Source organism: Thermophilibacter mediterraneus (genome assembly GCF_900119385.1).
GTDB lineage: Bacteria > Actinomycetota > Coriobacteriia > Coriobacteriales > Atopobiaceae > Thermophilibacter > Thermophilibacter mediterraneus.
This window is the reverse complement of sequence record NZ_FPKO01000007.1, coordinates 1-57671: the sequence shown is the minus strand read 5'-3', so window position 1 is coordinate 57671 and position 57671 is coordinate 1. Positions and strand designations below refer to the sequence as shown.

Below are 57671 nucleotides of genomic sequence, written 5' to 3'. Positions count from 1 at the left end.
TCGTCGCCCACGGCGCGCGCCTCCACGGCGAGCCAGCCCCGCGTCGAGACGGTGGCGCCGGTCACGCGGTCGCCCGGGCCCTTCTCCACGGGCACCGACTCGCCGGTGATCGCCGACTCGTCGACGGCCGCGGAGCCCTCCACGACCACGCCGTCCACGGGCACCGACTCGCCGGCCCGCACGATCACGCGCTCCCCCACGACGACCTCCTCGGTCGGGACCTCGACCTCGGCGCCGTCGCGCATGACGGTGGCCGTCTTGGGCGCGAGGTCCATGAGGGCGGCGATGGCGTCGGTGGTGCGCCCCTTGGCGCGCGCCTCGAAGAACTTGCCGAGCGTGATGAGGGTGAGGATCATGCCGGCCGAGTCGAAGTAGAGGTCGTGCGCCGCGGCATGGAGCGTCGCGGCGTCACCCGAGCCCAGGGCCCACGCCATGCGGTAGAGCTGGGCGACCGACCACAGGGCAGACGCCGCCGAGCCCAGCGCGATGAGCGAGTCCATGTTGGGCGCGCGGTGCCAGAGCGTCTTGAAACCGGTCACGAAGTAGTGGCGGTTGACCATCAGGATGGGCATGCAGAGCAGCAGCTGCGTGAGCGCCTGCGCCATGAGGTTGGCGTCCCCGGCGATCGGTGCCGGCTGCGGCCAGCCGAGCATCGGCCCCATCGCCACGTAGAACAGCGGCACCGAGAAGATCGCGGAGACGATGAGCTGGCTGCGCTTCTCCGCGACGGCGCGCTCCGCGGCGGCGCCGGGGCGCTCGACCGGATCCGCGGCGCGACCGGCGGCGCGCGGCGTCCGGCGGCTCGCGCCGTAGCCCGACCGCTCGATGGCCTCGATGACGGCAGCTGCCGTGGCCCCGTCTCCGTCGTAGTCGAGCTCCATCGAGTTCTTGAGCAGGTTCACGTTGGCGCAGGTCACCCCGGGCACGCCGCCCGCCGCCTTCTGCACCCGCGCCGAGCACGCCGCACAGGTCATGCCCGTAATGTCAAAGGTCTCCCTCATCTGACTCCCCCTCTGTAAATTGGGTGCGTGCCCCAATTCGCAGACGATCTGGCAGGGCCCGCGCCGGGCGGGCTCACATGAACTTCTTGAAGAGGTCCATGACCTCGTCGACCACCTCGGCGTCCCCGGCGCGGACGCGCTCGACCACGCAGGTCTCGAGGTGGTCGCGCATGACCACGCGCGAGATCGCCTTCACCGCCGACTCCACGGCGGCGAGCTGCGTGAGGACGTCGCCGCAGTAGCGGTCCTCCTCGACCATCGCCCTGATGCCGCCCAGCTGGCCGACGACGCGGTTGATGCGCCGCGTGACGTCGCGCTTGAGCTCCGGGGAGCGCGGCGTGTGCTTGTACGCGCCGCAGCGCGGGCACGCCCCCGCCCCGTCCGTGCCGGCGGGCGTCGCCGCCAGGTCCCGATCGTCCATCGAGCCTCCCGTTCCTCATGCCCCCTAGGGGTATCTATGACAGAGAATTTATACCCAATGGGGGTATCTGTCAACGACAGCGAGGGGTAAACCGCGCGACGGCGGCCGGAGGGGCCCACGAGGGGCGGGGCTCGGATGGGTCAGGAGGAGGGTTCGCGGCTACGCCCGGCGCGCGATCGCGCAGCCGCTCGCGGCGAGCGCGAGCGCCAGGAGCAGCGCGACGAGGTTCGCCGCGGTGGGCTCGAGGGCGAGAAGGACCACGCCCAGCACGGCGCACGCCCCGCAGAGCAGCGCACCGAGGGCGCCGAGGCGCCTCAGACTCGTGTCCCCGCAGCTCTGGATGGTCTCGGGCATGGCACACCTCCACGTCGCCCTTACGTTGCCCTCACGATACGGCGTCGCCGTAAGCGCCCGGTAAGCGATCTGACAGGGTTGTGCACGGGTCCGTCGCCCGGTCGCGCCGGGCGCGACGCGGCGGCGGGGCCTCCCGCCGCACGCCGCCCGCGGCCATGAAACGACCGCTCGCCGAGGCGCACCGCGGCCTCCACGAAGGCGCCACGCGCCTGCCGGCGGACGCAGGAAGCGGTACGTCGCCTGGAAGTCGGGGAGCCCGTTCACCTGCTAGGCTTCGCCCCCCGACACGAAGATTGGAGCGAAGATGGACATGACCCTCAACGAGCGCCTCGACCTGCTGCTGACCCTCGCCCTCGCCTACCTGAGAAACGGCTTCACCGAGTTCTCCGACGTGCTGTACCAGCAGGTCGAGGCCCCGTGGGACCGCCCGCTGAGGACGCTGGCCGACTACGACCTCGTCAGGTACTCCCCGGGGTCTGATCAGGTGCTCTTCACGCGCGAGGGGATACGGGAGGCGCGCGGCGTCGTCAAGTACCTGCAGTGCGCCCTCGGGCCCGCGCTCGGCGCCAGCATGGACGAGATCAAGTCGTCGAGCCCGGTGATACTCGCCGAGGAGGTCCTGGACGGTGCCGGCCCGCTCACCATGGCGCAGCTCATGACGTTGGTCGGGTCGCGGGACCGCGACGCCGCCCGTGCGCTCCCCGCGGTCCCCCTCGGACGCGTCACCCTCGAGGAGCCGCCCGAGGCGTACGGACGCGACGCCGACGACGCGCGCGGGTTCGTGCTCGACGTGCGCGCCGGCGCCGCATACCGCACCTACCGCTCGTACGACCTCTTCGAATCGTGCGAGCGCAGCCTCGACAGCGAGTGCAGGAGGAGGCTCCTCGTCCCCGCGGGCCTCACGTTCCTCGACCTCCACGTGGCGATCCAGCTCAGCATGTGCTGGCTCGACTGCCAGCCGTTCGGCTTCCTGCACAGCAACGGCCGCCAGAACCTCCTCCTCGGCGAGCGCGAGGCGTGCGGGGGCGTCGCCGTGCCACCCACGCGCAAGAGGAAGCTCGTCGAGCGGCGCGCGTCACGGGAGACGCTGGGCGCCACCCTCACCGAGTCGAGCGACCTCACCTACGCCTACGGGGACGAGCAGGCGCTCTGGGAGCACCGCATCCGGGTCGTCCGGGTCGTGCGGGGCGCCGCCCCGCTCGGCGTGCAGCTCATGGAGGGCTCGGGCGACGCGCCGCCCGAGGGAGTGCGCGACAGGGGCGAGTTCGAAGAGTTCCTGAGCGAGCTCTACGGTAGCGGGCGGGTGCTCCTGCAGTCCCTCGCCGGGGCCCGGGACCGGGGGTTCGCGCCGTTCGACCTCGGCGTGGCGCGTCGGCGGCTCGCCGGGTTCGAGGAGGCGCGCGCCGCGTGGCAGGATCGCCTCGACGCCTGCGGGGAGCCCCCGCTGCCCTGAGCCAGGGGGGCGCCCCGGCGGGGCGGTCGGCGACTGCGCGCCCGGCCCCGCCCGCCGGGGCGCAGTTCTGTGCAATCGTTGATTTTCATCGGCGCGCACGGCCAACGGCGATAATGGGCAACGTTGTGTCTCCGAGACAAGGGAGTCCCATGGAGGACGTCTTCACCAATCTCATCAGCCAGTTCGGCTACGTTGGCGTGTGGTTCCTCATCTTCTTCGAGAACGTCTTCCCGCCCATCCCGAGCGAGCTGATCCTTCCCCTCTCCGGCTTCTTCACCACCACGACCGACCTCGTGCTCCCCGGCGTGATCGCCGCCGCCACGGTGGGCTCGGTCACGGGGGCCTACATCCTCTATGGCGTGGGCAGGCTCCTCTCGCGCGAGCGCCTCATGACGTTCTTCGGCACGCGCCCGATGCGCCTGCTGGGCTTCAAGCCCGGCGACGTCGCGAGCGCCGTGGACTGGTTCGACCGCAAGGGGCAGGTCACGGTGCTCATCTGCCGCTGCATCCCCATCGTGCGCAGCCTCATCTCGATCCCGGCCGGGACCGCCAAGATGAACCCGGTGCGCTTCACGCTCTACACGCTGGTCGGCTCCGTCGTGTGGAACTCCATCCTCTGCTCCCTCGGCGCCGCCGCGGGCAGCGCGTGGGCGACGGTCACCGCGCAGGCGGAGTGGGTCTCCGACATCGTCAAGTACGTCATCATCGCCATCGTGGTCGTCGCGGTCGGCTTCTGGGTGGTCAAGCGGATCCTGCCCGCGCTCCGCGAGCAGCGCGGCGGTGGGGACGGCGGAGCGGACGCGTAGCGAAGCCTCGGGACGCGCGCCAGATCGCGGGACGCCAGGGCGGGCGAGAGGGACCTCGAGGTCCTTCTCGCCCGCCCCCGCTTATGAGGGCGCCCCCCGCGGGCGGGCGCGTTTCGATACGGCTCATCCGACCTGCGCTGGCACAAGGACGACCTCTGGCGCCGCACGCGCATCCTTGAGCCGGGCGTCGCTCTGCGCGACCGGTGGCATGTGCGGCGTGCCGATCGAGTCGCACAGGGAACCGATCGTGACGGGAGGCGCCCCCGAGCGCCGGGCGGGCCTATCATCGGGACCGAGCAGGACCGAGGAGGAACCATGAGGCACGAGGACCTTATCAGCACAATGACGCTCGCCGAGAAGTGCACGCTGCTCCAGGGTGCCACGACCTTCGGCACCCGGCCCATCGAGCGCCTGGGCATCCCGTCGGTCGAGTTCTCCGACGGGCCCTCCGGCGTGCGCCACCAGGCGGGGGACGCCGACCACCTCGGGCTCAACGCCTCCGAGCCGGCAACGTGCTTCCCCACCGCCGTCACCATCGCCAACAGCTGGGACCCAAGGCTCGCCGAGCGGGTGGCCGCGGCCATGGGCGCCGAGGCGGCCTCCCAGGGCGTGGGCGTGCTGCTGGGCCCGGGCCTGTGCATCAAGCGCAACCCGCTCTGCGGCCGCAACTTCGAGTACTTCTCGGAGGACCCCTGCCTGAGCGGCACGATGGCGGCGGCCTACGTGCGCGGCATCCAGTCCACGGGCATCGGTGCCTGCCCCAAGCACTATGCCGCCAACAGCCAGGAGACGCGCCGCCAGGCGTCCGACTCCGTGCTCGACGAGCGCACGCTGCGCGAGATCTACCTCGCCGGCTTCGAGACCTGCGTCACCGAGTCCGCCCCCAGGACCATCATGACCTCCTACAACCTCGTGAACGGCACGTACGCCAACGAGAGCAGCCACCTGCTGGGCGACATACTGCGCGACGAGTGGGGCTTCGACGGCGCCGTCGTGACCGACTGGGGAGGCTCCAACGACCACGCAGCCGGCGTCGCCGCCGGCTCGACCATCGAGATGCCGGCGCCGGGCCTCGGCTCGGTGCGCGAGCTCATGGACGCCGTGCGCTCGGGCGCGCTCTCGGAGGCCGACCTCGACGAGCGCGTCGACGAGGCCGTCGAGCTCGCCCTGTCCGTCGCCCCCGCCGTCGAGGCGGCGCGGCGCTCCTTCGACGCCGACGCCCACCACGCCCTCGCCCGCGAGGCCGCGGCGGCGGGCTGCGTCCTGCTCAAGAACGAGGGCGAGCTCCTCCCGCTCGCCGCGGGCACGCGCGTCGCCCTCATCGGCGACTTCGCCAAGACCCCGCACTACCAGGGCGCCGGCTCCTCGGCCGTCAACTCCACGCGCGTGGACAGCCTGCTCGGCCTCATGGGCGAGACGGACCTCGACCTCGTCGGCTACGAGCCGGGCTTCGAGCGCGACGGCGGCGAGAGCCCCGCGCGGCGCGGCGCGGCGCTCGACCTCGCCGCGCACGCGGACGTGGTGCTGCTCTGCCTGGGCCTCACCGAGATCCAGGAGTCGGAGGGCGCCGACCGCCCGGACATGCGCCTGAACGACAACCAGCTCGAGCTCGCCCATGCCGTCGCAGGGGTCAACCCCAACGTGGCGGTCCTGCTGAGCGCGGGGTCGGCGGTCGAGAGCGACTGGATGGACGACGCCCGCGCGGTGCTCTACTGCGCCCTCGGCGGCCAGGCGGGCGCGGGCGGGGCCCTCGACGTGGTCACGGGGAGGACCTGCCCCTCGGGCAGGCTCTCCGAGACCTGGCCGCTGCGCCTCTCGGACGTGCCCTCCTCGGCGAGCTTCCCCTCCGAGGGGCGCTGCGCGGAGTACCGCGAGGGGCTCTACGTGGGCTATCGCTACTTCCAGAGCGCGGGCGCGCCCGTGGCGCTCCCCTTCGGCTTCGGCCTCTCGTACACGACCTTCGCCTACTCCGGCCTCGAGGCCTCCCCCGACGGGGTCGCCCTCACCGTCGCCAACACCGGGAACGTCGCGGGCGCCGAGGTGGTCCAGCTCTACGTCGCCAAGCCCGAGCGCGAGGTCTTCCGCCCCGAGCAGGAGCTCAGGGGCTTCGCCAAGGTCGAGCTCGCCCCGGGCGAGTCCCGTCGCGTAACGATCCCCCTCACCGAGCGCTCCTTCGCGTACTTCAACGTGGCGACGGGCCGCTGGGAGGTCGAGGGCGGCGCCTACGAGCTGCGCGTGGGGGCGTCGTGCGAGGACATCAGGCTCGTGGGGGTCGTCGAGCTCGCCGGGACCGGAGCCCCGAACCCCTACGCGGGCGTCGACGTGACCCCCTACGAGACCGCCGACGTGACCTCGGTGGACGACGCGCACTTCTCCGCCCTTCTCGGCAGGCCCCTCCCCGACGACACGCCCGGGATCGGTCGCAACATGTGCTTCTGCGACCTCGGCCACGGGCGCTCGCTCGTCTTCTGGGTCGTGTGGCTCGCGCTCCGGGCGATGAAGCGCGCGGCCGAGCGCTCCGGCAGGCCCAACCTCAACGTCCTCTTCGTCTGGAACATGCCGCTGCGCGCCATCGCAAAGATGACGGGGGGCATGGCCGACATGGGCGTCGTCGACGCGCTCGTGCGCGAGGTGCGCGGATTCGGCTGGGGCGGCGCCGTCCTTCTCGCCCTCTCGCTCGCCCTCGGGTGGGGCGCGGGCGTCGGCGCCCTCCTGTGGGCGCTCTGGGTCGTGGCGCCGATTGCCCTCGCCCTTCTCGCCAACCTGGTGCGCAACCGCGCGCTCGCCCGCAAGCTCTAACCGTGCAAAGGGGACAGGCACTTTTGCACGCCCCTTTGCACGCCCCGCAGAAAGGATCGAACATGAGCTTCGAAACGTGGACCCGGGAGCACCGGGGGGTCTGGGAGTTCGTCAAGTTCAACGTGCTCTCCAACGTCTCCACCATCGTGCGCATCGCCCTCACCGCAGCGGGGACGGCGCTCTTCGTGCAGACGCTGCAGCTGACCCAGCCGTTCCAGTTCCTCGTCTTCGACTACCGCGACACCGGCCTCGGCGCCTTCATCGCCTTCCTCGTCGCCGAGGTCGCGGCGCAGGTCGTGAACTTCTTCGTGCAGATGAAGTGGGTCTTCAGGTCCGACGCGAGCTTCCGCGAGACCGCGTGGAAGTACGCCGTGCTCGCCGTGGTCATCGTGGTGGTGAACCTGCTGCTGCCCAACTACGTGATGAGCTTCTGCCAGACCGCGCTCGGAATCGACGCAACGCTCTCGGGCACCATCGCCTCCGTGGTGAACACGCTGCTCGCCGTGGTGGTGAGCTTCCCCGTGCTCAAGTTCTGGATCGCGCCGGGAAGGTAGCGCCCCGGGCGGGCGGGGTCGCGGGCGCGGGCCCCTCTCGTCCCTCACGTCCTTCTCGCCGGCGCCGCCGCGTGGCCGCGCCGCGGCGCCCCGAGCTCGCCACGGTGCCGGGCTCCGCTGAAACCCCTTGCGATTGGGTAGCATGTTTGATGCTGGGCCCCGCCCCGCGACCCGAGGCGTGCCCCGGAGCGCGCAGTGTGCCACAAACCGCCACAGATTGGGCGCTCCCCGAAGCCCAAAAGCGAGAAAAACCTCAGGGCTCGCACCCAATCGCACGGGGTTCTTTGCAAATCTGGCCTCGCGGGCGACGCGCGAGAGCCACATCACCCAATGACGGCGCCTTCTAGGCATCACCCCTGAGGGGGTCGGCGCCAAGGGCGCGCGGATGGCGGAAGTCACGCGCCCCGAAAGCGCGCGGCGGAGAGGGGGCCTGCGCAGCAGGAGAGGCCCGAGGGGACGTTGGGCGCCATGCGCGCCATACCACCACAAGTTGAGGATATACTTGTCTCATACCACAACATGCTGTGCCTCTATGTAGTTTGCGCGATGGTAACCAAAGCTAACTTATTCTCATCACAAATCCTTTACATATCTGGTACCTTGGTGGGGCCGTTACCCTAGCGGCTACACAACGACCACGTCTAAGGAGCGTGAGCAGTGAGTCAGGAAGCATGGCAGGGCTTTGTGGGTGGCAACTGGGAGCACGAGATCGACGTCCGTGACTTCATCCAGAAGAACTACACCCCGTACGACGGCGACGAGTCCTTCCTCGCCGGCCCCACGGAGAGCACCACCAAGCTCTGGAACGAGGTCCTCGACCTCTTCCAGCAGGAGCGCGAGGCGGGCGGCGTCCTCGACATGGACACCGACCTCGTCTCGACGATCGTCTCCCACCCCGCTGGCTACATCGACCAGCCGCTGGAGAAGATCGTGGGCCTTCAGACCGAGAAGCCGCTCAAGCGCGCCCTCATGGTCAACGGCGGCATCCGCATGGCCGTGGCCGCGTGCAAGCAGAACGGCTACGAGGTCGACCCCGAGATCGTCAACATCTACACTAACTACCGCAAGACCCACAACGCGGGCGTCTTTGACTGCTACACGCCCGAGATGCGCGCGTGCCGCCACAGCCACATCATCACCGGCCTCCCCGACGCCTACGGCCGCGGCCGCATCATCGGCGACTACCGTCGCGTCGCCCTCTACGGCGTCGACCGCCTCATCGAGGAGAAGAAGGCCGAGCACGCCGGCACCCAGAAGACCATGAACGAGGCCACCATCCGCCACCGCGAGGAGCTCGCCGAGCAGATCCGCGCGCTCCAGGAGCTCGCGCAGCTCGGCAAGATCTACGGCTTCGACATCTCCCGCCCGGCCGCCTCGTTCCAGGAGGCCGTCCAGTGGCTCTACTTCGGCTACCTCGCCGCGGTCAAGGAGCAGAACGGCGCCGCGATGTCGATCGGCCGCAACTCCACGTTCCTGGACATCTACGCCGAGCGCGACCTCAAGGCCGGCAAGATCTGCGAGGCCGAGGCCCAGGAGATCATCGACCACCTGGTCATGAAGCTGCGCATGGTCAAGTTTGCCCGCACGCCCGAGTACAACGAGCTCTTCTCCGGCGACCCGCAGTGGGTCACCGAGTCCATTGGCGGCATGGGCGTCGACGGCCGCTCCATGGTCACCAAGACCGCCTTCCGCTACCTCCACACCCTCGAGAACATGGGCACCAGCCCCGAGCCCAACCTCACGGTGCTCTGGTCCACGCGCCTGCCCGAGGCCTTCAAGCGCTACTGCGCCAAGATCTCCATCACCACGAGCTCCATCCAGTACGAGAACGACGACCTCATGCGCGTCTACCACGGCGACGACTACGCCATCGCCTGCTGCGTGTCCTCGATGCGCATCGGCAAGGAGATGCAGTTCTTCGGCGCCCGCGCCAACCTCGCCAAGTGCCTGCTCTACGCCATCAACGGCGGCCGTGACGAGAAGACCGGCGAGCAGGTCGGCCCGAAGTTCCGTCCGGTCGAGGGCGACTACCTCGACTACGACGACGTCGTCTCCAAGTACCGCGACATGATGCAGTGGCTCGCCGAGGTCTACGTCAACTCCCTCAACATCATCCACTACATGCACGACAAGTACTGCTACGAGCGCCTGCAGATGGCCCTGCACGACGAGCACGTCCACCGCTGGTTCGCCACGGGCATCGCGGGCCTGTCCGTCGTGGCCGACTCGCTCTCCGCGATCAAGTACGCCAAGGTCAAGGTCGTCCGCGACGAGACCGGCCTCGTGACCGACTACCAGGTCGAGGGCGACTTCCCCAAGTACGGCAACGACGACGACCGCGTGGACCAGATCGCCCACGACGTGGTCGAGGTCTTCATGAAGTACGTCCGCGAGACCGACACCTACCGCAACTCCGTGCCCACGACCTCGATCCTCACCATCACCTCGAACGTGGTCTACGGCAACGCCACCGGCAACACGCCCGACGGCCGTCGCGCCGGCGAGCCCTTCGCCCCGGGTGCCAACCCGATGCACCGTCGCGACACCCACGGCGCCGTCGCGTCGCTCGCCTCCGTGGCCAAGCTCCCGTTCAAGGACGCTCAGGACGGCATCTCCAACACGTTCTCCATCGTCCCGGGCGCCCTCGGCAAGGACGGCGAGGTCATGTTCGGCGAGCTCGACCTCGACGCGCTGGGCGTCGACGTGGACATCCAGATCGAGAACCCGGCCCCCGACTGCGGCTGCTGCTAGCACCGTGCAAAGCGTGCAAAAGGGACTGTCACTTTTGCACGGTAATTGACACTTCTTTTGTAGCAATTATCGGCTACACTGTGGGAAAGGGCGGGCCGCCCCCGACGGGGGGCGGCCCATACGAGAAAGGAACTCACATGAGCGCTTCTGCCGAGCAGGTCGACAACCTCGTCAGCATGATCGACGGCTACGTCGAGGAGGGCGGCCACCACCTCAACGTCAACGTCTTCACCAAGGAGACCCTGCTTGACGCCCAGGCTCACCCCGAGAAGTACCCGCAGCTCACCATTCGCGTCTCCGGCTACGCGGTGAAGTTCAACTCCCTCACCAAGAAGCAGCAGGACGACGTCATCAGCCGCACCTTCCACGAGGCGATGTAAGGTCGACCTGACCTGTCCGTAAGGCGGGCGGGGAGGTTGCTCCGCAAAGTGCTTCGCGCCCTTGGCGTGCAGGAACTTTGCTCCGCAACCTCCCCGCCCGCTCTGTCTATCATGGTTGCATACAGATCTGGGTGGAAGGTGCGGATGTGACTGTGGATACCGAGAAGAGCGTGCGGGACGTTGACGTGATCGGGCGGATTCACTCCACCGAGAGCTTCGGGACGGTGGACGGGCCCGGCACGCGGTTCGTGGTGTTCTGCCAAGGCTGCCCGATGCGCTGCCAGTACTGCCACAACCCCGACACCTGGGAGTTCGCCCGCGCCGACGGCACTGGCCCCGGCACGAGCATGACCGTCGGCGCGCTCCTCGAGCGCTACGAGCGCAACCGCCCCTTCTACCGTCGCGGCGGCATCACTGTCACGGGCGGGGAGCCCATGGCCCAGCCGGACTTCGTCGCGGCGCTCTTCCGGGCCGCCCACGCCGCGCCGGCAGGGCGCATCCACACGTGCCTCGACACGAGCGGCGCCACCTTCTCCTCGGCGGGCGCGGAGCGGTTCTCCGCGCTTCTCGACGAGTGCGACCTCGTGCTGCTCGACATCAAGACGTCGGACGCCGCGGGCCACGAGCGGCTCTGCGGCCTGCCCGCCTCGCACGCCCTCGAGCTCGGGGACGAGCTCGCGCGGCGTGGCGTACCCACGCTCGTCCGCCACGTGGTGGTTCCCGGCATCACCGACTCCGAGGAGGAGGTCGCCGCCGTTGGGCGCATCATCGGCGACTGGGACAACGTCGTGGGGCTCGACCTGCTCCCCTACCACACGCTCGGCAGGACCAAGTACGAGAAGCTCGGCATCCCCTACCCCCTCGAGGGCGTGAAGGCGATGGAGCCGGCGCGCGCCAGGGAGCTGCGGCGCGTGGCGCTTCTCGCCCGAGCGAGAAGACGCGCGGAGCGCGGGGTCGCGTAGGGGGCGAGCCCCGGCGATCGGTTCGCGGCGCCCCTGCCGCGGCGCTCCAGCAAAACGGAGCGACTGGCGAAACGCGCGCCCCGCTGGGCGCGCTTTTCGTCAGTCGCTCCGTCTCGTCACCCGGCGGGCCCGGTTGGGAGCCCCGGCCCGGCGCCCCTACACGCGCTCGGCGATCTCGCGCACGAGCCGCTCGGTCTTCTCCCAGCCCAGGCACGCGTCGGTGATGGACTGACCGTAGGTTCCGCCGCCGACCGGCTGGTTTCCGTCGACGAGGTAGGACTCGACCATGAAGCCGCGCACGAGGCGACCGATGGTGTCGGAGCGGCTCATCGAGTCGAGCACCTCGTGGCAGATGCGAATCTGCTGGAACGGGCGCTTGCCGGAGTTGTCATGGTTGCAGTCGATGATCGCGGCGGGGTTCTCGAAGCTCGCCGCGGTGTACTTCTCGGCAAGGCGCTCGAGGTACTCGTAGTGGTAGTTGGGGTAGTTGATGCCGTCGAGGCCCACGTAGCCCCGCAGCACCGCGTGCGCGAGCGGGTTGCCCGTCGTGGAGACCTCCCAGTTGCGGAAGATGAAGGTCTGACGCTGCTGCGCCGCGTAGATGGAGTTGAGCATGACGTCGGTCGAGCCTCCGGTGGGGTTCTTCATGCCCACGGGCATGGGGACGCCCGAGGCCACGAGGCGGTGCTCCTGGTTCTCGACCGAGCGGGCGCCCACCGCGATGTAGGCGAGCACGTCGATGAGGTACTGGTAGTTGGTGGGGTAGAGCATCTCGTCGGCCGTGAACATGCCCGTCTCCTCCACCACACGCAGGTGCATGCGGCGAATGGCCTTGACGCCCTCGAGCAGGTCGTCCCCGGACTCGGGGTCGGGGTTGTGGAGCAGCCCCTTGTAGCCGACGCCCTTGGTGCGCGGCTTGTTGGTGTAGACGCGCGGGATGACGACGAGCTTGTCCTCCACCGTCTCGGCGAGCTTGGCCAGGCGGGTGGCGTAGTCGAGCACGGAGTCCTCGCGGTCCGCCGAGCACGGGCCGATGATGAGCAGGCGACGGTCGTCGTGGCCGGACAGCACCGCCGCGACGCGCTCGTCGAAGGCGGCCTTGCGCGCGACCATCTCGTTGGAGAGGGGCATCTCGGCGCGGATGTCCTTGGGGATGGGCAGAAGACGCTTGAACTTCATGGACATGCGGAACACCTCCGGGCTCGCGGAACGAACCCGTATAGTATGGCGCCCCGCCAGCCCAGCGCGGCGGCGCCGGGCGACGTCGAAAAGCGATGTTAAAGTCCGGCCGCCCCGCGCGCCCGGCACCCGGGTCAGCGGCCCGCGCGGGCGCGCCGGCGAGCGGGCGCCCCGCCCCGCATACCGCTAAGATGGTGCCTGGACGAACGGGGCGCGCCGACGAGCCGACCGGCGCGCGCGAGAAGGAGGATCCATGCCCTGCACCACCATCCTTGTTGGCCGGAAGGCCAGCTACGACGGGTCGACGATCGTTGCCCGCAACGAGGACTCGTCCAACGGCGAGTTCTGCCCCAAGCGCTTCGTCGCGCGCGAGGCGCCGCGGGCCGGCGCCGTCTACCGGAGCGTCATCTCCCACCTGGAGATCGAGCTTCGCGAGGGAGGCATGCGCTACACCGCCATGCCCAACGCCGATCTCAAGGAGGGGCTCTGGGAGGAGGCCGGCTTCAACGAGCTCAACGTGGGCATGAGCGCCACGGAGACCATCACCACCAACGAGCGCGTGCTCGCCGCCGACCCGCTCGTGCGCTACGACGCGGCAACGGGCACGCCCGGCGGCATCGGCGAGGAGGACATGGTCACGCTCGTGCTCCCCTACGCCACGAGCGCGCGCGACGGCGTGCTGCGGATGGGCGAGCTCCTGGAGCGCCACGGCACCTACGAGATGAACGGCATCGCCTTCTCCGACGCGAACGAGATCTGGTGGATGGAGACCGTGGGCGGCCATCACTGGATCGCGCGGCGCGTGCCCGACGACTCCTACGTCACCATGCCCAACCAGCTCGGCATCGACGACTTCGACCTCGACGACGCGTACGGCGAGAAGGACGAGCACCTCTGCTCGCCCGACCTGCGCGCATGGATGGAGGACAACCACCTCGACCTCACGCTCGGCGTGCGCGGCGGGCACTTCAACCCGCGCGAGGCGTTCGGCAGCCACTCCGACTCCGACCATGTCTACAACACGCCGCGCGCCTGGGCCATGCAGCGATTCCTCAGCCCGCACGCCGGCCCCTGGGACACCGCGGCGCCGGCGGCCGACTTCGGCCCCGAGAGCGACCGCATCCCCTGGTGTCGCGAGCCCGAGCGCAAGGTGACGATCGAGGACGTGAAGTACGTGCTCTCGCTGCACTACCAGGGCACGCCGTACGACCCCTACGGCCACGGCCCGCGCGAGCTTCGCGGGCTCTACCGCCCCATCGGCATCAACCGCAACAGCCAGCTCGCCGTGCTGCAGCTTCGCCCGAGCGTGCCGGCCGAGCGCGCGGCGCTGCAGTGGATCGCCTACGGGTCCAACGCCTTCAACGCGCTCGTTCCGCTCTACGCGGGCGTCCGCGAGACGCCGGCGTACTTCGAGGGAACCACCACGCGCGTGACCAGCGAGAGCTTCTACTGGGCAAACCGACTCGTAGGTGCGCTCGCGGACGGCGCGTACGGGGCGTGCCTGCCGCACGTCGAGCGCTACCAGGAGGCGCTGAGCGCGCGCTGCGCCGCCATGGTCCGGGAGTGCGACGAGAGGGGCGGCGACCTCGCCGCCTGCAACGCCGCGATCGCCGATGAGTGCCGGAGGCAGACCGAGGACCTGCTCGACAAGGTCCTCTACGAGGCGAGCATGCGCATGAGGAACGGCTTCTCCCGCAGCGACGGCTAGCGCGCGGCGGACGCCGCGACACAACTGCGAGCAACCCCGCCGAGTGCGCGCTTCCGCTTTGGAGGAGGCGCGCACTCGGCGGGTTCTTTGTCCGCACGGACAAGAATTGGCTCGAGTGCGCGGAGGCCAGCGCGCACTCGACGCGATTCCGCCCCGCGGCGACCGCGGCCGCCGCGCCCCGGGGCGCGGCCAGGCTACGCCACGCCGAACTGCAGCAGGTACGCCACGAGGACGACCTGGAGCGCCAGCATGAGGGGGATGCCCACGGCGAAGGCGGTCGTGCGAATCTTGTGCCTGGCCACGAGCATGGCGAGGAGCGCGCCGGGAGAGCCTCCCGCGAGCGAGAGCAGCAGCAGCGCCCCCTCGGGCACGCGCGTCGCGTCGTGCCCCCGGCCGTTCCAGATGGCGACGAGCTTGTCGACGACGAAGACGAGAAACGTCGCGCCGCTCGCGACGACGAGGTAGGCGAGAAGACCCGTGTGCCCCCTGCCGGTCGCGGCAGCAAGCACCGCCCGCGGGTCGAGCGGCGCGACGTAGATGGCCACGAGGGCGAGCGACCAGCCCAGAAGCGCGATGACCGAGAAGGCGTGCCACGCCGAGTTTCGCTTGTTGGTGCGTCGGTCGAACAGAGCGATCGCGATCACGCCGCCGAGGGCTCCGCCGGCGAACATGAGCAGTGTGAGCGCCGTGCGGGACACCGCCTCTCCGCTGCCGCCACGCCCGGAGAGCCTCCGGTCGAGCGCCACGAGCGCGAGCGTCGTCGCGTTCACGATGGCGAGGTAGAGCACGAGCGGGTCGAGCGCTCCCATGGGCGGCCCCCTTGCTACGGTGACGAGCGGGGCGCGGCGCAGCGGCACCGCGCCCCGTCGACTCTACACCGTCATGCCGCCGTCGACCGCCAGAACCTCACCGGTCACGTAGGAGGCGAGGTCGCTCGCCAGGTAGACGAAGGCGTTGGCGACGTCCTCGGGCTGCCCCACCCGGCGCAGCGGGATGCCGGCGGCGATGGGCGCGATCATCTCCTCCGGGAGCGACGCCACCATGTCCGTGGCGGTGACGCCCGGGGCCACGGCGTTCACGCGGATGCCCCTGGGCCCGAGCTCACGCGCGAGCGAGATGGTGATGCCGTTCACCGCGAACTTGGACATGGGGTAGGCCACGCCGGAGGGCTGGCCCATCTTGGAGACCATCGAGCTCGTGTTGATGATCACGCCGCCCTCGCCGAGCACGCGCGCGGCCGCCTGGCAACCGTTGAGGACGCCCTTGACGTTGATGTCGATGATGGCGTCGAACTGCTCGGGCGTGTAGTCGTCGAGCGGCGTGGACTGCGAGATGCCCGCGTTGTTGCAGACGATGTCGAGCCCGCCGAAGCGCTCGGCGACCTCGCGGAAGGCTGCCTCGAGCGCCGCCTCGTCGGCGATGTCCGGCGAGATGCCCATCACGGGCGCGTCGGGCGTCTCGGCGAGGATGGCGTCGACGGCCTTTGCCGCGGTCTCCGGTCGGCTGCCGCACAGGGCCACGTTGGCGCCCTCCTCCAGGAAGCGCCTGACGATGGCCAGGCCGATTCCGCGCGAGCCGCCGGTGACGACGGCGGTCTTTCCCTTGAGCAGCATGGTTGGTCCCTTCGGTCGTGTGGATACGCATGGCGAATCCTACCCCGCCCCGCATGGCCCATTCGCCCGGAGGCGGGTCCCCTCGGCGTGGCGCACGACGTGATTCGGCAAGCGCACGCAGGTTGACACGGGTGTTCGCGGCTGCTACCAGCGGACGGGGCCGGGGGTCCACGTCCGCACAATTCCCGATGTGTGCGGACGCGGACAATGGGCACAGGGCAAAGTGCCTGTTGGAGGCCCTTCTCGCCAGAGAGGGCGCCCCCTTAGCGCCCCCGAGTTCGCACAATTTCGAGACTGTGCGGAAGTCGGCGCTACGGTGGCATGGCAGCCCGCCGGCTAGCGAACCTCCGCGCCGAACGGGCACAGGGCGAGCTTCGCCATCTTGAAGAGCTGCAGGCCAAACGGGATGCCCACGATCGTGACGCAGAAGATCGCCCCCTCGACCGCGTATCCGATTGCCGTCCAGAGCCCCACGAGCACGACCCAGAACACGTTTGCCACGAGCGACGGCGCGCCGCCACCGTAGGTGACCGTCTTGCCAAAGGGCGCGAGCGTGAGCGACGCCATCTTGAAGGCCTGCCTTCCCAGCGGGATGCCCACGATCGTGACGCAGAAGACGACGCCGGCGAGCAGAAAGGCGAGAGCCGTCATCCAGCCGCCCGTGAGAATCCAGATGAGGTTGAACAGCACGCTCAGACAGCCCATGGAGCTCCTTCGTTCGCGGTGACCCGAGTAGGATACCCCCTTCCGCGCGGCGCCGCCTCAGTCGGCAGCTGAGCGCGCCGAGGACACGCCGAGAAGAACCTCGACCTTCTTGCTTTGTTCGCTTTTGACGCGGTGGGGCGCGGCGCCCCGGTGACGGCTCGCGCTCGCAGACCCCAACCGACCGCTCGCCGACGGACTCTGGGATCGCCCGAGGGCCATGACGCCCCCGAGCTGGGGACGAAGGCTCGTGAGCGCGGACAAGCAGACAGCTGGAAGCCCCGCGGCGCTACGCTCCCCTCCCACCGATGTGGCACCCGTCCCGAACGCAGCCCAACCGAGCCACCCACGCACGCGACCACACCGGACGCCCCGCTGCCTGACCGGGGACCGTCGACTGCTGAAGGGAGGCTTCGGGAGGACCTGATGGACGTCGCGCGGCCAGGCCCCGCGCCCAGAGAGAAGGAAGGGACATGAACGCAAGAAAGGTGCGGGGGACGCCCCGCAACAGGAGCGGCGCCGGACAGACGGTCGGGACCCGCGTGCGCGCGCTGCTCATGACGGTTGCCCTCGTTCTGAGCAACGCCCTCGGAACGCTCTTTCCGATCGTCGCCCTCGCGGACCCGTCGTTCGACCCGATCACGGTGAGCGAGGTCTCCGAGGACGAGTTCGAGGCGCAGGGATACAGCTGGTCGATCAACTTCAGCGACGTGGACGAGGGCAGCGTCACCGGCTTCGTCCGCACGGACGACATCAGCCGGTACATCTCGACCCCCAACGCGCTGCACGAGCAGTACGCGGGGTCCAAGGGATACTACGCGCCCATCGACGCCTCGACGCCCAAGGGCTCGTTCTCGCTGCGCTACACCGGGGGCTCGTACGGGGAGGACGAGGTCGACGCCGTGGTGACGCTCACGGACTGGACCTTCGTCGAGCCCCTCGAGGGATGGGACCGCTGGCCGTATCGAGGGAACTGGGAGACCTTCCAGACCGGCGTCTTCATGATCGACGACTACAAGACGCCCGCCGACGAGGGACGAGACTTCGAGAACTTCAACTTCTACACCGTCGGCCTCGACGACCTTGAGATCGAGGTCAAGTTCGTCTTCGCCGGGACGGACACGCCCATCCCGCTGAAGGGCCACATCACCACGACGGACCTCGACCGCGGCCAGTCATTCTCGTTCGGGGGGTCGGCGACCGAGGGCAGGATAACGTCGTCCAACGACCGGCTCGGCCTCAACGACGACAAGACAGCCATCGTGAGCGACGAGGGCGCCCTCTCCGAGACGGACCCCGAGCAGTACCGGCTCGGCCTGTGCGAGGCGTACTTCGACTCGACCTCGGACAACGCCGCGGGGCACCTCCAGCCGCTGAGAATCTGGTTCGGCACCTCGTGGCGCGTGGGCGAGGCGGAGTCGATCTTCTCGCTGAGCAGCGAGTTCCTGACGCTGCCCGACCCCAACGAGCCGCCCGAGCCGGGCGAGGAGCCCGTGAAGAGCGTCGACAGGACCGAGGGGGTCTCGGTGGGCGACGAGGTCACCTACACCATCGACTTCAAGGAGCACGAGCAGGGCGTCAACTGCCGCGTGGGATACCACTACACCGCGCTCGACATCGTTGACGTGCTGCCCGCGGAGATGCGCTACGTCGACGGGTCGGGCTACCTCGTGGGGCCGGACGGGAGCCGCCTCGACGGCGCGGGCCGGGTGGTCTACGAGGGCGACAACGAGAACCCCACCGAGAACACCGTCCGCTTTGAGTTCGACCGCGACTTCCTGCCCACCATGGCGATGAGCGGTGAGCGCTACCAGTTCGTCTTCCGCGCGACGCTCACGGAGTACCCCGCCAACGGCAACCTCTACGTGCGGAACACCTCCTACGCCCTCATCAACGGAACGGGGAAGGTGCCCTCCAACACCGTGCAGACGGACCTGCTCCAGCCGGTCTTCTCGGTCGACAAGGTCGCGGACGGCTATGAGTGGGAGGTCGGTGACGTCGTGAGCTACACCGTCACGTACCGCCAGACCGTCAGAAACGCCCAGAGCCGCGACACCGTGGTATCCGACAACCTGCCCGAGTACCTCGAGCTTTTGGGGGACACGGTGCGAGCCTCCGGCGTCAAGGACCTGCCCGCCGTGGAGGTCAACGGCAACGAGTGGTCGCTGCACTTCGACAAGTTCAACTACGGCGACGAGCTCGTGGTGAGCTACCAGGCGCGCGTCCGCCAGTCCGGCAACGGGCGCGAGATCGTCAACAACGCCGGCATCCACGCCAACAACGCCATGGACGCGGACGACCCCGAGGAGATCTACGCCAACACGGCCAACGTGGAGGTCACCAAGGACGTCGACCGCTTCGAGGGCTACGTGGGGGCGTCCGACCAGGACCCCGGCTTCTTCGAGTACACCGTCCACGTGACCAACGCGCAGGAGGGCACCGTCGCCAACGGGGTCACCGTGACCGACGACACGCTGCCCGAGGGGATGCGCCTGGGCCGCAACGCCGACGGCAGCCTCATGGTCCTGAGCCTGCGCGAGAACGGCTCGGACGTGGCGATGTCCTGGGTGGGAGACCGCGCAGAGGGCGTGCTCTCCCCCATCCAGTACCGCATCGCGGACGATGACCACACGCACGACCAGTACGAAGCCGTCACGCCCGCCTGGTCGATAGAGCCCTCCGGGACCGGCTGGAAGATGAGCGTCGACCACCTCGCCCATGGCACGGACCTCGAGCTGGTATTTCGAGCATACCCCGAGGACGGCGTGAGCGGATGGGAGATCGAGAACCGCGTGACGGCAGAGGCGGCGAACTCCCAGCCCGATGACGACATGGCAGACGTCTGGGTCAACCAGCCGCACCTCACGGTCGAGAAGGAGGCGTCAAACGACACCTTCACCGTGAACGACGTCATCACCTACCACGTGCGCGTCACCAACTCGACGCCGGGGACGCTCGGTCGCGACCTTGTGATCTCCGACCTCGCGCGCACGCAGGGCGTCGAGCTCCTGCGCGACTCGATACGCGCGTACGACTCGCGCGGGGAGGACATCACCGAGAGCTGCACGGTCACGTACCGCCACGCCCCCCAGGGCGGAGAGACCTTCATCCTCGAGACCAACAGAGACCTCGTGTGCGCCGAGACGAGCCGCCCCGTCTGGGCGGACGGGGCCCTCGCGAGCGCCGAGGGGAGAAACCCGCTCGGCGTGGACGTGGGCAGCGCACGCGCGGGGACCGCGTCGTGCGAGACCGAGATAACCGTCGAGTACCGCGTCCAGGTCCAGGACAGCGAGCTCGCCGGCAAGACCGTGGAGAACACGGCGCACGCGGAGACCTCGGAGCCCAACACCGCCACCACGGATGATGAGGTCGTGGACGTGAAGGGGCCGCGGCTCGACGTGGAGAAGGACTCTGACAGGGACGTCTACCAGGAGGGAGAGACGGGGCGCTACACCGTGGTCGTGAGCCAGACGCGCGAGGACTGCGAGGCCAGGGGCGTTGTCGTCACGGACCGCATGGACGAGGCGGGCGTCGGCTCGATCGTCGAGGGCTCCGTCGTCGTCACCGGGCCCGACGGGGCTCCCCGTGAGGCTCAGCCCGAGTACGTGCGCGCCGAGGACGGGAGCATCGTGGGATTCACTCTGGCGACCGGCATCGACCTGGTCGACGAGCAGCAGCTCGCCGTCAGCTACGACGTGAGCATGCTCGCCGCCGGGACCTCGCTCCACAACGTCGCGCAGGCGAGCGCCGAGGGCTCGCTCGACGGAACCGACGACAACACCGTCGAGGTGGTCGCCCCGCGCTCCACCGTCGAGTTCGACAAGACCGTCGACCGTGACGTCGTACGCATGGGCGAGTGGGCGACCTACACCCTCACGGCATCCGTCGCAGACAACCCGGCGAGAAACGTCGTCATCAGCGACAAGAGCCTGCCCGAGGCCATGCCCGTCGACCTGCGAGGCGTCAAGCTCGAGGTCAACGGGGCGGCGGTGGATGACTTCGAGCTCGACGTCGAGGGCAACGGCTTTGCCGCGCGCCTCGGTGACCTCGAGCCCGGGGACGTGGCGACGATCACCTACCGCGCCCAGGCGCGCGACGAGGGGCTCATGGGCACCTCGGTCGTCAACACGGCCGAGCTCACCGCGGACACGCTCGACGGCGCGCTGCGAGACGACGCGCACGTCACCGTGCCCGCAGATGCGCCCGAGGTGACGCTCACCAAGGTCGCGAGCGTCGACACGGTCGCCGTCGGCGAGCCCGTCGCCTACACCGTCGAGGCGAGCGTGCCCGCAGACGGAGAGGGAGCGCGCAACGTGGTCGTCGGGGACGCGAGCCTGCCGGGCTCGATGCCCATCGACATGTCGAGCATCCGGGCCTGGCTGAACGACCGCGAGATCAGGCCCGTGAACGCCGACATCGCGGGCAACACCTTCAGCGTCGCCTTCGGGGACCTTCGGCCCGGGGAGACCGTGAGGATCACCTATGACGCCACGCCCCAGGACGAGGCCCTCGCCGGCTCCGAGGTCGAAAACGTCGCCACCCTCACCTCCGAGAGCCTCGACGAGCCGCTGAGCGCCCGGGAGACCGTGCGCGTCGCGGGCGACGACCCAGGGACGGACCCCGGAGAGGACCCCGGGGAGGACCCCGGGACCGATCCGGGTGAGGACCCGGGGACGAAGCCCGGAACCGACCCGGGTGAGGACCCGGGCGACGAGAAGGACGAGACCACGCTCTCGAAGTCGGCGGACCGCGACGAGGTGGCGGTCGGCGACGAGGTGGCCTACACCGTCACCATCCGCGCCGCCGAGGGCCTCGAGGACGCGACGCTCTCGGACACCGGGCTGCCGGACGGGGTCAGAATCGCCGGGGACTCCCTGCGCGTCAGCGTGAACGGCGAGGAGCGCGAGGGGCTCTCCCCCATCGTCGACGGCACGAGCATCACGCTCGAGCTCGGGGCGCTCGACGCCGGGGACGAGGTGACGCTCTCCTACCGCGCCTCGGTGACGGGCGAGTCGCTCGCCGGCGAGACCCTCGTCAACATGGCGCTCCTCGAGAGCGCGAGCCTCGACGAGCCGCTCGACGCCACGGCCACCGTCGACGTCGTCGCGGCGGGCGAGCCCGATCGTCAGACGACCGGCGGCGCGGGCGAGACCACGGGAGGCGGGGGCGCCTGGGCGTTCCCCAACACGGGACAGAGCTCCGCCGGCCTCTCGCTCATCGTCTTCGGCCTCGGAGTCGCCGCGGTCGCGGCGGTCCTGAGAATCCGACAGTCCGCGTCCGGGCGCAGGCGCACCAGGCGCTGAGCGGAGCGCCGACACCGTTCGCAGTCACGGCCCCGGCCCTCGGGCCGGGGCCCCGAGGAAAGGGGGCGCAGCATGCGGCTCGCTCGGGCCCTGACCGCGTTTCTCTCCGTCGTCGGGCTCTCCACGGCGGCGCTCGGCGTCGCCGCAGTCGCCCGCGACGGCGTTGCCGCGGCCAGCTATCGGGAGCTGGCGCGGGAGGTGGCGGCGGTCGACGACCGCGCGGGCCCCTCGCGGTCCGCCGACGACCGGGACCCCCAGGCCGGCGTTGACTGGGGGGCGCTGCTCGCCCAGAACGACGAGGTCTGCGCCTGGCTGCGCGTGGACGGGACCACCGTCGACGTGCCCGTCGTGGCGGCGGAGGGGGACGACCCGGACGCCTGGCTCTACACGGACCTCTGGGGCAGCCCCTCCGAGACCGGCGTGCCCTACCTTGACCACAGGTGCGATCCGGAGGGGAGGCTGATGGTCGTCTACGGGCATCGGACCGCCTACGAGAGCTACCTCTTCCACGACGTCTCGCCGCTCTACGAGCAGGGATCGCTCGACGCCGTGGGGGACGCCACGTGGCAGACGCCCGAGTCGGGAACGCTGACGCTCGCTCCGCTCTGCGCCGCGAGCGTGGCGATGGACGATGGGCGTTGGCAGCGCTTCACGGCAGCGGACGAGAAGGACCTCCGCGCGTGGCTCTCCTGGGCGCTCGAGGAGGCCGACGCCACGCGCTCGGACGCGGCGGCGTGCGCGGGGAGCGCCGAGCGCGCCCTCGTCCTCGTGACGTGCAACGGACGGGCGTACCACCCCGAGACGCGCACCGTCGCGGTCTTCGTCGCGCCCGGGGCGGGAGTCGACGGGGACTCCTGAGGGGAGGTGGGCGCCGCCCGCCGGAGGGCGGCGCCCCGAAGGCTCGCCGCCCTACGCGAGCGAGCAGACCTGGCTCGTGACGGCGCGGGCCTCGGACTCGTCCCGGGGCGTGCCGTCAGCGTTGTAGAACTCGGGGAGGTAGTCCTTGTGCGCCTCGCACAGCTCGTCGAACACCTCGTTCGCGACCGCGTCGGAGTCGCAGAGCTTGTTTGCCACGAGAGCGGCCACGGCGAGGTCCTTGTTGCCGGTCACGGCGGCCTCGGCGACCATGCGCTCGAAGCTCTTGATCATCTGGATCGTGCCGCTGATCGCCGGGGAGAGCTCGCCCACCGAGATGGGCTTGGGGCCGTCGCCGGTGATGACGCACGCGCACTCGACGGCGCTCTCGTACGGCAGGCTCGTGACGGTGCCCTTGTTCTGGACGTCGACGTACTGGACGTCGCCGCGGTCGTTCACGATGGAGTCGATCACGGAGCAGGCGGCGTCGGAGTAGTGCGCGCCGCCGCGCTCCTCGAGCTGCTTCGGCTTGACGTGCAGCTCGGCGTCCTTGTAGAGCTCGAAGAGCTCGGCCTCGACCTTCTTGACGACCTCGGCGCGGACCCCGTGCTCCTGGTAGTCCTTCTCGAGGCCCTCGAGCTCCTCGCGCGTGGAGAAGTAGTAGTTGAGGTAGGACACGGGGATGGCGTGAAGGCCCCTCACCAGGCGGTTGGACCAGGGGATGGCCATGATGTTCTTCATGGTGCCCAGCTCCTCGACGGGAAGGGTGCAGTAGCGCTCGAGCACCTCGTCGAAGCGGCTCTTGCCGTCGATGAAGACGTCGGTCACGAAGAAGTGGTGGTTGAGGCCGGAGAGCTCCATGCGCACGCGATCGGGGTCGACGTCCATCCACTTGGCGATGCCGAAGCGCATCGAGATCGGGCAGTTGCACAGACCGATGATCTTCTTCCAGTTGGTATAGCGCAGCACCGCCTCGGTCACGATGCCCACCGGGTTGGTGAAGTTGACGAGCCACGCGTCGGGGCACAGCTCCTCCATGTCGCGGATGATGTCGAAGATCACCGGGATGGTGCGCAGCGCCTTGAACATGCCCGCGGCGCCGTTGGTCTCCTGGCCGATGAGGCCGTGCTTGAGGGCGATGCGCTCGTCCTTGATGCGCGCGTCGAGCTGGCCCACGCGAAACTGCGTCGTCACGAAGTCCGCCCCCGCGAGCGCCTCGCGGCGGTCGAGCGTGAGGTGGACCTCCATGGGCAGGCCTGCCGCCTCGACCATGCGCTGGGCGAGGCCGCCCACGATCTCGAGCTTCTCGCGGCCCTCCTCGATGTCCACGAGCCACAGCTCGCGCACGGGGCAGGAGTCGTAGCGCCTGATGAAGCCCTCGACGAGCTCGGGGGTGTAGCTCGAGCCGCCTCCGATGGTGGCGATCTTGATCGGGCGACGGGCCTCGGCGCCCAGGTTCTTCTCGGTCATGTGTTGGCTCCCATCCTGTTGGGTGTGACGCTCGATTCTCAGAAGGGCGCCACCGTCTCCGGCAGCGCCCTTCAAAACACGATGTGCATGCGATTGTGCGTCTGTGGCGCGACCGGACTAGGCGTTCAGCTTCGCCTTGAGCTCGACGAGCTCGCGGTAGGTGTTGATGAAGTTCTGAGCCATGAGCTTGCAGGTCTCGGCGCTGGCCATCTGGTCCTCGGCGTGGAGGAGCAGAAGCGGCGTGCCCTTGCGCTCGCCGTTGGCCTCGGACGTCAGGAGCTGCATGTGAACGTCGTGACCGCCGGCGTAGGCCTCGTCACCCTGCTTGATGAGGTCCTCGGCCGCCTCGAAGTCGCCCTCCTGGGCCTTGGCGATCGAGTTGACGTAGCAGGACTTGGCGGTGCCGACGCAGCTGATGATCTGGAAGCAGATCATCTCCATCTCTTCGTCCATCGGAATCTCCTCTCGGGGTCGTGCGACGCGCTAGCCGAGGAGGGCGGCAACGTCGTCAAGGATCTTCGGCGCGTTCATGCGGCCGTAGTCGACCATCGGGATGACGTTGACGGGGATGCGGCCGTCGACGGCCTTCTCGAAGTCGCCCTTGGCATAGCCGATCTGGGGCCCAAGGAGGATGATGTCAGCCTCGTTGATGTGGTCCATGGCCTCGTTCATGGGACGGGCCTCGATGCTCGCGTCCATGCCGCGGGCAGCGGCCTCCTTCTGCATCTTCTGGACCAGCAGGCTGGTGGACATACCGGCGTTGCAGCAAAGCATGATCTTCATGGTGAGACGCTCCTTTCACGTGGGGCTCGAACCCCGTCCAGGCCCTGTTCGGGCGTGTCGTGCAACGACTCTAGACTAGCCATAACGCGAAGGTACGGTGCGCGCCAGACGGTGAGCGGCGCGCGATGGGGCCGCAGGCGCAGGGAGATGGGATTCGCCTGCGGCCCGGGGTGGTGGCGGCGTCCTTTGCTACTCCGCCATCTCGAACTGCTTGCGCTGAGCGACCTCGGAGGCCTTCATGAACGGCAGGTAGATGATGACGAAGAGGGCGAGCAGGACGACCTGCAGGACGGCGGCGCGCCAGTCGCCACCGGTGGACAGGAAGCCGGAGGCGATGATCGGGGTGGTCCAGGGCACCTGGATGCAGGTGGGGTTGACGAGGCCGATGACCGTGGCAAAGTAGCCGACGAGGATGCCGATGATGGTGTTGAGCACGAACGGAACCATAAGCGGGATGTTGAACACGATCGGGTAGCCGTAGATGACCGGCTCGTTGATGTTGAAGATCGCGGGCAGGATGCCGAGCTTGGCAACCTCGCGGGAGGGCTTCCACTTGCCCCAGATGAAGGTGGCGATCAGCAGGGCGAGCGTGCAGCCGGAGCCGCCCATGAGGGCGTAGACGTTGATGACGTTCATGTTCAGCCAGACGTCCGGACGAGCGATGACCGCGTCGATGCCGCCGGTGGTGTAGAGGTCCATGGCCTCCACGAGGACGATGGTGAGGACGGGCTCGACGAGCACGCCGTTGATCGTGGACTGGTGGATGCCGAGGGTGAACAGGAACACGCCGAGCGAGTAGATCACCACGAGGCCGACCGGGTTGGTGGTGAGGGCTCGCAGCGGGGTCTGGATGAAGGTGTTGATGAGCGCGGTGACGTCGGTCTGGAAGCCGGCGAACAGGATCATCGCGACGAGGCCGAAGACGCCCAGGGTCAGCAGCATCGGGATCAGGACGTTGAAGGACTTCTCGACCGCGGGGGGCACGCCCTCGGGCATCTTGATGCGCAGCTGCTCGATGCCGGACACCTTGATGAAGAGCGTCGGGGCGAGCAGGCCGATGATGATGGCCGTGAACATGCCGTTGGTGCCCGTGTAGTTGGTGGTGAAGGCGCTCGCGACGGCGGCGGTGGTGACCTCGTCGGTGAGCAGCTCCGAGGTGGCGGCGAGGTTGGCCGTCACGGTCTGGGGCATCATGATGAAGAAGACGGCGAGCGAGACGACAACGCAGGAGATGGGGTTGTCAAAGCGCTTGTTGGTGGCCAGGCTGTAGCCGACCATGCCGCAGAGCAGGATAGCGGAGATCGAGAGGGCGCCCTGGGAGAGCGCGGCGCCCCAGTACTGCGCCGTCGCCAGGATGTCAGCGTTGGGGAAGATGCCCATGCTGTCGGGGTTCGTGCTCCACAGGAACGTGAAGACGACGTTGTTCAGAAGTGCCGCGATACCGGCGAGGATGAAGACCGGCATGATGGTGGCAAAGCCGTCGCGCAGCGACCGCAGGTGCACCTGGTTGCCGATTCGAGCGGAAACTTCCGAGAACTTGTCAAGGAAGCTCTGACCGTTGGCCATGATTTTCACTCCTTACGTTTGGAACAGTGCCTGCTTCAGACGCCCTCTCTCCCTGATGAGCGCGTCCCTTGCAACATCTCGTGGCGCCTCGGCGGCGCCGGGATACGCGGGCGAGAAGAACGGCGGCGGCTCGGCCGCCCGTCCCCCTCGCCCGCGCAAGAAGGAGGGCTACTTGACGACGTGCGACGTCGCGACCTCGGTGAGCCAGGCCGCGGACTTCTTGGGCCTGCGCTCGTAGTTCTCCATGAGGTCCACCTCGACGAAGCCGTAGCGGTTCTTGAAGGCGTTCGACCAGGACCAGTTGTCGATGAGACCCCAGTAGTGGTAGCCCACGCAGTTGGCGCCGTCGTTGATGGCGCGCGCGATCCACTCGAGGTGCTGGCGGACGAAGTCCACGCGGTAGTCGTCGATGACCTGCTGGGTCTCGGGGTCCTTGTTGAGGTACTCGCGCTCGATGCCGATGCCGTTCTCGGAGACGTACCACTCGAGCTCGGGGTACTCGTTCTTGCACTTCATGCCGAAGTCGTAGATGCCCTTGGGGTAGATCTCCCAGCCGCGGCTCTCGTTCATCACGCGCTCGGGCCAGATGTAGGGCTCCGCGAAGAGCGGGTTGCCCCACTCGTCGTGGCTCTTGCTCGGGGCCTGGACGCGGCTCGGCTGGTAGTAGTTGCAGCCGAGCCAGTCGACCACGCCGTCGGCGAGCACCGCGTCGTCATAGGGGCGCACGGGCAGGACGATGCCGAGCTGGTTGGTGAGGGTGTCGATGACGTCCTCGGGCAGCTTGCCCTTGGTCACGAGGTCGAGCCACCAGCGGTTGGTGAGGCCGTCGTTCATGCGCAGCGCCTCGAGGTCGGCCGGCGTGGGGTCGTCCTTGGTGTAGGAGGGGGAGAAGTTGCAGATCATGCCGATGCGGGCGTCGGGGAGCATGCGGCCCTCGGCCACGGCCTGACGGTAGCGCGCGACCGCCATGGCGTGCGCGATGGAGATGTTGTACTGGGCGGTGCAGGCCTCCTGGAAGCTGTGGTGCTGCGGGTACCAGATGGGGTGCCAGTAGCGGTTCTCGGGCTCGACGATCGGCTCGTTGAACGTGAACCAGCAGCGGACCTCCTTGCCGAACTCGCAGAACGCCTTGTAGGCGTAGTTGGCGTAGGCCTCGCACACCTCGCGGTTCTCCCAGCCGCCGCGGCGGAAGAGGTAGGTGGGCATGTCGAAGTGGTAGAGGTTCACGAAGACCTCGAGGCCGGCCTCCTTGGAGGCGGCGAAGAGCTCGTGGTACCACGCGGCACCCTCGGGGTTGATGTTGCCGTCCTGGTCGAGCAGGCGGCTCCACTGGATCGAGGTGCGGTAGTTGTCCATGCCCAGGCTCTTGAGGAGGGCGAGGTCGTCCTTGTAGTGGTGCATGAAGTCGTTGCCCACGTAGGAGCCGACCTGGTTGTAGAACGAGCTGATGTCCTCAATCGACCAGGTGTCCCACAGGTTCTCGAGCTTGCCGCCCACGTTCCAGCCGCCCTCGGTCTGAGGCCCGGACATCGCGGCGCCGAAGAAGAAGTCCTTCGGCAGAGTGAGCTCTGACATGTGCCCTCCGTTCTCGTTGTCTTCAATCCAAGCGTGATGCCTTCTTCTTCATCTCGCTTTGTTGGCATGATTATAGCGCTCTAATTTATTTTGAGGAGGGTATTTTGACTGCATAATCGCGCGACGATTGGGAGATAATGGAGAAGAGATGAAGACATGGCCGCGTCTACCAGCGCTTTGTTTGACGTCTCATGAGCGCGCACCGGTGCGGGACCGACAGACCCTCACGAGCGAATTGACGAGAAAAACCGTTGGCGGCGCATTTCATACCGTTTGCGGGAGGCGACCGCACCATCGATCGAGAAAGGGAGGCCACCATGCTGAAGTATCAGTCCATCGCGTCTGACATCCAGCGCAGCATCGAGGCGGGCGCCCTCAAGCCCAACGCGAAACTTCCCACCGTGGTCGAGCTCTGCGAGGCCTACGGCGTGAGCAAGATCACCATCAAGCGTGCCATCGACCTGCTCACCGACCGCGGACTCATCTCGAGCCGCCGCGGGTCGGGGACCTACGTGAAGAACACCACCGAGCTCCTCGAGCTGACCGGCCTGGAGCCCATTGACGCCCTGGCGGACTCCGGCGTCGACTCCTTCGCGTTCTCCCAGTCGGACCGCGCCGCCGGCTTCACCGAGGAGTACACCTCGCTCGGCAAGAAGATCAGCTCCGTCGTCTACGACTTCTCGATCGTCAACCCGCCCGAGGACGTGGCGCGCCACCTCAACATCCACCCGGAGGACTTCACCTACCATCACTGCCGCGTCCGGTGCCTCGACGACGAGCCCATGGTCATCGAGTACACCTACATGCCCCTCGACCTCGTCCCCGGGCTCAAGCGCAGCCAGCTCTACCTCTCGGTCTACGACTACCTCCAGAACACGCTGGGCCTCAAGATCTCGAGCTTCCACCGGATCTTCCGCGCCGTTCCCGCCACCCGCGAGGAGGCGGAGCGGCTCGACACCAGGCCCGGCATCCCCATGCTCGAGATCGCGCAGGTGGGCTTCCTCGACGACGGCACGCCGTTCGAGTACTCGGTCTCGCGCTACGAGGGGACCCGCGGCGAGATACGCGACATAAACGTCCTCTAGGCGAGCCGTCCCCGACGCGGACGACCCGCGGGAACGGGCTCTCCCCTGCCCGGCGCACCGAATCAGCGGCCGCGCGCGCCCTTCCCCTTCCCCTTGGCGGCGCGCTTCTCCTCGGCGCGGCGAGCGCGGGCGGCGCGGCGACGGGCGCGCGCCTCCGAGCTTGCCTTCATGGCGGCGCGCTCCTCCTCCGCCTCGCGCTCGACGCGGCGCTCCTCCGCCTCGCGGGCGCGCAGGTCCGCCTCGCTCCCCGTGATCGGGGCCCAGGCGAGCGCGTAGACGAAGCCGAGGACGAGAGACACGACCGGCAGTGCGAGGACGCCCCAGAACAGCGCCGCGGGCGCCGTCACGCCCTGGGGCTGCTCGGGCAGCAGGTAGGGCACCATCGCGACGAGCAGGGTCGCGAGCGCGAGCACGCTCGCCGCGCGGCACGCCACCTGGGCGGCGGCGGGCACCGTCACGCTCGCGCGGCGCACGAAGATGATGCCGACGAGCGCTCCGAAGAGGTAGATGGAGACGGGCAGCGCGTAGGAGCCCGCGGCGCGCAGCTGGGAGGGGGCGCCCGCGTCGCCCTGCCCCACGGCGTAGAGGATGACGCTGCCCACGAGCAGCAGCGTTATGGCGACGAGGTTGGCGTAGTAGACCGACCCCCGCATGGGATACGTGACGCCCCTCCTGGAAAACGGCAGCTGCATGGCACAGACCCCCTCGTGCGACGGCGCGCTACGCGGCGCGGCCGTCCTTCTCGTCGTCATCCGGCAGGTACTTGGCGAACGGCCCCCTCTTGGACGCGTCCACGCCCGCGCACCCGAGGGCGTAGAGCAGGCCGAACACCATGATGAGGATGGGCGCCGCGCGGGTGACGTAGATCACGACCACGCTGACCCCCAAAAACGCCCCGCCCGAGTCGGGAGAGAAGACCGGGACCGCCGCGAGCGCGAGCAGCACGGCGAGCGCGATGCCGACGGCGCGGCAGGCGCGCTTGGCGACCCTGCCCATCAGGATGCGCTTGAACCACACGAGCAAGAGGCCGAGCACCACGCCCATGGCGTAGAGGAGGGCCGGCGACGCCAGCACCACGCCCAGCTGAACGAGCGACGAGCCCGCGAGCGCGGCGGAGACGACCCCCGCGTCGCTCATGTGGTACCAGGCGAGAAACGCGATGCAGAGCGCGGCGACGGCCACCCACGCGACAAAGTTTCCTATGAACGTCGTTTTTCTCAAGGACGGCTCCTCGGCGTCGGGTAAGGGTATGCTGTCAGCAACTGACGGCAGGGGTCATTATACCCTCGAACGCGACACGCCCCCTGAGGAGGAGACACCCATGGCAGACGTCACACCAGCGCCGTCGCCCGTCGAGGCCGCCACCGCGCCGGGCGGGGGGCCCGTGCGCAGGAAGCTCTACTCCCTCGGCGAGGAGATCGCCAACTCGGTCTCGCACGGCGTCGGCGTGCTGCTCTCCATCGCCGCGCTCGTGCTGCTCATCGTGGTGGCGGTGAGCCACGGCGGCGGCGTGCGCCTTGCCGCTGCGCTGCTGATGGGCATCTCGCTCATCGTCGAGTACCTGTTCTCGACGCTCTACCACGCGATCGCGCCCGAGCGGGCGAAGGCGGTGTTCCGGGTGCTCGACCACTGCGGCATCTACCTCCTCATCGCCGGGAGCTACGCGCCCTTCTCGCTCATCACGCTGGCCGACCGAGGCGGCGTCACGCTGTGCTGCGCCGTCTGGGCGGTCGCCGCCGTGGGCATCGTCGCCGAGTGCCTGCTGCGCGAGCGCCAGCCCGCCTGGCTCACGGCCGCGATCTACGTGCTCATGGGCTGGCTCGTGGTCTTCCACATCGGCGACCTCTGGGAGCTGCTCGCCCCGCCCGCGTTCTGGCTGCTGCTCGCCGGCGGGCTCAGCTACACGGTCGGCGCGGTCTTCTACGCCATCAAGAGGGTTCCGTACCTGCACTTCGTCTTCCACCTGTTCACGCTCGCCGGAAGCGTCTGCATCACGCTCTCCGCGCTGCTCTTCGTGGTGTAGCCCCCGCGCAACCGGCCCGGGGCCGAGGGGACGGACCCGCAGGCGGAGGGTCGCGGGAACGTGCGGGTTGCGGTCGCTCTGGAGAGAAGAACCGTCCGCAACCCGCACGCAGCCCAAGTCCGTGCTGGTTGCGGTCGCTCTGTGCCGCAAAACCGTCCGCAACCCGCACGCGCGCCGGGCACGCGCGGCCCCGTGCCGACCCGATGCCCGTCGCGCGCTATGATGGACGGCGGATCAGCCGCGGCAGCGCCGCACGACCCCGAGGAGGGCACATGGTAAACGAGCAGTTCAAGAAAGACGTAGACACCTTCGTCGACGAGGTCTGGGAGGACGTCGTCGCCGACATCGACCGCCTCGTGCGCCACGAGTCCGTCGAGGACCTCGCGGCGGCCGAGCCCGGAAAGCCGTGGGGCCCGGCGTCCAACGCCGCGCTCGTCGAGGCCGAGCGGATGGCCGAGCGCCTGGGCCTCCAGGTCACCGACGTCGACGGCCGCCTCGGCTTCGGCGACGTGCCCGGCGCCTCAGGCCCCGAGCGCTACCTCGCCACCATCGCCCACACCGACATCGTGCCGGTCGGCCTCGGCTGGAGCTACCCCGCCCTCGAGGTCACGCGCAGGGAGGGCTACCTCATCGGGCGCGGCGTCCAGGACGACAAGGGCCCCTTCGTGCTGTCGCTCTACGCCGCCCACTTCTTCGCGCGCCGCGCGGCGGCCGGCGAGGAGCTCCCCTACACGCTGCGCTGCATCATCGGCAACAACGAGGAGACCGGCATGGGCGACGTGCCGTACTACCTCGAGCGCTACCCCGAGCCGCTCTTCTGCTTCTCCCCCGACGCCGACTTCCCGCTCATCTGCGGCGAGAAGGGCCTCTACCAGGGACGCTTCACGTCCGGCGAGGTAGCGGGCGAGAAGATCGTGGAGCTCGACGGGGGCACCGTCCCCAACGCCATCTGCGGCCGCGCCACCGCGACCGTGCGCGCCGACGCCGCGACGCTGCCAGAGGGCGATCGCATCGAGGTCGAGCCCGCGGGCGAGGGCCTCGCGCGCATCGTCGCCACCGGCATCGGAGGCCACGCCTCGATGCCGGAGGGCACCGTGAACGCCATCGGCGTGCTCGCGCGCTACCTGCTCGCGCACGACCTCGCCGGCGAGGGGGAGCGCAGCTTCCTCGAGCTGCTCGTCACCCTGACCGAGGACGCCTACGGCCGCGCCTCCGGCATCGCCGCCACCGACGACAAGTTCGGCGACCTCACCTGCGTGGCGGGCGTCGTGCGCACCGAGGGCGGCCGCTTCACCCAGACCGTGGACTGCCGCTATCCCACGACCACGACCGACGCCGCGATCACCGCGCGCCTCGAGGAGCTCGGCGCCGAGCGCGGCTGCGCGTTCGAGCAGCTCTCGAGCGACGCTCCGTTCTACCAGAGCCCGGACGGCCCCGAGATCCAGGCCCTTCTCGCCACGTACGCCGAGTACTCCGGCGAGCCCGCGGAGGCCTACACCATCGGCGGCGGCACCTACGCGCGCCACTTCGCCCGGGCCTGCGCCTTCGGACCCAACGTGACGGACGAGGAGCGTCCCGCCTGGGCCGGCATCGAGCACGGGCCCGACGAGGCCATCTCCGAGGAGAGCCTGCGCCAGGCCCTCAGGATCTACATCGTGGCCATCGCGCGCCTGATGGAGCTCGACCTCTAGCGTGTGACAGGGGGACGGGGGGCGTGTCACCGCTCCGTCCCCCTGTCACACCCGCATCTCCTCGGTGTCCTCCGCGATCTCGCGGGCGATGCGGTGGAGCTGCCGGTCGATGTGCTTGAGCGCGTCGAGGCGAAACCCGTCGAGCGAGCACTCGTCCACGTACCATCGGCCCCAGCGCACGAGCTCCTCGTAGACGCGCGGGTCGTTGACGTCGACGTCGGCCCCCATGAGGTAGTCGTAGTTGCCGTTCTCGGCGCGCTCCACCGCGTCGTCCCAGTGCTTGCCGTCAAACAGGAAGATCGCCTTGCGGCGGGCGCGGTCGTCCCAGTCCACCCCATGGAAGCACGTCCAGTCCCATGTGAAGTCGGAGTAGGCACCCGCGCGCCCGGGGAAGGTGAAGCGCGTCCAGGCCGAGATGGTCTGCGGAACGCCGACGCGCTCGTCGCGGTCGGACCCCAGGACCTCCTGCGCGAGCACGTCCTCGCAGCCGTCGGCGCCGAGGCGCTGGTTGAGCACCACGTCCGCGAGCGCCTGGATGCCGTTTGCGTGCAGCGCGCCTATCGCCGCGCGATAACTCGGCCCGCGTGCCGTACTTGGTCGCCACCGACCCCTTCTGGTCAAACTCGCCGAGGTCGTAGGTGTCGTAGACGCCATAGCCCACGTCCTGGGCCCCCGTCTGCCCCTTGTAGGCGGGCGGCATCCACACGGCGGTGATTCCCTCGTAGGCAAACGAGGGGGCCTGCTCGGCGATTCTCCGCCAGTGGGAGCCGTCGGCGGGCAGGTACCACGAGAATCCCTGGAGCATGGTTCCGTTGGTCATGTCGCTCCTTTCCCGGGACGCCGGGAACGGGGGCGGCGGCCCCCGACACCGGACGTCACGTGACAGAGGGGACGGAGCGGTGACAGTCCCCCCGTCCCCGGTGTCCCCGGTGTCCCACTACGCCTCGTCGTCGGGGACGAGCGCCACGCCCGCCGCCGCGGCGAGCTCCTCGGGCGTGGGCTGACGCATCACGCGCACGGCGAGGTAGAGGCACGACCCCATGAACAGCAGGTCCAGGAGCACGTCGAACGCGACGTCCATCACCCCGCGCCCGATGAGGGCGCTCACAACCTGGACGAGGTCCATCGCCACCGAGAGCGCGGCGATCACGAGGAACGGCACGACCTTCTGGGGGCGGTTCGCGCCCCGGATGCCCAGGCACCCCGCGAGCACGTTGAGCCCGGAGGCGAGGCCGCCCGTCACGAGCAGCGCGAAGACCTGCCCGCTCACGGTGACGGGGACGCCCGAGATGACGGCGCGCTCCCCCTCGCCGTAGACCACGAGCGCCGCCCCCAGCACGATGACGACCACGAGCGTGATCACGCCCTTGAGGATGATGATGTCCGAGAGCAGGTGCAGGACGCGCTGGTGGCGCGAGCGCAGGAACGTCTCCCCCTTCACGCCCTTGTCGTGCTCCTCCTTGACCTTGTCCGCGAGGCGGGAGCAGACGAGCACGTAGACGATGGTGGTGGTGAGGACGATGGGGTTGAAGAGGATGAACGTTCCCATGCCCCAGCCCCACACGATGGCCACGAGCACGGCGAGGCCGACCAGGTAGCACAGGAACCGATACGGCTCGACGCGCGCCGAGTTGTTCGATGCCATGATGCCGAGGACGGCCGTGAGCAGGAGAAGCCCCGACGCGACCACGATCATCACGCCGAAGGTCGCCACGGTCCAGATGTCCCCGCCCGGCAGGCGCCCCATGACGTTTGCCGCCAGCACGATCACGCCGCCCACGAGGGCGACCGCCCCGATGACGCCCATGAGAATCGAGACTATGCGCAGCACGGCCTGAGCGGGCGTGCGCGGGATCGAGGGCTCAAGGTCGCTGATGACGCTCCCGTCTTCCATGCGGCTCCACTTCGTCTGCCCTGCAGTTCCAAGGGAGTATACCCAAACGGCGGGATGGGACAGGGGGCGGGGGCGGTGACACTCCCCCCGTCCCCGGTGTCCCACGCGCTCAGCGAAACGCCCGGGCCTCGTAGGCCGTGGGCTCCACGAGGTAGCCGCGCGCGGCGAGGGCGCGCTCGACCTCGTCGAGGACGGCCTCGCTCTCCGCGCTCACGTGGTGGAAGTGGTAGCCGCTCGTGACCTCGAGCAGGGGGGACGACACCCCGGAGGCGAGCTCGGACACGAACCGCCCCACGTCGCGGCGGCTCGCTATCTCGAGCGCGGAGGACACCTTCCCGTAGACCCGATGGTTCACGAAGACGTCCTCCACGCGCCCCCCGAGGTCGACGATGCAGGTGAGCTCGTCGGCGGCCTGGTCGGCGGTGTGGCGGCACTTGAAGAGCCTCGTGGGACGCGCGGGCGCACGTCCCAGGACGTAGCCGCGGTTCGTCGACACGATCCTCTCGCCCCGCTCGCGCAGGAGCGCCACGTCCTGGACGACCACCTGACGGCTCACCCCGAGCCGCTCGGCGAGCGCCGACCCGCTCACGGGCCCGCTCTCCCCCGCGAGCAGCGCCACGAGCCGCCCGCGGCGCTCGTCGCCAGCCGAGGTCGCCATCACAGCACCACGAGGTGCTTGAGGGAGAGGTCGAGGATCGGCGCCGAGTGCGTGAGCGCGCCGCACGAGACGAAGTCGACGCCCAGGTCGGCGTAGGACGCCACGTTGGAGGCGTCCACGTTGCCCGACGCCTCGGTCTGGGCGCGCCCGCCAACGAGGCGCACGGCCTCGGCCATCTGGTCGTGGGTCATGTTGTCGAGCATGATGACGTCGGCGCCGGCCTCCACCGCCTCGCGCACCATGTCGAGGGTCTCGCACTCCACCTCGACCTTGTCCACGAAGGGGGCGGCGCCCCGGGCGCATGCGACGGCGTGCGCCACGCCGCCCGCAGCGTCGATGTGGTTGTCCTTGAGGAGCACCCCGTCGGAGAGGCCAAAGCGGTGGAGCGACCCGCCGCCGAGGCGCACCGCCTCGCGCTCGAAGAGCCGCATGCCCGGCGTGGTCTTGCGGGTGCACACGAGCGTGGTCGACGTGCCGGCGAGCCCCGCGACGACGCTCGCCGTGTAGGTCGCGATGCCGCTCATGCGCTGCAGGTAGTTGAGCGCGGTGCGCTCCCCCTCCAGCAGCGCGCGGACGTCGGCCTCCACGGTGGCGAGGTGCTCCCCCGCCTCGACGCGCTCGCCGTCGACGACGCTCGCCTCGACGCGGGCGGACGGGTCCAGCAGCTCGAAGACGCGCGAGAAGACCGAGAGCCCGGCGATCACCCCCCGGGCCTTGGCGATGAGGTGGACGCGGCCGGGGCGCGCGTCGGGCATGACGGCCGTGGTCGAGACGTCACCGAAGGGCATGTCCTCCCTGAGCGCCGCGCGGATGTGGTCGTCCATCTCGAGCTGGATCATCGGGTCGGTCATCGTAGTCTCCAATCCTGTGTCTGTGGCTGCTACCGCGGCATCGGCGGGACCCGTCCCTCGCCGGCGTCGCGCCGTCACTCGGCGCCGGTGAGCAGCGCCACGTCGGTCACGTCCCGCGACCCCGCGATGAAGCGGGAGCGCGCCCGCGCCGCGGCGGCGAGCTGAGCCGCCGTGTCCTCGGCGAAGCGGTCGCGCATGATCTTGTCTGCCGCCCGCTGCGCGAAGACGAGCGACTCGAGCAGGCTGTTGGACGCCAGGCGGTTGCGCCCGTGCACGCCGTTGCAGCAGGTCTCGCCGCAGGCGAAGAGGTGCGGGAGCGTGGTCTCGGAGTCGGCGTCCACGTGGATGCCGCCCATGAAGTAGTGCTGCGCGGGCACCACCGGTATGGGCTCGCGCCGGATGTCGTACCCCTCCTCGAGGCAGTGCTCGAGGATGTGCGTGAAGTGCCCCTCGATCTGCTCGCGCGGCACCCGCTCGAACGAGAGCCACACGTGCTCGGCGCCCGTCCGCGCCATCTCGGCGAGGATCGCCGCCGAGACCACGTCGCGCGGCTGCAGCTCGTCCACGAAGCGCTCGCCCTCGTCGTTCAGCAGGACGGCGCCCTCCCCGCGCGCGGACTCGGAGATGAGGAAGGCGCGGCCGGGGCGCTCGCTCCAGAGCGTGGTGGGGTGGATCTGCACGTAGTCCATGTGCTCGAGCAGGACCCCGTGCTCGGCGGCGACCCTGCAGCCGTCCCCCGTGAGGCAGCCGAAGTTGGTGGAGTGGGCGTAGAGCCCGCCGACCCCACCCGTTGCGAAGACCGTCGCGTCCGCGTGGATCTCCAGGCGCTCGTCCTTCTCGCCCGTGGCGACCACGCCGCGGCAGACGCGGCGACCGGAGGCGTCGAAGCCCTCGATGAGGTCCGTCATGCAGGTGCGCTCGAGGATCTGCGCGTGAGGCAGCGCGCGCACGCAGGCCAGCAGGTGCGTGGTTATCTCCTCGCCCGTTATGTCCTCGTGGTAGACGATGCGGGGGCGGGAGTGCGCCCCCTCGCGCGTGTAGTCCAGGTCGCCGTCCGCCGTGCGGGCGAAGCGCACGCCGCGCTTGATGAGGTCGTCGATGATCGGACGGCTCGCGCGGATCATGAGGTCGACGCTCTCGAGCCGGTTCTCGTAGTGACCCGCGCGCAGCGTGTCCTCGAAGAACGCCTCGTAGTCGCCCGCGTCGCGCAGGACGCAGATGCCGCCCTGCGCGAGCATGGAGTCGCACTCGTCGACGGCGCCCTTCGAGAGCAGGACCACGTTGAGCGCCGCCGGCAGGTTGAGGGCGCAGTAGAGCCCCGCCACCCCGCAGCCGACGATGACCACGTCGCAGTCGATGACGTGGGACGAGGGGGACGGAGCGGTGACACTCCCCCCGTCCCCGGTGTCCCACATCAGCGGGCCCCCAGCTCGAGCATGCGCCTCAGCGCGCGGCGCGCGCCGTCGGCGACCGCGGGCTCCGGCAGCCCCACCTCGCCCGTGCCGTCGCGCAGGCACGCCACGAGGCGGTCCACCGTGATGCGCGCCATGTCGGGGCACACGGGCCTCGTTGCCGGGAAGTGGAAGCGCTTGCCGCTGCCGGCGCAGCGGCGCTCGAGCTCGCCGCGGACGCCGTCGACCGTGAGGATGATGAGGTCGCGCGCGTCAGAGGCCGCCGCGGCGTCGATGATCTGCGACGTCGAGCCCGCGAAGTCCGCGAGCGCCATCGCCTCGGGGCCGCACTCGGGGTGGGCGAGCACCGGCGCCCCGGGGAGCTCCTCCTTGAGCGCCGACACCTCGGCGGCGGAGATGTCCCGGTGGATGGGGCAGAACCCGTCGTTCAAGATCACGTTCTTCTCCGCCACCTGGCTCGCCACGTAGGCGCCGAGGTGGCGGTCCGGCACGAAGAGCACGTTGCGCTGCGGCAGGGCCGACACGATGCGCACCGCGTTGGATGAGGTCACGCACACGTCCGACCAGGACTTCGCCTCGGCCGTGGAGTTGACGTAGCAGGCCACGGCGAGGTCGTCGCCGTACCTCTCCCGCGCCGCCTCGACGGTGGAGCGGCGAACCATGTGCGCCATCGGGCAGTCCGCGGTCGGGTCGGGCATGAGGACGGCCCTCTCGGGAGAGAGGAGCTTTGCGCTCTCGGCCATGAAGCTGACGCCCGCGAAGACAAGCGTCGAGGCCGGGAGCGTGGTCGCGAGCCGCGCGAGCGCGAACGAGTCGCCCACGTGGTCCGCCAGCTCCTGGACCTCGGTCGGGACGTAGTAGTGCGCCAGGACCACGGCATCGCGCTCGCGCTTGAGGCGCGCCACCTCGGCGCGCAGCTCGTCGGTCAGCATGGGACTCCCCTCGACGGCGGTGACGAACCCAGACAGTATACAGCTTGCTTGACAGGTGACAAGACAGTTGAGATGGGCCGGGGTCGCGGAGCCGACCGCGCACACCTTCCGTTTGCGCCCCTTCTGGCAGCGTGAAAGCGAGGGTGTGCGCGGTCGGCCTCGGTACACGGCGAGCCGAGACGGGCCGGGCAGCCGATGTGAAGACGTCGTGGCGGCGATGCCTGAATGAAAGCCAAGCTCGCGGCCCGGGTACTATCTCACACCGTTAGCGGCTTCTAGTGTTAGGAGAATCGGATGGAGGACACCTCACCCTACGACGAGCTCGCCTTGCGGCTCGTCGCGGAGCTCAAGGGCATCGGGAAGGCCCTCGGGCCCATGGTCGTCAACGAGCTCCGCGGCGAGATGGCCGTGCTCAACGAGCTCGCGCGGGCCGACGGCCCCCTCTCCCCCGGCGAGCTCTCGGCCTCGGCGCACGTGTCGAGCGCCCGCGTCGCGAACATCCTGCGCTCCCTCGAGGAGAAGGGCCTCGTGACCAGGAGCCACTCCGCGCGCGACCGGCGCGCCGTCGAGGTGGCCCTCACCGACGCCGGCCGGTCCCTGGCCGATTCGCGCCGCAGGGAGGCCCTCGCCGGCCTCGCGTCGACCCTCGGGGAGCTCGGCGACCGCGACGCCTCCGAGCTCGTGCGCATCGTCGGCCGGCTGCGCTCCACAATCGAGGGGCGCGTGGAGGGGGCGAGCGCATGAGGATCGTACGCCTGTTCCGCAAGCACCTCCTGGCGCTCGTCGCCGTGGTGGCGCTGCTCGTAATCTCGTGCAACGCGGACCTCGCGCTGCCCACCTACATGTCGGAGATCGTCGACGTGGGCATCCAGCAGGGCGGCATCGAGTCCCCGGTGCCGGACACCATCCGAGCCGAGTCGCTCGCCGACCTCGAGCTCTTCATGACCGAGGACGACGCCGCGCTCGTCGAGGCGGCGTACGCCCCCGCGGACGACGCCGGCATCCGCGCCTACCAGGGCACGGACGCAGAGAAGGACGAGGGGTCGGAGCTCGCCGCCGCCATGGCGACGCCCGAGGTCGCCGTCCTCGCGCTCGAGCAGGGGGTCGACGCCTCCGCGCTCGCGGGGACGTCGCAGTCGGGGGACGGCCCCGCGGCGGGGGCCGCCATGACCGGCACCCTCGACCTCGACGCCGTGCGCGCGGCCGTCGACGCGGGGCTCGTGACGCGCGACCAGCTCGCCGGCGCCGCCGAGTCCCTCGGCGAGCAGATGGGGCAGATGGGCGGGAGCATCCTCGCCCAGCGTGCGATCTCGTACGTGAGCGCCGAGTACGAGGCCCAGGGCATCCCCGCCGCCGACGTCCAGAACGCCTACCTCGCGCGCACCGCCGCGACGATGTTCGGCCTGTGCCTCGTCAGCCTGGCGGCCACGGTGCTCATCGGCGCCATCGCGTCGCACACCGCCGCCACCATCGCACGCGACCTGCGCCGCCAGGCGTTCGACCACGTGATGCGCTTCTCGCCCGCCGAGGTGAACCGCTTCAGCCAGGCCTCGCTCATCACTCGCTGCACCAACGACGTCCAGCAGGTCCAGATGGCGGCGACCATGTTCATGCGCCTCGTGCTCATGGCGCCCATCATGGGCGTCGTTGCGGTGCTGCGCGTGCTCGCCACCTCGACGGGGCTCGAGTGGACCATCGGCGTCGCCGTGATCGCCGTGTCCGCCGTGGTCGGCGTGCTCATGGGCCTCACGATGCCCAAGTTCAAGCGCATGCAGTCCTACGTCGACCGCGTGAACCTCGTGGCGCGCGAGATGCTCGACGGCATCATGCCCATCCGCGCCTTCGGGCGCGAGCGCCACGAGCTCGAGCGCTTCGACGACGCCAGCCGCGACCTCATGGACACCCAGCTCTTCACCAACCGTGCCATGAGCTTCATGATGCCGCTGCTCATGTTTGTCATGAACTGCGTCACCGTGCTCATCGTCTGGCTCGGCAGCCACGGCGTGGCCGAGGGCGCCATGCAGGTTGGCGACATGATGGCCTTCATCTCCTACACCATGCAGATCGTCATGGCCTTCATGATCCTCACGATGGTCTCCGTGATCCTGCCGCGCGCCGAGGTCGCCGCGGAGCGCATCCAGGAGGTCGTCGACTGCCCGCTCTCGATCTGCGACCCCGCGCGCCCCAAGCTTCCCGCCGAGGACGCGCCGCGCGGCGAGCTCACGTTCCGCGACGTGAGCTTCCAGTACCCCGACGCCCGCCGCGACGTGATCCAGGGCGTGAGCTTCACCACGCACCCCGGCCAGGTCACGGGCATCATCGGCTCCACGGGGTCGGGCAAGTCCACCCTCGTCCAGCTCATCCCTCGCCTCTACGACGTCACGGGCGGGGGCGTGCTGCTCGACGGCATCGACGTGCGCGACTGGAGCCTCTCGGAGCTGAGGCGGCGCATCGGCTACGTCCCGCAGCAGGGCATGCTCTTCTCGGGCACCGTCGAGTCCAACCTCAAGTTCGCGGGCGACTCCGTGACCGACGACGACATGCGCGAGGCCGCTCGCGTCGCCCAGGCGACGGACTTCATCGAGGACCGCGCCGAGGGGTACGACGCGCCGATCTCGCAGGGCGGCACCAACGTGTCCGGCGGTCAGCGCCAGCGCCTCGCCATCGCCCGCGCCCTCGCCAAGCGCCCCGAGGTCCTCGTCTTCGACGACTCGTTCTCGGCGCTCGACTACGCCACCGACGCGCGCCTGCGCACCGAGCTCGCGCGCTCCGTCACCGACGCGGCGGTCGTGGTGGTGGCGCAGCGCATCGCCACGATCATGCACGCGGACGAGATCATCGTCCTCGACGAGGGACACGTCGTGGGACGGGGCACCCACGAGGAGCTGCTGCGCTCCTGCCCCACGTACCTGGAGATCGCCCAGAGCCAGCTCTCCGCCGAGGAGCTCGGCCTCGCTGGCTCGAGGGATTGCCAGGGAGGGGACCGTCCCCTCTCGAGCACGAGGGGAGGTGAGCGCTGATGCCGCGCGTCGGACACGGTCCGCGCCAGGTCGAGCGCGCCAAGGACTTCAAGGGAACCATCCGACGCCTGCTCGGCTACGTCGGGCGCCACAGGCTCGCGGTTCTTCTCGCCTGCCTGTTCGCGGTGGGGTCGGTGGTCTTCAACATCGTCGGCCCCCGCGTGCTGGGCACCGTCACGACGAGGCTCTTCGAGGGGCTCGTCGCCACGGTCCAGGGCACGGGGTCGGTCGACTTCGGGTGGATCGGCGCCACGCTGCTGGGGCTCCTGGGCATCTACCTCGCGAGCTCCGCGTGCAGCCTCGTGCAGGGATGGCTCATGACGGGCGTCACGCAGAAGATCTGCTACCGCATGCGCAAGGAGATCGCCGAGAAGATCTCGGTGGTCCCCATGGGCTACTTCAACGAGCACAGCAAGGGCGACGTCCTCAGCCGCATCACCAACGACGTCGACACGCTCGGGCAGTCGCTCAACCAGTCGGTCACGCAGCTCATCACCTCGGTCACGCAGGTCGTGGGCGTGCTCGTGATGATGCTCTCGATCAGCCTCCCCCTCACGGGCGTGACGGTGCTCACGCTGCCGGCGAGCCTCCTCATCGTGGGCGTGGTCGTGCACTTCTCGCAGCGCTACTTCCGCGAGCAGCAGCAGGTACTCGGCACGGTGAACGGCATCGTGGAGGAGGACTTCGCCGGGCAGGGCGTGATCCAGGTCTTCGACCGCGCCGACAGCGCCGTCGAGGCGTTCGAGCGACAGAACGACCGCCTGTTCACGAGCGCCTGGCGCAGCCAGTTCCTGAGCGGCCTCATGATGCCGCTCATGAGCCTCGTGGGCAACATGGGCTACGTGGGCGTCGTGGTGGTGGGCGCGGGGCTCTGCCTCACCGGCCAGGCGGGCCCCGGCGACATCCAGAGCTTCATACAGTACGTGCGCAACTTCACCCAGCCCATCCAGCAGATCGCCAACGTCTCGAACACGCTGCAGTCCATGGCGGCGGCCACCGAGCGCGTCTTCGAGTTCCTCTCCGCGCCGGAGGAGACCGAGCCCGCAGAGGCGCGGGTCCCCGCGAGGCGCGAGGGGCGCGTCGAGTTCGACCACGTGCGCTTTGGCTACGTGCCCGGCCAGACCGTCATCCACGACTTCTCCTGCGTCGCGGAGCCGGGGCAGACCGTCGCCATCGTCGGCCCCACGGGCGCGGGCAAGACCACGCTCATCAAGCTGCTGCAGCGCTTCTGGGACGTGGACGCGGGGTCGCTCTCCGTCGACGGCATCGACGTGCGGCAGTGGGACCGCGCGGCGCTGCGCGAGGAGTTCGCGATGGTGCTGCAGGACACGTGGCTGTTCAACGGAACCATCCGCGAGAACATCCGCTACGGGCGCCCCGACGCCACCGACGAGGAGGTCGAGGAGGCGGCGCGGGCGGCGCGCTGCGACCACTTCATCCACACGCTCGCCGGGGGGTACGACTTCGTCATCAACGAGGAGGGGACCAACCTCTCCCAGGGGCAGCGCCAGCTCGTGACGATCGCGCGCGCCGTGCTCGCGGACCGTCCGGCGCTCATCCTCGACGAGGCGACCTCGAACGTCGACACGCGCACCGAGGAGCTCATCCAGCGCGCGATGGACGAGCTCATGCGCGGCAGGACGAGCTTCGTGATCGCGCACCGGCTGTCGACGATCAGGAGCGCGGACGTCATCTTGGTGCTGCGAGACGGAGACGTGGTGGAGAAGGGCACGCACGAGGAGCTCCTCGCACGTGGCGGCTTCTACGCGGAGCTCTACAACTCGCAGTTCGAGGCGGCGTAGCGGGCGCGAGGCGGCGGGGCGGCGGCCATCGGGGTCGCCGCCCCGCCGCCGTCCGTCGCGCGTCAGTTGCTCACGCCGTGGTGGCAGACGAAGGAGTCGCGCGTGATGGGCTCGAAGCGGTAGCCCCGGTCGCGGTAGAACTCGATGATGCGCGGAAGCGCGTCGGGGGTCGTGTCCTTGGTGTTCGAGTCGTGGAAGAGCAGCATCACGTTGGTGTAGCCCTCGACGCAGGAGCTCGACACGATCGTGTCCGCGCTGACGTTGGTCCCCGAGGCGTCGCCCGAGGACACGTTCCAGTCAAAGTACTGGTAGCCGCGCGCCGGCACGTCGCGCGAGAGCGCGCTCATGATGCCGGGGCAGTAGTTCGCCGAGATGGTGTTGGACGCCCCGCCCGGGAACCGCGTAAGAAACGGCACGAAGCCGATCTGCTCGCGGACGACCTCGCCCACCTGCTCGAGGTCCGAGAAGAACGCGTCCTCGGAGGCGTAGACCGCAGCGTAGTCGTGCGACATCGTGTGCAGGCCGATGGAGTTGCCGCGGTCGTAGGCATCCTTGATGTAGCCGCGCTTGTCCGGCTCGTGCCCGGTCACGAAGAACGTCGCCTTGACGCCGTAGCGCTCGAGGACGTCGAGGACGCGCGGGGTGTTCTCCGAGGGGCCGTCGTCGAAGGTCAGGTAGACCGTCTTCTCACCGGTCCCCTCGTAGTTCCAGGCGGTGTCGCGGCCGGGGTCGAGCTCGAGCGACGCGCGGCGCTCGTCGTCGGCGGGCGCGTCGGGCCCCTGGTCCCCCTCGCCCTGCGGCGCCCCCGGCTCGACGACGATCGACCCGTCCCTGCTCGACTGCCCCGGCCCGTCCGGGCACGGGCTCGCGACGAGTCCCGCGAGCGCGCCGACGCCGCCCATGAGCACGAGCGCGAGCGCGCCGGTCACGACCAAGAGGCCGCGGCCGCGCCGCTGCTGCTCGAGGGCGCTCGGGCGGTGCGTGCGCGGATCCTGGATCCCCCTCGTCATGATCGCGTCACCTCCGTGACAGCGGGCGCGACGCTACGAGAGCGTGACGCCGCCGAGCCAGCCGCAGCGCACCGTCGCCGTTGCGCTGTACATGCTCACCCAGCTGGAGAGCGAGTCGCTGCGCACAACTCCGCTGCGGTTGTGGCGCACGGTCCCGTTGCCCACGTAGATTCCCACGTGGCCGTAGATGACGGCGGCGGCGCTGAAGGGCGCGGTGTTCACGGCGATGATCATGCCGGGCTGGATCTGCGAGGTCGAGTAGCCGCACCAGCGGTAGTACATGTCGTCTGCGTTGCCGTAGAACGAGCCGATCCCGGCGTTGCGGAAGACGTTCGAGACCCACGCGGCGCACAGGCCGGAGCCCGGCGACGGCGTGGAGTACGTGGCGCTCTGGACCGCGGCGAGCGAGCCCGAGCCGGTGATGATGACCTCGTCGGGCTGCTGCGCCTCCTGGGCGGCCTGCTGCGCGGCGAGGAGCTCGGCGTCGCGCTGGGCCATGAGGTCCTTGACCTGGCTGTCGAGGTTGTTGACGAGATCCTCCGCCTCGGCCTGCTTGGCGCGGACGGCCTCGAGCTCGGCCGCCTGCTGCGACTCGAGCTCCTCGAGCTCGGCCTTCTGCTCCTCGAGGTCGGCCTTCTGCGTCTCGAGCTCCGCCTTCTGCGTCTCGAGGTCGGCCTTCGCCTGCTCGAGGTCCGCCTTGTCCTGCTCGAGCTCGGCCTTGAGGGTCTTGACGCCGTCGATCATCTCACGGTCGGCCTCGCTGACCTTGTCGAGGTAGTAGATGTTGCTCGTGAGCTCCTCGAAGGTCGCGGACGAGAGCAGCAGGTCGAGCGTCGAGGTGGACCCGGCCTTGTACGACGAGCTCATGCGGTCGCCGAGCGCCTTCTGGCGGCGCTCGATCTCGGCCTGCTTGGCGTCGATGTCGTCCTGCTTCTGGTCGATCTGCGACTGGGTCTCGTCGATCTGGTCCTGCTTGGCGTCGATCTCGGACTGCTTCTGGCTGACCTGCTCGGTGAGGTCGCTCACCTGCGCCTGGGTCTGGGAGAGCTGGGCGGCGGCGTCGGCGACCTCGTTGCCGATGGCCTCGAGCTCGGCCTGGGCCTGCTCGTAGCTCATCTGGGCGGCGTCGAGCTTCTGCTGGGTGCTCGGCTCGGAGAGGGCGCTCACAGGGAGGAGGGCGGACGAGGCGGCGGCGCCGAGCGCGGCGCCCATGAGGAGCCTCAGCGCGTCGCGACGGGTGACGCCGCGAGGGGCGAGGCAGGCGATGCCGTCATGGCGACGGCGGGAGTCGCTGCGAGAGACGTAGTCTCGGGGCATGGGGTCTCCTTGGGTACGAATGGGGTGCAGAAGACACGCTCCCCCATTCTAGCGTCAAACCCCGCGCGTGACGCGGTGCCATGATTTGCACACGGTGCCGAGCGGCGCGCGGGCGCCCGCGCGCGGCGCGGCGCCGCGGGCCTAGCGGTTCTCGATCTTGGCGACGTTGCCCACGGTGATCGTGATGCGCCCCTCGGCGTCGGTCGAGAAGTCCAGGTAGCCGGGACGGTCCGCGAGCTCCGAGGGGAAGGTGATCTCGACTCCGGTGTCGGTGCGGATCTTGTGGCTGCGCGTCAGCCGGTTGGCGACGCCGCGGCGCACCGGGGCCTCCTCGGGCAGGGACGCCTCGCGCACGCGCTCCTCGAAGCGCTCGGCCACGTCGGGGCGCTCGGAGAACACGGCGCGCCCCACCTCGGCCGGCGAGAAGGACTCGTCGACGTCGGCGGTCCGCGCCACCACGGCCTTGGCGCGCCCCACCTCGACGGCGGGCTCCAGGCCGAACTCCTCCGCCACGTCGCGCACGATCACGCTCACCTCGTCGATGACCTCGTGGCTCGACGCCTCGCTCGTGCACTGAAGGAAGCGCTCGGGAATCACCATGACAGACTCCCCGCCGACCGCGCGCTCCTTGTCGTGGAAGTCGATGGAGCCGGTGCGGGCGTCCACGAGCAGGTAGCTCGCGACCTTCTGCGAGGGGTTGGGCAGGGTCGCGTCCACGCGCGAGATGCCGTTGGCGTCGCCCTCGACCTCGTGCACGAACGCCTGCCGGCGCGGCAGCAGCTCCACGGCGAAGTAGCGGCTCCCCGCCTCGCCCTCGAACTCGACCTCCTCGCCCGCGGCGGCGTCCGTGTCGACGAAGTCGGCGACGAGCAGGTCGCACTGCTCGAGGTCCTCGGATCGGCGCAGCTCCTCCCAGAACCACTGCGCGATCTCGACGGAGAACTCCACGAACTCGCGCTCCCCCGCCAGGTAGCGCTGCAGCTCCGTGGCAAAGCCGGAGTCCGGGGCGAACTCGCCGTGGCGGCTCTCGGCATTGGACGAGATCTTGCGCAGGTGGCGCTGGACGAAGGAGCGCGTGGCCCGCACGTCCAGGTCGAGCGGGCGCTCCGAGAAGTACGTGGAGCCGGAGTCGAAGTCAAAGACGTGCAGGATCGCCTGGTCAACCTTGAGCATGTGTTCCCCTCAACTCGACGGGGGGACGCCCGGCAGCGCGCCGCGTCCCCCCGCCATCGTTCGTTCGTCTCGTCGCGGCCGGCGCCGGGGCGCCCGGCCGACGTCCCCTCTCGCTACTCCTCGGGGTGCTTGCCGTCACCCTCGCGCTCGAGCGCCGGGATGAGCATGCGGAAGGAGTTCTCCGTCGCGTTCTTGCGCGGCGACTTCTTCGCGTAGCGCTTGACCGCCGCGGCGCTCTTGTTGATGGGCTGCAGCGTGCCGGCGCCGGCGACGCAGCCGCCCGGGCACGCCATGCCCTCGAGCAGGTAGCCCGGGTACTTGCCCTTGACGGCGTCCTTCATCATCTTGCGGCAGTTCTCGAGGCCCTCCGCGTTGACCACGTTGACCTCGCGGTCGGGGTAGCGGCGCTTGATGGCGTTGACCACGGCGCTCGCGACGCCGCCCGCCACCGCGAAGCCGCGGCCGTCGGCGGACGCCACCTCGAAGTCGGACTCCCCCTCGCCGGTGAGCTTGGTGTACTCGTTGATGCCGCGCGCCTTCATCATGCCCGCCATCTCCTCGAAGGTGAGCACGAAGTCGACCTCGGAGCGCACGGACTCGCGCATGGCCTCGAGCTTCTTGGCCGAGCACGGCCCCACGAAGACAATCTTGGCGCTCGGGTGGCGCTTGCGCAGCAGGCGCGCGGTGAGCGTCATGGGCGTGAGCGCCATCGAGATGCAGTCGGCGTGGTCCGGGAACTCCGTCTTGGCCATGACCGACCATGCCGGGCAGCACGAGGTGCCCATGAACGGGATCTTGTCGGGAACCTCCTCGAGGAAGTCCTCGGCCTCCTGGACGGTGCAGAGGTCGGCGCCCACGGCGACCTCCTCCATGCCGGAGAAGCCGAGCATCGAGAAGGCCTGACGGAGCTTGTCGACGTTGCCCTTGCCGCCGAACTGGCCCACGAAGGCGGGCGCGACGGCGGCGATGACCTCGTCGCCGCGGTTGATGGCCTGGATGACCTGGAAGATCTGGCTCTTGTCGGCGATGGCGCCGAACGGGCAGTTGATGAGGCACTGGCCGCAGGAGACGCACTTCTCGTAGTCGATCTGGGCGCGACCGTGCTCGTCGGAGCCGATGGCGTTCATGCCGCAGGCGTCGGCGCAGGGGCGCACGTGGTGCTGGATGGCGTGGTAGGGGCAGGCGTTGAAGCACATGCCGCAGTGGATGCACTTCTCCTGGTCGATGAAGGCCTTCTTGTCCTTGAAGGTGATGGCGCCCTTGGGGCAGATCTCGCGGCACGGGTGCGCGAGGCAGCCCTGGCAGGAGTCGGTCACGCGATAGACGTTGTCCTCGCACGCGTTGCACGCGAACTTGATGACGTTGACGAGCGGCGGCTGGTAGTAGGTCTCGGCCACGGAGGCCTCCGCGAGGCCCTCGGTGAGGCTCTCGCGGTGGTCGACGCCCTGCAGCGGCAGGCCCATGGCGAGGCGGATGCGCTGCTCGACGATGGCGCGCTCGAGGAAGACCGACTCGCGGTAGGTGGCGACGTCGCCGGGGATGATCTCGTACGGGAGGTCACGGAGCTTGCGGCGGGTGGTCTTCTCGTCGTCCTCCCCCATGTCGTAGGCGATCTTTGCCACGCTGGAGAACACGTTGCGGCGGATCTCGGTCAGGTTGGTGTACACGCCACGCATGGTGTCGGCCATCGCTGCCCCTCTCCTGGCTGGTGTCATACGGAGCCGGCGCCGTCCCCTCAGAGGGCGCAGGCTTCCTCCAGTATCGCACAGCGCGGCCGCGGGCGGGGCGGCGGTCCCGCCGTCGCGCGCACGGACCCGGGCCGGCTACCGGACGCGCGCGGAGCCTGCGGCGTGCATAACAATTCCCGCACGTCGCAGAATCGGGGCGCGGTGCGCTTAGGAATTCTCGCCCGTTTGCATCCACGGGAGCTCCAAGCTCCGCGCGCGCCCACCCGCGATTCCCCCGCGCCCGCCCACGGCCACGCAGCGCTTAAGTTTTCTCTCGCGTTGCAAAAACGGGCCGCATCATGCTTAGGAACCTTCGCCCGTCCGAAGGCCAAAGCCACGCAGGCCCGGTCACTCCCAAAACTGCCGGGGATTTCTATGCTCGCCCGCCCCCTCGAACCGAACGGGCGGCGATTCCTATGCGCCGAGAAGGACACGACTGCGACGGGCGGCGATTCCAAAGCAGCGGGCGGGTCGCCGCCGCGACGGGTGGGGTTTTCTATGCAGCACGCGGGACGGCGCAGAAACGAGCGCGGTTTTCTATGCGGAGCGCGGGACGCTACTGCGACGGGCGGCGATTCCTATGCGCCGACGCCGCGGAGTTCGACGCCGCGGGCTCCGGCCACAGCCGCTCGGGCCAGGGGGTCTCGAGCCGCAGCCGCTCACCGGTCAGCGGGTGGTCGAGCTCCTCGCGCCACGCGTGGAGCAGCAGGCCGGAGGCGCTTCTCGCCCCTCCGTAGAGCGCGTCGCCCACGATGGGGTGCCCCAGCGACGCGAGGTGAACGCGTATCTGGTGGCGCCGTCCCGTCACGAGCTCCGCCATCAGCAGCGTCCTGCCCTCCCGGACGTCCATGCGCGTGAGGCGGGTCTCCGCGGGCCTGCCCTGACCGGGACGGCACGCGCGCATGCGCCGCGCGTCGTGGCGGTCGCGCCCGACGGGCAGGCGCACGACCCTCTCTGCCCAGGGCACGCGGCCCGCGACCACCGCGAGGTAGCGCTTCCGCATGGCGTGTCCCGCGACCTGCGCGTCGAGCGCGGGCTGCGTCGAGCGGTCGAGCGAGAAGAGCACGAGCCCGGTGGTCTCGACGTCGAGGCGCTGGACGGCCTGCGGGGCGACGCCGTCGCGGCCCTCGGCCGCCAGGTGGGCGGCGACGACATCGGTGAGCGTCCTCGCGCCCGTGCCGTCGCCGTGCACGAGGATTCCCGCCGGCTTGTCCCAGGCGAGAAGGACCTCGTCCTCAAAGATGACGCGACCGTCCGCCATGTCGACCCCCTCTCCCGGGCAACCCTAGCACAAGGTGGGCGCTCGGGCGCGGGGGGCCGCCGCGGGGCGGGGCATCCGGAGGGCGGACGGGTCGTGACAATATCGTAAGCTCCGCCGCTCACCTGCTGCTTCGTTGCCGCCCGCCCCGGCGATGACGAAGAGGGTCCCCACCGCGTCCGGCGCATGGGCTACGCTTGAGGCGACCCCCCGAACCGAGCAAAGGACCCCGCATGGCACGCAGCGACACCACCCTGAACCAGCCGTCCGACGACTCCGCGGCATCGCAGCCGACCGTCGTCCAGGAGCCGATCGGCATCATCCAGCGGGGCCCCGTCCGCGACGCGGCCCCCGGCGCGGACGAAACCCCCGCCGATCCCTCGGCGGCGGCCCCCGGCGACGCCGCCGCGCCCGCCGCCGACGAGTCCGACGAGGACGTCGAGGCGCGCCTGGCCTACGAGTCGCTCATGCGCCACCGCAAGGCGCGTCGCCGCAAGAAGATCGTCGCGGCGAGCGTCGTCGGCGGCGTCGCGCTCGTCGCCGCCGTCGCCTGGGGCGTCATCACCTCCGGCGCCAACCAGGCGCCCGAGGCCCCGCAGGTCCAGACCATGCCCGCCTTCCTCGGCGAGTTCTCGGAGTCCGTCCAGGCCACGGGCACCGCGCAGCCGCTCTCCTCGGTGGTGGTGACCCCGGAGGTGGACGGCATCATCGAGACCGTCAGCGTCGCGGAGGGCTCGGTCGTGAACGAGGGGGACGTCCTGCTCACGGTGCGCAACGACGAGCTCGACCGGGCCGTCCGCGAGGCGGAGATCGGCGTCCGCAGCGCCAAGGCGGGGGTGTCGTCGGCGCAGGAGTCCTACAACCAGACCTACAAGGAGTACCAGAAGGGCCCGACCTACGTCGACAACGGGGACGGGACCACCACCGAGGTCCCCGCGTCCGCCACGTGGGCGGACGTCCAGCAGGCGGCGACGCAGATCGACTCGGCAAAGCTCACGCTCGAGAGCGCGCAGCAGACCTATGACCAGGCCGTCGCCCAGGCAGGCAAGCGCACGGTCACGGCCCCCGCCGCGGGCTCGGTCGTCGTGATGAACGCGGTCCAGGGGGCCGCGCTCGGCGCGGGCGGAAGCGTCTCGGGCGGCGACGGGACCACCACCTCCGGCCCGCTCATCCAGATTGCCGACCTCAGCCAGATGACCGTCAAGGTGCAGGTCAACGAGGTCGACATCTCGCGCATCGCCGTGGGGCAGGCGGCGCGCGTGAGCTTCTCGGCGCTCCCTGGCACCCTGCTCGACGCCGAGGTGACCCGCATCTCGACCGTCTCCTCCGCCGACCCCTACGGCTACAACTACGGCGTCGTGACCTATGACGTCGAGCTGCTCATCCCCAACCCCACGCCGGAGCTCAAGCCCGGCATGACCGCGAGCGTCGAGATCTTGCTGCAGCACGTGGCCGACACCATGACCGTCCCCGTCTCCGCCCTTGCGACCGACGACGGCATGAGCTACTACGTCTACGTCATGACCGACCCCGAGACCCAGGCGTGCGAGCGCCGCGAGGTCACCGTGAGCGCCCAGAGCGCCACGAGCGCGGCCGTCGAGGGCGACCTCGCGGACGGCGACCTCGTCGTGCTCGACCCGTACTCCGTGACCAACGTCGTCGGCGACGACGGCGCGACGGGCGAGGGCGCCGCCGTCGACAGCGCGGCGACCGACGCCGACGTCACCTCGATCGACGCCCTCGTGGGCGCGGAGGGCTCCGAGGTGCCCGTCGACGACGGGACCTCGACGGCGGACACGAGCTCGGCCGATGCGGCGGCCTAGCCATGACGCCCGCCATCGACATCCAGCGCGCCTGGCGCATCTACGAGACCGCTGCCGGCTACACGCCCGCGCTGCGCGGCGTCTCGCTCACGGTCGCGCGCGGGGAGTTCCTCGCCATCATGGGGCCGTCGGGCTCGGGCAAGTCCACGCTCATGAACATCCTCGGCTGCCTCGACCGCCCCACCGCCGGCTCCTACCGCCTCGAGGGCATCGACGTCACGGAGCTCTCCGAGGACGACCTCGCCCACGTGCGCGCCTCGCGCCTCGGGTTCGTCTTCCAGTCGTTCAACCTGCTGCCGCGCGCGACCGTGCTGCGCAACGTCATGCTGCCGCTCGTCTACTCCGACCTGCCGCCGCGCGACCGCGAGCTCGCCGCGTGGCGCGCGCTGCGCTCCGTGGGCCTGCCCGAGGAGCACTACCTCCACCGCTCCAACGAGCTCTCCGGCGGCCAGATGCAGCGCGTCGCCATCGCCCGCGCGCTCGTCAACGACCCGTCGATCATCTTCGCCGACGAGCCGACCGGCAACCTCGACACCGCCACCGGCGAGATGGTCATGCGCACGTTCCGCCGCATGCAGCGACGCGGCAAGACGATCGTCCTCATCACGCACGACCCCGAGGTGGCCGCCTGGGCCGACCGCACCGTCCACATTCGCGACGGCAAGCTCTTCTCCGACGAGGAGGAGCGCCGCTACCTGGCCGAGCTCGCCGAGCGCGAGGAGCGGGGCGAGAAGGGCGGCGATGCCGCGGGCGCCGACGCCACCGCGACGGAGCCGTCCGCGACGTCCGCCGGCCCGAGGTCCTTCTCGCCCGCCGCGCCGTCCGCGCGCCGAGCGCGCCTGCTGGGGGTGCCCGCCCTATGAGAGCCCGCGACCTCGCCTACGAGACCTCCTCCGCGCTGCTCGCCAACCGCGCGCGCACGCTGCTCACGGTGCTCGGCATCGTCATCGGCATCGCCGCCGTCATTGCCATGACCGCACTCATCGACGGCGTGAAGGCGCAGCTGGTGGGGCAGCTCGGCCTCAACATGTCCCGCACGGTCAACATCACGTGCTGGCCGCCGGGCAACCAGCCGCTCGACCAGGACGACATCGAGGAGATCGGCACCGCGCTCGCGAGCGACTACGAGTTCGTGACCGGATTCACCTACACGAGCGCCCAGGCCTCCTCGAGCACCGCCTCCCTCGAGTACCTCAACATCACCGCGTGCGAGCCCGAGTACTTCCAGGCCATGGGCTACGAGGCCTCGCGCGGGAGGCTCTTCGACGCCGAGGAGAGCGCGGAGGGCGACATGGTGGTGGTGCTGGGGGGCAGCACCGTGAAGAACCTCTTCGGCTCGCCCGACGCCGACTGCGTGGGTCAGACCGTGCGCATCGGGTCGAGCCAGTACACGGTGGTCGGCGTGGTCAACGAGGGCTTCACCTACGACAACGACACCTGCTACATGCCCGCGGAGACGGCCGTCACGCGCCTCATCGGCCAGGGGGGCTACGCCTCGTGGCAGATCCTCGGCTTCGCGCGCGAGGGCTCGGACATGTACGCCGTGGCCGACGCGACCGAGGCCTACCTCCACGACCGCTACGGCATCCCCTGGCCCGAGGAGGACCAGACGAGCTTCTCGAGCGACGAGGGCTACGTCTACGTGCAGACCGCGCAGGCGCTCATCGACCAGCTCGACGCCACCACGGCGACCTTCCGCATGCTGGCGCTCGCGGTGGCGGGGATCTCGCTGCTGGTGGGCGGCATCGGCATCATGAACATGATGCTCACCAACGTGACCGAGCGCATCCGCGAGATCGGCCTGCGCAAGGCCCTCGGCGCGCGGCGCGGCGACATCACGGGGCAGTTCCTGCTCGAGAGCGTGACCATCTGCATCGTGGGCGGCGTCATCGGCATCGGCGTGGGGTACGGCGGCGCGTGGGCGCTCGCCGCGGTCGCGGGCTCGGCGCTCGGCTCCATGATGGGCGCGAGCGGCGCCATCTCCCCGGTGATCTCGGCGTCGACGGTCGCCGTCGCGACCGGCATCTGCGTGGGAATCGGCGTGGTCTTTGGCTGGTACCCGGCCCGCCGCGCCGCGAAGATGGACCCGGTGGAGTCCCTGCGCTACCAGTAGCGGGACGGGGGGGACGGAGCGGTGACAGCCCCTCCGTCCCCCCCTGTCCCGCTACAGGCGCGCCCGAACGGCGTCGACGAGATCGCCCATGGGAACCTGGACCTGCTCGTGGCTCGCCATGTCGCGCAGCGTCGCCGCCCCGGCCGCGACCTCGTCGCCGCCGAGCACCACGCAGAGCGACGCGCGCAGCTTGTCAGCCTGCTTGAACTGGCTCTTGAGCGAGCGGCCCTGGTAGTCGGCCTCGGTGCGCACGCCCGCGCGGCGCAGGGCGAGGCACGCGTCGAAGGCCGCCGCACGCTCCGCCGCCCCGCCGGTCGAGGCGACGTAGACGCAGCCCGGGACCTCCCCTCCCAGATCGACGCCCTTCTCGGCGAGGGCCAGGCAGATGCGCTCGAACCCCACCGCGAAGCCGAGCCCCGGCGTGGGCTTGCCGCCCTCGAGCTCGACGAGGCCGTCGTAGCGGCCGCCGCCGCCAATGGCGCCCACGCCCGCGCCCACCGCCTCGACCTCGAAGACCGTGCGGGTGTAGTAGTCCAAGCCGCGCACGAGCGTGGGGTCCTCAGCGTAGGCGACGCCGGCGGCGTCCAGGTAGCGCTTGACCGCAGCGTAGTGCTCGGCGCACTCGTCGCAGAGGTTGTCCGGGGCGAGCGGGGCGCCCTTCATGACCTCGCGGCAGCGGTCGTTCTTGCAGTCGAAGGCGCGCAGCGGGTTGATCTGGGCGCGCTCGAGGCAGTCCTCGCACATCTCGTCGGCGTGGTCGAGGATGAAGGCGCGCACCTTGTCGCGGTAGGCGGGGCGGCACGCGGCGTCGCCCATCGAGTTGATCGTCAGGCGCAGGTCCTCGCGCGCGAAGCCCAGGCGCTCGAAGTACTCCATGAGCATGATGACGCACTCGGCGTCGGAGGCGGGGTCGGCGGCTCCGAGCCACTCGACGCCCACCTGGTGGAACTGGCGCAGGCGCCCCTTCTGGGGCCGCTCGCCGCGGAACATCGCCTCCGCGTACCAGAGCTTGGCCGGGGCGGCGCCCTGCGGCACGAAGTTGTTCTCCACCGCGGCGCGCACCACGCCGGCCGTGCCCTCGGGACGCATCGCCATGCGCTGGCGCGGCTTGAGGTGCGCCTCGCTGCCGCGCTCCAGCAGGTCGCCGAACAGGGCACCCGAGACCACGCGGAACATCTCCTTGCGCACCACGTCGGTGGACTCGCCGATGCCGTGGACGAAGGTGTCGACCTGCTCGATGGCGGGCGTCTCGATCATGTCGAAGCCGTAGGCGCCAAAGAGGTCGCGCGCGACGTCCTGCATCCGCTGCCAGGCGCGCATGTAGCTGCCGAAGAGGTCCTCGGTGCCCTGAACCTTCTGTCCCATGTGGCGGGTCCCTTCTCGCTGGCCGTGCGGCCGTCGTCTCCTAGCCGTTCAGTATAGCGCGAGACGCGAGCGCCCCGTTCCCCTCGTCCCGGGGCACCTCCCGCCGAGAGGGGCGCCGGGCCCGCGGGGCCCCGGGCGCCCCTGTGGTAGCGTCTCGCACAGGCGAGGCCGAACGACGGAGGGAACATATGGGACTCTTTGACAGGCTGCGCGGCGGGCGTCAGAAGGACCAGGACGTCTGGGAGGACGCGGCCAGGCTCGCGCCGCGCTTCTATCGCGACGGGGACGACGGGCACCCCATCGGGATGTTCCTCCTGCGCGAGGACAGGAGGACCATGCTCCCCCGACACCCGCAGATGATGTACCAGGTGAGCGGTGAGGACGTCTTCGACTGGAGGCTCCTGCTCGTGAGCACCTCGGCCAACGACCTCCTTGCCACCCTGGACTACTTCGAGGCGCTCGACCTCATCGAGCCGACCGCCCCGGCGACGGACGCCAACTTCGTCCTGGCCCCCGCCTGCACCACCGCCGACCTCATCGACCTCGCCGCCCGAAGCCGCTCGGCGCAGTAGCGCCCGCCCCTCCGGCGCCCAGGGGGCCAAAGGGGCGGGCGCGCGTCTTGTGGCGACAGGTCCTTCTCGCCTAGCAGATCTTGACGACCCAGCCCTCCGGACCGTCGATCTCGCCGTCCTGGATGCCGGTGAGGGTCTCGCGCAGCTTTGCCATGACGGGGCCCACGTGGTCCATGCCGCCCTCGCCGAAGGTGACCTCGGTCTCGCCGTTGACGACCTTGCCGACGGGGCTGATCACGGCCGCGGTGCCGCACATGCCGCACTCCACGAAGGCGCCGCTCGCGACCTCCTCGAACTTCACCGGGCGCTCCACCACGGTCATGCCGAGCATGTCGCGCGCCACCTGCACGAGGCTGCGGCGCGTGATCGACGGCAGGATGGAGTCGGTGGCGGACTGCGGCACCACGATCTGGCCGTCACGGTCCACGAACATGAAGTTGGCGCCGCCGGACTCCTCGACGTAGGTGTGGGTCTGCGGGTCGAGGAACATGTTGTCCGCGAAGCCCTCGGCGTGCGCCTGCACGCTCGGGTAGAGGCTCATGGCGTAGTTGAGGCCGGCCTTGATGGCACCGGTGCCGTGCGGGGCGGCGCGGTCGTACTCGGGGACCTTGACGGCGACGGGCTTGACGCCGCCGGAGTAGTACGGGCCGACCGGAGTCACGAGGATGCGGAACTGGTACTCGTCGGCCGGCTTGACGCCGATGACGTTGCCGGTGGCCACCATGAACGGGCGGACGTAGAGCGTGGCGCCCGAGCCGAAGGGCGGCACCCACGCCTCGTTAGCCTTGACGACCATCTTGACGGCCTCGACGAACTTGTCCTCCGGGAAGGGCGGCATCACGATGCGGCGCGCGGAGTCGGCCATGCGGCTGGCGTTGAGGTCCGGGCGGAAGCACACGATGTCGCCGCTCTTGGTGGTGTAGGCCTTGAGGCCCTCGAAGACCTCCTGGCAGTAGTGGAAGATGCCCGCGCACTCGGAGAGCGTGAGGGTGTGGTCGGTCGTGAGGCCGCCCTCCTCCCAGGCGCCGTCACGGTAGTTGCAGACGTAGCTGTAGTCGGTGGGCTGGTAGGCAAAGCCGAGGCTGCCCCAGTCGATGTCCTTCTTCTCCATGTCGCGTGCCCCCTTGGACTCGAAACGGCGTTTTGTGACTGCGCCCACGATAGCGCGCGCGGGCCGGCGCAGCGCGTCTTGGCTGCAGCTTGTAACAATGCGCCGCCGACAAGAACGAGGGGCTGCGGCCGGACGGCGCGGGGCGGCGGGCCCAGGCGTGGGGCCGGGCCGAGGCGCCCGTCGCCCCAGGCCCGGCGTCACCCGCAGGTCCGGCGTCGCCCCAAAACCTCACAGCCAGTGGTACGTACCACATGTTTTGAACAATCACGTTATTCTTGTAATTTACTTTATTTTTTCAGGTCACACTACCTGTGAGGTTTGCGGGCGGCGGGGCGAGAAGAACGCGAAGGCCCACAGACCCGAAAGCCCGCAAGCGCCGCACGCCTTCGCGGCGCCGAGTCCCGGTCCGCCCAAGGCGTACAATCGCTCAGACCAGACGCCGAGAAGAACGAGAGGCCCCGCCATGCGCATGTGAACTGCCTCCCATTTCTTGGACTGAAAAGTAAAGTCCGAGGGATGGGAGGCTTTCTCATGTCGACCGACCAGCGCTTGAGGCACGACACGTCGCTCAGGGGGCGCGCCGCGGACCTCTTCGCGAG

The 57671-nt window shown here is 69.6% G+C and carries 47 protein-coding genes (1 of these 47 running past the window's edge); 20 read left to right on the top strand and 27 right to left on the bottom strand.

The features are described from left to right. From BQ7106_RS00340 to BQ7106_RS00330, 3 genes are all read right to left on the bottom strand, one after another. Positions 1–1001, bottom strand: partial view of a heavy metal translocating P-type ATPase gene (locus tag BQ7106_RS00340; protein ID WP_072369541.1) — the 5' portion only. Its footprint begins 1636 nt before the window's first position; the window shows 1001 of its 2637 coding nt (coding positions 1–1001); it begins with the start codon at positions 999–1001; the stop codon falls past the left edge of the window. A 73-nt stretch (positions 1002–1074) separates the two neighbouring features. Then, complete coding sequence (locus tag BQ7106_RS00335; RefSeq protein WP_072369537.1) at positions 1075–1422, bottom strand: metal-sensing transcriptional repressor; 348 nt, start codon at positions 1420–1422, stop codon at positions 1075–1077. 159 nt (positions 1423–1581) lie between these two features. Then, positions 1582–1776, bottom strand: coding sequence for a hypothetical protein (locus BQ7106_RS00330; RefSeq protein WP_072369534.1), 195 nt, complete (start codon positions 1774–1776; stop codon positions 1582–1584). Between the two features lie 304 nt (positions 1777–2080). Here BQ7106_RS00330 and BQ7106_RS00325 point away from each other — a divergent pair, with 304 nt between their 5' ends. The 7 genes from BQ7106_RS00325 to pflA all read left to right on the top strand — a co-directional run bounded on the left by BQ7106_RS00325 (position 2081) and on the right by pflA (position 11481). Beyond that, the gene (locus BQ7106_RS00325; RefSeq protein ID WP_072369530.1) at positions 2081–3229 is read left to right on the top strand and encodes an IS1096 element passenger TnpR family protein; all 1149 of its coding nucleotides are present in this window, start codon (positions 2081–2083) and stop codon (positions 3227–3229) included. Between the two features lie 149 nt (positions 3230–3378). Further along, a complete protein-coding gene (locus BQ7106_RS00320; protein ID WP_072369527.1) occupies positions 3379–4035 on the top strand; it encodes a DedA family protein in 657 nt (218 codons plus the stop codon). 315 nt (positions 4036–4350) lie between these two features. Further along, entirely contained in the window at positions 4351–6834 is a 2484-nt protein-coding gene (locus BQ7106_RS00315; protein ID WP_072369524.1) for a glycoside hydrolase family 3 C-terminal domain-containing protein, read from the top strand. Positions 6835–6896: 62 nt separating this feature from the next. After that, positions 6897–7388 (top strand): GtrA family protein, encoded by a 492-nt coding sequence (locus tag BQ7106_RS00310; protein WP_072369522.1) that lies wholly within the window; start codon positions 6897–6899, stop codon positions 7386–7388. Between the two features lie 657 nt (positions 7389–8045). Then, positions 8046–10139: a formate C-acetyltransferase gene (gene pflB, locus BQ7106_RS00305; RefSeq protein WP_072369520.1), complete on the top strand. Its 2094-nt coding sequence runs from the start codon at positions 8046–8048 to the stop codon at positions 10137–10139. A gap of 137 nt (positions 10140–10276) precedes the next feature. After that, positions 10277–10519 carry an autonomous glycyl radical cofactor GrcA3 gene (gene grcA3 / locus BQ7106_RS00300; protein WP_072369518.1) on the top strand — a complete coding sequence of 81 codons (243 nt, stop codon included), beginning with the start codon at positions 10277–10279 and terminating at the stop codon, positions 10517–10519. Positions 10520–10665: 146 nt separating this feature from the next. Further along, a complete protein-coding gene (gene pflA / locus BQ7106_RS00295) occupies positions 10666–11481 on the top strand; it encodes a pyruvate formate-lyase-activating protein (protein ID WP_072369517.1) in 816 nt (271 codons plus the stop codon). A gap of 156 nt (positions 11482–11637) precedes the next feature. Here pflA and BQ7106_RS00290 read toward each other — a convergent pair whose 3' ends face one another. Then, entirely contained in the window at positions 11638–12666 is a 1029-nt protein-coding gene (locus BQ7106_RS00290) for a 3-deoxy-7-phosphoheptulonate synthase (protein WP_072369515.1), read from the bottom strand. A gap of 247 nt (positions 12667–12913) precedes the next feature. Between BQ7106_RS00290 and BQ7106_RS00285 the strand changes: the two genes are divergently transcribed. Then, positions 12914–14368, top strand: coding sequence for a C69 family dipeptidase (locus BQ7106_RS00285; protein ID WP_072369512.1), 1455 nt, complete (start codon positions 12914–12916; stop codon positions 14366–14368). Positions 14369–14562: 194 nt separating this feature from the next. Here the strand turns inward: BQ7106_RS00285 and BQ7106_RS10545 are convergent, their stop codons facing one another. The 3 genes from BQ7106_RS10545 to BQ7106_RS00270 form a co-directional block, all read right to left on the bottom strand. Then, positions 14563–15177, bottom strand: a complete 615-nt coding sequence (locus BQ7106_RS10545) for a DUF1294 domain-containing protein (RefSeq protein WP_083526806.1) — start codon at positions 15175–15177, stop codon at positions 14563–14565. A gap of 63 nt (positions 15178–15240) precedes the next feature. Then, a complete protein-coding gene (locus tag BQ7106_RS00275) occupies positions 15241–15981 on the bottom strand; it encodes an SDR family NAD(P)-dependent oxidoreductase (RefSeq protein ID WP_072369510.1) in 741 nt (246 codons plus the stop codon). Positions 15982–16317: 336 nt separating this feature from the next. Further along, a complete protein-coding gene (locus BQ7106_RS00270; protein WP_240307386.1) occupies positions 16318–16686 on the bottom strand; it encodes a YccF domain-containing protein in 369 nt (122 codons plus the stop codon). 470 nt (positions 16687–17156) lie between these two features. Between BQ7106_RS00270 and BQ7106_RS00265 the strand changes: the two genes are divergently transcribed. Both BQ7106_RS00265 and BQ7106_RS00260 read left to right on the top strand, forming a co-directional pair. Next, positions 17157–21986, top strand: a complete 4830-nt coding sequence (locus BQ7106_RS00265; RefSeq protein WP_072369502.1) for an isopeptide-forming domain-containing fimbrial protein — start codon at positions 17157–17159, stop codon at positions 21984–21986. Positions 21987–22058: 72 nt separating this feature from the next. Next, entirely contained in the window at positions 22059–22844 is a 786-nt protein-coding gene (locus BQ7106_RS00260; protein WP_072369499.1) for a class B sortase, read from the top strand. Between the two features lie 51 nt (positions 22845–22895). Here the strand turns inward: BQ7106_RS00260 and BQ7106_RS00255 are convergent, their stop codons facing one another. From BQ7106_RS00255 to BQ7106_RS00235, 5 genes are all read right to left on the bottom strand, one after another. After that, on the bottom strand, positions 22896–24311 hold the full coding sequence (locus BQ7106_RS00255) for a 6-phospho-beta-glucosidase (RefSeq protein ID WP_072369496.1): 1416 nt from the start codon (positions 24309–24311) through the stop codon (positions 22896–22898). Positions 24312–24428: 117 nt separating this feature from the next. Further along, positions 24429–24764 (bottom strand): PTS sugar transporter subunit IIA, encoded by a 336-nt coding sequence (locus tag BQ7106_RS00250; protein ID WP_072369493.1) that lies wholly within the window; start codon positions 24762–24764, stop codon positions 24429–24431. 30 nt (positions 24765–24794) lie between these two features. Next, positions 24795–25094, bottom strand: coding sequence for a PTS sugar transporter subunit IIB (locus BQ7106_RS00245; protein WP_072369490.1), 300 nt, complete (start codon positions 25092–25094; stop codon positions 24795–24797). Between the two features lie 189 nt (positions 25095–25283). Next, positions 25284–26660, bottom strand: a complete 1377-nt coding sequence (locus tag BQ7106_RS00240; RefSeq protein ID WP_072369488.1) for a PTS sugar transporter subunit IIC — start codon at positions 26658–26660, stop codon at positions 25284–25286. Positions 26661–26828: 168 nt separating this feature from the next. Beyond that, positions 26829–28235, bottom strand: coding sequence for a glycoside hydrolase family 1 protein (locus BQ7106_RS00235; protein ID WP_072369487.1), 1407 nt, complete (start codon positions 28233–28235; stop codon positions 26829–26831). A 317-nt stretch (positions 28236–28552) separates the two neighbouring features. Between BQ7106_RS00235 and BQ7106_RS00230 the strand changes: the two genes are divergently transcribed. Further along, a complete protein-coding gene (locus BQ7106_RS00230) occupies positions 28553–29320 on the top strand; it encodes a GntR family transcriptional regulator (RefSeq protein ID WP_072369485.1) in 768 nt (255 codons plus the stop codon). A gap of 62 nt (positions 29321–29382) precedes the next feature. Here the strand turns inward: BQ7106_RS00230 and BQ7106_RS11100 are convergent, their stop codons facing one another. Both BQ7106_RS11100 and BQ7106_RS00220 read right to left on the bottom strand, forming a co-directional pair. After that, on the bottom strand, positions 29383–30012 hold the full coding sequence (locus BQ7106_RS11100) for a hypothetical protein (RefSeq protein ID WP_205407635.1): 630 nt from the start codon (positions 30010–30012) through the stop codon (positions 29383–29385). A gap of 28 nt (positions 30013–30040) precedes the next feature. Further along, positions 30041–30541, bottom strand: a complete 501-nt coding sequence (locus BQ7106_RS00220) for a hypothetical protein (protein WP_129583749.1) — start codon at positions 30539–30541, stop codon at positions 30041–30043. 100 nt (positions 30542–30641) lie between these two features. On the opposite strand from BQ7106_RS00220, the gene trhA reads away from it, so the two are divergent. Both trhA and BQ7106_RS00210 read left to right on the top strand, forming a co-directional pair. Beyond that, on the top strand, positions 30642–31343 hold the full coding sequence (gene trhA, locus BQ7106_RS00215) for a PAQR family membrane homeostasis protein TrhA (protein ID WP_083526805.1): 702 nt from the start codon (positions 30642–30644) through the stop codon (positions 31341–31343). Between the two features lie 272 nt (positions 31344–31615). Continuing rightward, a complete protein-coding gene (locus BQ7106_RS00210; protein ID WP_072369479.1) occupies positions 31616–33034 on the top strand; it encodes a Sapep family Mn(2+)-dependent dipeptidase in 1419 nt (472 codons plus the stop codon). A 45-nt stretch (positions 33035–33079) separates the two neighbouring features. Here the strand turns inward: BQ7106_RS00210 and BQ7106_RS10955 are convergent, their stop codons facing one another. The 6 genes from BQ7106_RS10955 to nadA form a co-directional block, all read right to left on the bottom strand. Further along, positions 33080–33553, bottom strand: a complete 474-nt coding sequence (locus BQ7106_RS10955; RefSeq protein ID WP_072369476.1) for an alpha-amylase family protein — start codon at positions 33551–33553, stop codon at positions 33080–33082. 418 nt (positions 33554–33971) lie between these two features. After that, entirely contained in the window at positions 33972–34928 is a 957-nt protein-coding gene (locus BQ7106_RS00200; protein WP_072369474.1) for a hypothetical protein, read from the bottom strand. Positions 34929–35037: 109 nt separating this feature from the next. After that, complete coding sequence (locus BQ7106_RS00195; protein ID WP_072369472.1) at positions 35038–35586, bottom strand: transcription repressor NadR; 549 nt, start codon at positions 35584–35586, stop codon at positions 35038–35040. Then, a complete protein-coding gene (nadC, locus tag BQ7106_RS00190; protein ID WP_072369469.1) occupies positions 35586–36437 on the bottom strand; it encodes a carboxylating nicotinate-nucleotide diphosphorylase in 852 nt (283 codons plus the stop codon). Before nadC ends, BQ7106_RS00195 begins: the two co-directional genes overlap by 1 nt. Before the next feature lie 74 nt (positions 36438–36511). Further along, positions 36512–37852 (bottom strand): L-aspartate oxidase, encoded by a 1341-nt coding sequence (locus tag BQ7106_RS00185; protein ID WP_072369467.1) that lies wholly within the window; start codon positions 37850–37852, stop codon positions 36512–36514. After that, positions 37852–38781: a quinolinate synthase NadA gene (nadA, locus tag BQ7106_RS00180; RefSeq protein ID WP_129583748.1), complete on the bottom strand. Its 930-nt coding sequence runs from the start codon at positions 38779–38781 to the stop codon at positions 37852–37854. Before nadA ends, BQ7106_RS00185 begins: the two co-directional genes overlap by 1 nt. Before the next feature lie 294 nt (positions 38782–39075). Here nadA and BQ7106_RS00175 point away from each other — a divergent pair, with 294 nt between their 5' ends. From BQ7106_RS00175 to BQ7106_RS00165, 3 genes are read left to right on the top strand one after another with little or no spacing between them, the layout of a single operon-like run. Beyond that, positions 39076–39525: a MarR family winged helix-turn-helix transcriptional regulator gene (locus BQ7106_RS00175; protein ID WP_072369466.1), complete on the top strand. Its 450-nt coding sequence runs from the start codon at positions 39076–39078 to the stop codon at positions 39523–39525. Then, positions 39522–41801: an ABC transporter ATP-binding protein gene (locus tag BQ7106_RS00170; RefSeq protein WP_072369463.1), complete on the top strand. Its 2280-nt coding sequence runs from the start codon at positions 39522–39524 to the stop codon at positions 41799–41801. The genes BQ7106_RS00175 and BQ7106_RS00170 overlap by 4 nt, the downstream gene beginning before the upstream one ends. Continuing rightward, entirely contained in the window at positions 41801–43603 is a 1803-nt protein-coding gene (locus BQ7106_RS00165; RefSeq protein ID WP_072369461.1) for an ABC transporter ATP-binding protein, read from the top strand. The genes BQ7106_RS00170 and BQ7106_RS00165 overlap by 1 nt, the downstream gene beginning before the upstream one ends. A 62-nt stretch (positions 43604–43665) precedes the next feature. Here BQ7106_RS00165 and BQ7106_RS00160 read toward each other — a convergent pair whose 3' ends face one another. From BQ7106_RS00160 to BQ7106_RS00140, 5 genes are all read right to left on the bottom strand, one after another. Then, positions 43666–44613, bottom strand: a complete 948-nt coding sequence (locus BQ7106_RS00160; RefSeq protein WP_072369458.1) for a polysaccharide deacetylase family protein — start codon at positions 44611–44613, stop codon at positions 43666–43668. A 33-nt stretch (positions 44614–44646) separates the two neighbouring features. Then, positions 44647–45930 (bottom strand): coiled-coil domain-containing protein, encoded by a 1284-nt coding sequence (locus BQ7106_RS00155; protein WP_240307385.1) that lies wholly within the window; start codon positions 45928–45930, stop codon positions 44647–44649. 141 nt (positions 45931–46071) lie between these two features. Then, positions 46072–47103, bottom strand: coding sequence for a nucleoid-associated protein (locus BQ7106_RS00150; protein ID WP_072369456.1), 1032 nt, complete (start codon positions 47101–47103; stop codon positions 46072–46074). A gap of 113 nt (positions 47104–47216) precedes the next feature. Continuing rightward, entirely contained in the window at positions 47217–48791 is a 1575-nt protein-coding gene (locus BQ7106_RS00145; protein ID WP_072369453.1) for a 4Fe-4S dicluster domain-containing protein, read from the bottom strand. Between the two features lie 595 nt (positions 48792–49386). Continuing rightward, positions 49387–50091 (bottom strand): RluA family pseudouridine synthase, encoded by a 705-nt coding sequence (locus BQ7106_RS00140; RefSeq protein WP_072369451.1) that lies wholly within the window; start codon positions 50089–50091, stop codon positions 49387–49389. A gap of 230 nt (positions 50092–50321) precedes the next feature. Here BQ7106_RS00140 and BQ7106_RS00135 point away from each other — a divergent pair, with 230 nt between their 5' ends. Genes BQ7106_RS00135 through BQ7106_RS00125 form a run of 3 tightly spaced genes read left to right on the top strand, consistent with a single transcriptional unit; the run spans position 50322 to position 54024 of the window. Beyond that, positions 50322–51911, top strand: coding sequence for an efflux RND transporter periplasmic adaptor subunit (locus tag BQ7106_RS00135; RefSeq protein WP_083526804.1), 1590 nt, complete (start codon positions 50322–50324; stop codon positions 51909–51911). Positions 51912–51913: 2 nt separating this feature from the next. Continuing rightward, on the top strand, positions 51914–52774 hold the full coding sequence (locus BQ7106_RS00130) for an ABC transporter ATP-binding protein (RefSeq protein ID WP_083526803.1): 861 nt from the start codon (positions 51914–51916) through the stop codon (positions 52772–52774). Next, on the top strand, positions 52771–54024 hold the full coding sequence (locus BQ7106_RS00125; protein ID WP_072369449.1) for an ABC transporter permease: 1254 nt from the start codon (positions 52771–52773) through the stop codon (positions 54022–54024). Before BQ7106_RS00130 ends, BQ7106_RS00125 begins: the two co-directional genes overlap by 4 nt. A gap of 51 nt (positions 54025–54075) precedes the next feature. Here the strand turns inward: BQ7106_RS00125 and hisS are convergent, their stop codons facing one another. Beyond that, positions 54076–55389 carry a histidine--tRNA ligase gene (gene hisS / locus BQ7106_RS00120; RefSeq protein ID WP_072369447.1) on the bottom strand — a complete coding sequence of 438 codons (1314 nt, stop codon included), beginning with the start codon at positions 55387–55389 and terminating at the stop codon, positions 54076–54078. A gap of 188 nt (positions 55390–55577) precedes the next feature. Between hisS and BQ7106_RS00115 the strand changes: the two genes are divergently transcribed. Next, entirely contained in the window at positions 55578–55961 is a 384-nt protein-coding gene (locus BQ7106_RS00115) for a hypothetical protein (RefSeq protein WP_072369444.1), read from the top strand. Positions 55962–56031: 70 nt separating this feature from the next. Here the strand turns inward: BQ7106_RS00115 and BQ7106_RS00110 are convergent, their stop codons facing one another. Beyond that, positions 56032–57072, bottom strand: coding sequence for a branched-chain amino acid aminotransferase (locus BQ7106_RS00110; RefSeq protein ID WP_072369441.1), 1041 nt, complete (start codon positions 57070–57072; stop codon positions 56032–56034). Between the last annotated feature and the right edge of the window lie 599 nt (positions 57073–57671).

Coding starts and splice junctions, on each gene's coding strand:
- BQ7106_RS00335 (WP_072369537.1), bottom strand. CDS start 1,422: ATGGACGATCGGGACCTGGCGGCGACGCCCGCCGGCACGGACGGGGCG.
- BQ7106_RS00330 (WP_072369534.1), bottom strand. CDS start 1,776: ATGCCCGAGACCATCCAGAGCTGCGGGGACACGAGTCTGAGGCGCCTC.
- BQ7106_RS00325 (WP_072369530.1), top strand. CDS start 2,081: ATGGACATGACCCTCAACGAGCGCCTCGACCTGCTGCTGACCCTCGCC.
- BQ7106_RS00320 (WP_072369527.1), top strand. CDS start 3,379: ATGGAGGACGTCTTCACCAATCTCATCAGCCAGTTCGGCTACGTTGGC.
- BQ7106_RS00315 (WP_072369524.1), top strand. CDS start 4,351: ATGAGGCACGAGGACCTTATCAGCACAATGACGCTCGCCGAGAAGTGC.
- BQ7106_RS00310 (WP_072369522.1), top strand. CDS start 6,897: ATGAGCTTCGAAACGTGGACCCGGGAGCACCGGGGGGTCTGGGAGTTC.
- grcA3 (WP_072369518.1), top strand. CDS start 10,277: ATGAGCGCTTCTGCCGAGCAGGTCGACAACCTCGTCAGCATGATCGAC.
- BQ7106_RS00290 (WP_072369515.1), bottom strand. CDS start 12,666: ATGTCCATGAAGTTCAAGCGTCTTCTGCCCATCCCCAAGGACATCCGC.
- BQ7106_RS00285 (WP_072369512.1), top strand. CDS start 12,914: ATGCCCTGCACCACCATCCTTGTTGGCCGGAAGGCCAGCTACGACGGG.
- BQ7106_RS10545 (WP_083526806.1), bottom strand. CDS start 15,177: ATGGGAGCGCTCGACCCGCTCGTGCTCTACCTCGCCATCGTGAACGCG.
- BQ7106_RS00275 (WP_072369510.1), bottom strand. CDS start 15,981: ATGCTGCTCAAGGGAAAGACCGCCGTCGTCACCGGCGGCTCGCGCGGA.
- BQ7106_RS00270 (WP_240307386.1), bottom strand. CDS start 16,686: ATGGGCTGTCTGAGCGTGCTGTTCAACCTCATCTGGATTCTCACGGGC.
- BQ7106_RS00265 (WP_072369502.1), top strand. CDS start 17,157: ATGAACGCAAGAAAGGTGCGGGGGACGCCCCGCAACAGGAGCGGCGCC.
- BQ7106_RS00260 (WP_072369499.1), top strand. CDS start 22,059: ATGCGGCTCGCTCGGGCCCTGACCGCGTTTCTCTCCGTCGTCGGGCTC.
- BQ7106_RS00255 (WP_072369496.1), bottom strand. CDS start 24,311: ATGACCGAGAAGAACCTGGGCGCCGAGGCCCGTCGCCCGATCAAGATC.
- BQ7106_RS00250 (WP_072369493.1), bottom strand. CDS start 24,764: ATGGACGAAGAGATGGAGATGATCTGCTTCCAGATCATCAGCTGCGTC.
- BQ7106_RS00245 (WP_072369490.1), bottom strand. CDS start 25,094: ATGAAGATCATGCTTTGCTGCAACGCCGGTATGTCCACCAGCCTGCTG.
- BQ7106_RS00240 (WP_072369488.1), bottom strand. CDS start 26,660: ATGGCCAACGGTCAGAGCTTCCTTGACAAGTTCTCGGAAGTTTCCGCT.
- BQ7106_RS00235 (WP_072369487.1), bottom strand. CDS start 28,235: ATGTCAGAGCTCACTCTGCCGAAGGACTTCTTCTTCGGCGCCGCGATG.
- BQ7106_RS00230 (WP_072369485.1), top strand. CDS start 28,553: ATGCTGAAGTATCAGTCCATCGCGTCTGACATCCAGCGCAGCATCGAG.
- BQ7106_RS11100 (WP_205407635.1), bottom strand. CDS start 30,012: ATGCAGCTGCCGTTTTCCAGGAGGGGCGTCACGTATCCCATGCGGGGG.
- trhA (WP_083526805.1), top strand. CDS start 30,642: ATGGCAGACGTCACACCAGCGCCGTCGCCCGTCGAGGCCGCCACCGCG.
- BQ7106_RS00210 (WP_072369479.1), top strand. CDS start 31,616: ATGGTAAACGAGCAGTTCAAGAAAGACGTAGACACCTTCGTCGACGAG.
- BQ7106_RS00200 (WP_072369474.1), bottom strand. CDS start 34,928: ATGGAAGACGGGAGCGTCATCAGCGACCTTGAGCCCTCGATCCCGCGC.
- BQ7106_RS00195 (WP_072369472.1), bottom strand. CDS start 35,586: ATGGCGACCTCGGCTGGCGACGAGCGCCGCGGGCGGCTCGTGGCGCTG.
- nadC (WP_072369469.1), bottom strand. CDS start 36,437: ATGACCGACCCGATGATCCAGCTCGAGATGGACGACCACATCCGCGCG.
- BQ7106_RS00185 (WP_072369467.1), bottom strand. CDS start 37,852: ATGTGGGACACCGGGGACGGGGGGAGTGTCACCGCTCCGTCCCCCTCG.
- nadA (WP_129583748.1), bottom strand. CDS start 38,781: ATGCTGACCGACGAGCTGCGCGCCGAGGTGGCGCGCCTCAAGCGCGAG.
- BQ7106_RS00175 (WP_072369466.1), top strand. CDS start 39,076: ATGGAGGACACCTCACCCTACGACGAGCTCGCCTTGCGGCTCGTCGCG.
- BQ7106_RS00170 (WP_072369463.1), top strand. CDS start 39,522: ATGAGGATCGTACGCCTGTTCCGCAAGCACCTCCTGGCGCTCGTCGCC.
- BQ7106_RS00165 (WP_072369461.1), top strand. CDS start 41,801: ATGCCGCGCGTCGGACACGGTCCGCGCCAGGTCGAGCGCGCCAAGGAC.
- BQ7106_RS00160 (WP_072369458.1), bottom strand. CDS start 44,613: ATGACGAGGGGGATCCAGGATCCGCGCACGCACCGCCCGAGCGCCCTC.
- BQ7106_RS00155 (WP_240307385.1), bottom strand. CDS start 45,930: ATGCCCCGAGACTACGTCTCTCGCAGCGACTCCCGCCGTCGCCATGAC.
- BQ7106_RS00150 (WP_072369456.1), bottom strand. CDS start 47,103: ATGCTCAAGGTTGACCAGGCGATCCTGCACGTCTTTGACTTCGACTCC.
- BQ7106_RS00145 (WP_072369453.1), bottom strand. CDS start 48,791: ATGGCCGACACCATGCGTGGCGTGTACACCAACCTGACCGAGATCCGC.
- BQ7106_RS00140 (WP_072369451.1), bottom strand. CDS start 50,091: ATGGCGGACGGTCGCGTCATCTTTGAGGACGAGGTCCTTCTCGCCTGG.
- BQ7106_RS00135 (WP_083526804.1), top strand. CDS start 50,322: ATGGCACGCAGCGACACCACCCTGAACCAGCCGTCCGACGACTCCGCG.
- BQ7106_RS00130 (WP_083526803.1), top strand. CDS start 51,914: ATGACGCCCGCCATCGACATCCAGCGCGCCTGGCGCATCTACGAGACC.
- BQ7106_RS00125 (WP_072369449.1), top strand. CDS start 52,771: ATGAGAGCCCGCGACCTCGCCTACGAGACCTCCTCCGCGCTGCTCGCC.
- hisS (WP_072369447.1), bottom strand. CDS start 55,389: ATGGGACAGAAGGTTCAGGGCACCGAGGACCTCTTCGGCAGCTACATG.
- BQ7106_RS00115 (WP_072369444.1), top strand. CDS start 55,578: ATGGGACTCTTTGACAGGCTGCGCGGCGGGCGTCAGAAGGACCAGGAC.
- BQ7106_RS00110 (WP_072369441.1), bottom strand. CDS start 57,072: ATGGAGAAGAAGGACATCGACTGGGGCAGCCTCGGCTTTGCCTACCAG.